The sequence below is a fragment of the Shinella yambaruensis genome (assembly GCF_022899355.1).
Lineage (GTDB): Bacteria > Pseudomonadota > Alphaproteobacteria > Rhizobiales > Rhizobiaceae > Shinella > Shinella yambaruensis.
In genome coordinates this window covers 394,873-451,413 of the sequence record NZ_JALJCK010000002.1, presented here as the reverse complement: position 1 = coordinate 451,413, position 56,541 = coordinate 394,873, and the positions used below count along the sequence as shown (strand labels likewise).

51 protein-coding genes (2 of these 51 cut by a window edge) are annotated in these 56,541 nt (G+C 64.7%); 24 read left to right on the top strand and 27 right to left on the bottom strand.

Features of this window, described 5'->3' with window-relative positions; genetic code table 11:
• The 3 genes in view from MUU56_RS06020 to MUU56_RS06010 are tightly spaced (at most 9 nt apart) and all read left to right on the top strand, a layout consistent with a single transcriptional unit that may run on beyond the window.
• Positions 1-406, top strand: partial view of a cytochrome b gene (locus MUU56_RS06020; RefSeq protein WP_244766404.1) — the 3' portion only. It extends 131 nt beyond the left edge of the window; 406 of the gene's 537 nt are visible here — the last part of the coding sequence; its start codon lies off the left edge, out of view; it ends in the stop codon at positions 404-406.
• 9 nt (positions 407-415) lie between these two features.
• Positions 416-1,111: a response regulator gene (locus tag MUU56_RS06015; RefSeq protein WP_244766403.1), complete on the top strand. Its 696-nt coding sequence runs from the start codon at positions 416-418 to the stop codon at positions 1,109-1,111.
• A 1-nt stretch (position 1,112) separates the two neighbouring features.
• Positions 1,113-2,324 carry a HAMP domain-containing sensor histidine kinase gene (locus MUU56_RS06010; RefSeq protein WP_244766402.1) on the top strand — a complete coding sequence of 404 codons (1,212 nt, stop codon included), beginning with the start codon at positions 1,113-1,115 and terminating at the stop codon, positions 2,322-2,324.
• Positions 2,325-2,396: 72 nt separating this feature from the next.
• Here MUU56_RS06010 and MUU56_RS06005 read toward each other — a convergent pair whose 3' ends face one another.
• From MUU56_RS06005 to MUU56_RS05985, 5 genes are all read right to left on the bottom strand, one after another.
• Positions 2,397-3,788: an amidase gene (locus tag MUU56_RS06005; protein WP_244766401.1), complete on the bottom strand. Its 1,392-nt coding sequence runs from the start codon at positions 3,786-3,788 to the stop codon at positions 2,397-2,399.
• Positions 3,785-3,973: a hypothetical protein gene (locus MUU56_RS06000; protein ID WP_244766400.1), complete on the bottom strand. Its 189-nt coding sequence runs from the start codon at positions 3,971-3,973 to the stop codon at positions 3,785-3,787. Before MUU56_RS06000 ends, MUU56_RS06005 begins: the two co-directional genes overlap by 4 nt.
• 27 nt (positions 3,974-4,000) lie before the next feature.
• On the bottom strand, positions 4,001-4,780 hold the full coding sequence (locus tag MUU56_RS05995; RefSeq protein WP_244766399.1) for an enoyl-CoA hydratase/isomerase family protein: 780 nt from the start codon (positions 4,778-4,780) through the stop codon (positions 4,001-4,003).
• A 9-nt stretch (positions 4,781-4,789) separates the two neighbouring features.
• Positions 4,790-5,260, bottom strand: a complete 471-nt coding sequence (locus tag MUU56_RS05990) for a hotdog family protein (RefSeq protein WP_244766398.1) — start codon at positions 5,258-5,260, stop codon at positions 4,790-4,792.
• Between the two features lie 62 nt (positions 5,261-5,322).
• Positions 5,323-6,153 (bottom strand): transporter substrate-binding domain-containing protein, encoded by an 831-nt coding sequence (locus MUU56_RS05985; RefSeq protein WP_244766397.1) that lies wholly within the window; start codon positions 6,151-6,153, stop codon positions 5,323-5,325.
• A gap of 81 nt (positions 6,154-6,234) precedes the next feature.
• Between MUU56_RS05985 and MUU56_RS05980 the strand changes: the two genes are divergently transcribed.
• Genes MUU56_RS05980 through MUU56_RS05955 form a run of 6 tightly spaced genes read left to right on the top strand, consistent with a single transcriptional unit; the run spans position 6,235 to position 13,667 of the window.
• A complete protein-coding gene (locus MUU56_RS05980) occupies positions 6,235-7,617 on the top strand; it encodes an acyl-CoA dehydrogenase family protein (RefSeq protein WP_244766396.1) in 1,383 nt (460 codons plus the stop codon).
• Positions 7,618-7,627: 10 nt separating this feature from the next.
• Entirely contained in the window at positions 7,628-8,809 is a 1,182-nt protein-coding gene (locus tag MUU56_RS05975) for an acyl-CoA dehydrogenase family protein (protein ID WP_244766395.1), read from the top strand.
• Positions 8,810-8,861: 52 nt separating this feature from the next.
• Positions 8,862-9,854 carry an SDR family oxidoreductase gene (locus tag MUU56_RS05970; protein WP_244766394.1) on the top strand — a complete coding sequence of 331 codons (993 nt, stop codon included), beginning with the start codon at positions 8,862-8,864 and terminating at the stop codon, positions 9,852-9,854.
• On the top strand, positions 9,854-10,999 hold the full coding sequence (locus tag MUU56_RS05965) for an acetyl-CoA acetyltransferase (RefSeq protein WP_244766393.1): 1,146 nt from the start codon (positions 9,854-9,856) through the stop codon (positions 10,997-10,999). Before MUU56_RS05970 ends, MUU56_RS05965 begins: the two co-directional genes overlap by 1 nt.
• A gap of 3 nt (positions 11,000-11,002) precedes the next feature.
• Positions 11,003-11,431: a Zn-ribbon domain-containing OB-fold protein gene (locus MUU56_RS05960; protein WP_244766392.1), complete on the top strand. Its 429-nt coding sequence runs from the start codon at positions 11,003-11,005 to the stop codon at positions 11,429-11,431.
• Between the two features lie 49 nt (positions 11,432-11,480).
• A complete protein-coding gene (locus tag MUU56_RS05955; protein WP_244766391.1) occupies positions 11,481-13,667 on the top strand; it encodes an acetate--CoA ligase family protein in 2,187 nt (728 codons plus the stop codon).
• 244 nt (positions 13,668-13,911) lie between these two features.
• Here MUU56_RS05955 and MUU56_RS05950 read toward each other — a convergent pair whose 3' ends face one another.
• Positions 13,912-14,895, bottom strand: a complete 984-nt coding sequence (locus MUU56_RS05950; protein ID WP_244766390.1) for an NAD(P)-dependent oxidoreductase — start codon at positions 14,893-14,895, stop codon at positions 13,912-13,914.
• A gap of 194 nt (positions 14,896-15,089) precedes the next feature.
• Between MUU56_RS05950 and MUU56_RS05945 the strand changes: the two genes are divergently transcribed.
• Genes MUU56_RS05945 through MUU56_RS05935 form a run of 3 tightly spaced genes read left to right on the top strand, consistent with a single transcriptional unit; the run spans position 15,090 to position 17,729 of the window.
• Positions 15,090-15,392, top strand: a complete 303-nt coding sequence (locus MUU56_RS05945) for a (2Fe-2S)-binding protein (RefSeq protein WP_244766389.1) — start codon at positions 15,090-15,092, stop codon at positions 15,390-15,392.
• Positions 15,389-16,843 (top strand): FAD-dependent oxidoreductase, encoded by a 1,455-nt coding sequence (locus tag MUU56_RS05940; protein ID WP_244766388.1) that lies wholly within the window; start codon positions 15,389-15,391, stop codon positions 16,841-16,843. The genes MUU56_RS05945 and MUU56_RS05940 overlap by 4 nt, the downstream gene beginning before the upstream one ends.
• Positions 16,844-16,877: 34 nt before the next feature.
• Entirely contained in the window at positions 16,878-17,729 is an 852-nt protein-coding gene (locus MUU56_RS05935) for a FadR/GntR family transcriptional regulator (protein ID WP_244766387.1), read from the top strand.
• Positions 17,730-17,761: 32 nt separating this feature from the next.
• Here the strand turns inward: MUU56_RS05935 and MUU56_RS05930 are convergent, their stop codons facing one another.
• From MUU56_RS05930 to MUU56_RS05905, 6 genes are read right to left on the bottom strand one after another with little or no spacing between them, the layout of a single operon-like run.
• Positions 17,762-18,238, bottom strand: a complete 477-nt coding sequence (locus MUU56_RS05930) for a MaoC family dehydratase (RefSeq protein WP_244766386.1) — start codon at positions 18,236-18,238, stop codon at positions 17,762-17,764.
• 26 nt (positions 18,239-18,264) lie between these two features.
• The gene (locus MUU56_RS05925) at positions 18,265-19,179 is read right to left on the bottom strand and encodes a branched-chain amino acid transaminase (protein WP_244766385.1); all 915 of its coding nucleotides are present in this window, start codon (positions 19,177-19,179) and stop codon (positions 18,265-18,267) included.
• 12 nt (positions 19,180-19,191) lie between these two features.
• Positions 19,192-19,977 (bottom strand): SDR family NAD(P)-dependent oxidoreductase, encoded by a 786-nt coding sequence (locus MUU56_RS05920; RefSeq protein ID WP_244766384.1) that lies wholly within the window; start codon positions 19,975-19,977, stop codon positions 19,192-19,194.
• Between the two features lie 11 nt (positions 19,978-19,988).
• Positions 19,989-21,599, bottom strand: coding sequence for a thiamine pyrophosphate-binding protein (locus MUU56_RS05915; protein ID WP_244766383.1), 1,611 nt, complete (start codon positions 21,597-21,599; stop codon positions 19,989-19,991).
• The gene (locus tag MUU56_RS05910; RefSeq protein WP_244766382.1) at positions 21,599-23,707 is read right to left on the bottom strand and encodes a hydantoinase/oxoprolinase family protein; all 2,109 of its coding nucleotides are present in this window, start codon (positions 23,705-23,707) and stop codon (positions 21,599-21,601) included. Before MUU56_RS05910 ends, MUU56_RS05915 begins: the two co-directional genes overlap by 1 nt.
• Positions 23,697-25,349 (bottom strand): hydantoinase B/oxoprolinase family protein, encoded by a 1,653-nt coding sequence (locus MUU56_RS05905; RefSeq protein WP_244766381.1) that lies wholly within the window; start codon positions 25,347-25,349, stop codon positions 23,697-23,699. The genes MUU56_RS05910 and MUU56_RS05905 overlap by 11 nt, the downstream gene beginning before the upstream one ends.
• Positions 25,350-25,425: 76 nt before the next feature.
• Here MUU56_RS05905 and MUU56_RS05900 point away from each other — a divergent pair, with 76 nt between their 5' ends.
• From MUU56_RS05900 to MUU56_RS05855, 9 genes are all read left to right on the top strand, one after another.
• Positions 25,426-26,967: an aldehyde dehydrogenase family protein gene (locus tag MUU56_RS05900; protein WP_244766380.1), complete on the top strand. Its 1,542-nt coding sequence runs from the start codon at positions 25,426-25,428 to the stop codon at positions 26,965-26,967.
• Positions 26,968-27,051: 84 nt separating this feature from the next.
• Positions 27,052-28,254 (top strand): NAD(P)/FAD-dependent oxidoreductase, encoded by a 1,203-nt coding sequence (locus MUU56_RS05895; RefSeq protein ID WP_244766379.1) that lies wholly within the window; start codon positions 27,052-27,054, stop codon positions 28,252-28,254.
• 8 nt (positions 28,255-28,262) lie between these two features.
• Complete coding sequence (locus tag MUU56_RS05890; RefSeq protein WP_244766378.1) at positions 28,263-29,243, top strand: ornithine cyclodeaminase family protein; 981 nt, start codon at positions 28,263-28,265, stop codon at positions 29,241-29,243.
• Positions 29,244-29,370: 127 nt separating this feature from the next.
• A complete protein-coding gene (locus tag MUU56_RS32640; RefSeq protein WP_280530948.1) occupies positions 29,371-31,017 on the top strand; it encodes an amino acid ABC transporter permease/ATP-binding protein in 1,647 nt (548 codons plus the stop codon).
• 175 nt (positions 31,018-31,192) lie between these two features.
• Positions 31,193-32,587 carry an FAD-dependent tricarballylate dehydrogenase TcuA gene (tcuA, locus tag MUU56_RS05875; protein WP_244766646.1) on the top strand — a complete coding sequence of 465 codons (1,395 nt, stop codon included), beginning with the start codon at positions 31,193-31,195 and terminating at the stop codon, positions 32,585-32,587.
• Positions 32,588-32,602: 15 nt separating this feature from the next.
• A complete protein-coding gene (gene tcuB, locus MUU56_RS05870; RefSeq protein WP_244766377.1) occupies positions 32,603-33,763 on the top strand; it encodes a tricarballylate utilization 4Fe-4S protein TcuB in 1,161 nt (386 codons plus the stop codon).
• 121 nt (positions 33,764-33,884) lie between these two features.
• A complete protein-coding gene (locus MUU56_RS05865) occupies positions 33,885-34,730 on the top strand; it encodes a transporter substrate-binding domain-containing protein (RefSeq protein ID WP_244766376.1) in 846 nt (281 codons plus the stop codon).
• A 259-nt stretch (positions 34,731-34,989) separates the two neighbouring features.
• A complete protein-coding gene (locus MUU56_RS05860) occupies positions 34,990-35,316 on the top strand; it encodes a hypothetical protein (protein WP_244766375.1) in 327 nt (108 codons plus the stop codon).
• A 206-nt stretch (positions 35,317-35,522) separates the two neighbouring features.
• Positions 35,523-36,374: a hypothetical protein gene (locus MUU56_RS05855; RefSeq protein ID WP_244766374.1), complete on the top strand. Its 852-nt coding sequence runs from the start codon at positions 35,523-35,525 to the stop codon at positions 36,372-36,374.
• Positions 36,375-36,480: 106 nt separating this feature from the next.
• Here the strand turns inward: MUU56_RS05855 and doeB are convergent, their stop codons facing one another.
• The 10 genes from doeB to ehuR all read right to left on the bottom strand — a co-directional run bounded on the left by doeB (position 36,481) and on the right by ehuR (position 46,220).
• Positions 36,481-37,488: a N(2)-acetyl-L-2,4-diaminobutanoate deacetylase DoeB gene (gene doeB / locus MUU56_RS05850; protein WP_244766373.1), complete on the bottom strand. Its 1,008-nt coding sequence runs from the start codon at positions 37,486-37,488 to the stop codon at positions 36,481-36,483.
• Between the two features lie 3 nt (positions 37,489-37,491).
• Positions 37,492-38,673: an ectoine hydrolase DoeA gene (gene doeA, locus MUU56_RS05845; RefSeq protein WP_244766372.1), complete on the bottom strand. Its 1,182-nt coding sequence runs from the start codon at positions 38,671-38,673 to the stop codon at positions 37,492-37,494.
• A gap of 34 nt (positions 38,674-38,707) precedes the next feature.
• Positions 38,708-39,700, bottom strand: a complete 993-nt coding sequence (eutC, locus tag MUU56_RS05840) for an ectoine utilization protein EutC (RefSeq protein ID WP_244766371.1) — start codon at positions 39,698-39,700, stop codon at positions 38,708-38,710.
• A complete protein-coding gene (gene eutB / locus MUU56_RS05835; protein WP_244766370.1) occupies positions 39,697-40,704 on the bottom strand; it encodes a hydroxyectoine utilization dehydratase EutB in 1,008 nt (335 codons plus the stop codon). Before eutB ends, eutC begins: the two co-directional genes overlap by 4 nt.
• 3 nt (positions 40,705-40,707) lie before the next feature.
• Positions 40,708-41,484 carry an ectoine utilization protein EutA gene (eutA, locus tag MUU56_RS05830; RefSeq protein ID WP_398430925.1) on the bottom strand — a complete coding sequence of 259 codons (777 nt, stop codon included), beginning with the start codon at positions 41,482-41,484 and terminating at the stop codon, positions 40,708-40,710.
• Positions 41,484-42,146 (bottom strand): ectoine/hydroxyectoine ABC transporter permease subunit EhuD, encoded by a 663-nt coding sequence (ehuD, locus tag MUU56_RS05825; protein WP_244766369.1) that lies wholly within the window; start codon positions 42,144-42,146, stop codon positions 41,484-41,486. Before ehuD ends, eutA begins: the two co-directional genes overlap by 1 nt.
• A gap of 2 nt (positions 42,147-42,148) precedes the next feature.
• On the bottom strand, positions 42,149-42,808 hold the full coding sequence (gene ehuC, locus MUU56_RS05820; protein WP_244766368.1) for an ectoine/hydroxyectoine ABC transporter permease subunit EhuC: 660 nt from the start codon (positions 42,806-42,808) through the stop codon (positions 42,149-42,151).
• A 204-nt stretch (positions 42,809-43,012) separates the two neighbouring features.
• Positions 43,013-43,864: an ectoine/hydroxyectoine ABC transporter substrate-binding protein EhuB gene (ehuB, locus tag MUU56_RS05815; RefSeq protein ID WP_244766367.1), complete on the bottom strand. Its 852-nt coding sequence runs from the start codon at positions 43,862-43,864 to the stop codon at positions 43,013-43,015.
• Positions 43,865-43,926: 62 nt separating this feature from the next.
• Positions 43,927-44,712, bottom strand: a complete 786-nt coding sequence (gene ehuA / locus MUU56_RS05810; protein WP_244766366.1) for an ectoine/hydroxyectoine ABC transporter ATP-binding protein EhuA — start codon at positions 44,710-44,712, stop codon at positions 43,927-43,929.
• Between the two features lie 122 nt (positions 44,713-44,834).
• The gene (gene ehuR / locus MUU56_RS05805) at positions 44,835-46,220 is read right to left on the bottom strand and encodes a MocR-like ectoine utilization transcription factor EhuR (protein ID WP_455431258.1); all 1,386 of its coding nucleotides are present in this window, start codon (positions 46,218-46,220) and stop codon (positions 44,835-44,837) included.
• 102 nt (positions 46,221-46,322) lie between these two features.
• Here ehuR and MUU56_RS05800 point away from each other — a divergent pair, with 102 nt between their 5' ends.
• From MUU56_RS05800 to MUU56_RS05790, 3 genes are all read left to right on the top strand, one after another.
• Positions 46,323-46,805: an Lrp/AsnC family transcriptional regulator gene (locus MUU56_RS05800; RefSeq protein WP_244766365.1), complete on the top strand. Its 483-nt coding sequence runs from the start codon at positions 46,323-46,325 to the stop codon at positions 46,803-46,805.
• 131 nt (positions 46,806-46,936) lie between these two features.
• Positions 46,937-48,433 carry an NAD-dependent succinate-semialdehyde dehydrogenase gene (locus MUU56_RS05795; RefSeq protein WP_244766364.1) on the top strand — a complete coding sequence of 499 codons (1,497 nt, stop codon included), beginning with the start codon at positions 46,937-46,939 and terminating at the stop codon, positions 48,431-48,433.
• A gap of 257 nt (positions 48,434-48,690) precedes the next feature.
• A complete protein-coding gene (locus tag MUU56_RS05790; protein WP_244766363.1) occupies positions 48,691-50,064 on the top strand; it encodes an aspartate aminotransferase family protein in 1,374 nt (457 codons plus the stop codon).
• Between the two features lie 76 nt (positions 50,065-50,140).
• Here MUU56_RS05790 and MUU56_RS05785 read toward each other — a convergent pair whose 3' ends face one another.
• From MUU56_RS05785 to MUU56_RS05765, 5 genes are all read right to left on the bottom strand, one after another.
• A complete protein-coding gene (locus tag MUU56_RS05785; RefSeq protein ID WP_244766362.1) occupies positions 50,141-51,940 on the bottom strand; it encodes an NAD(P)/FAD-dependent oxidoreductase in 1,800 nt (599 codons plus the stop codon).
• A gap of 66 nt (positions 51,941-52,006) precedes the next feature.
• Positions 52,007-53,080: a 2,3-butanediol dehydrogenase gene (locus MUU56_RS05780; protein ID WP_244766361.1), complete on the bottom strand. Its 1,074-nt coding sequence runs from the start codon at positions 53,078-53,080 to the stop codon at positions 52,007-52,009.
• Positions 53,081-53,242: 162 nt separating this feature from the next.
• Positions 53,243-55,114, bottom strand: a complete 1,872-nt coding sequence (locus MUU56_RS05775) for a sigma-54-dependent Fis family transcriptional regulator (protein ID WP_244766360.1) — start codon at positions 55,112-55,114, stop codon at positions 53,243-53,245.
• 86 nt (positions 55,115-55,200) lie between these two features.
• Entirely contained in the window at positions 55,201-56,163 is a 963-nt protein-coding gene (locus tag MUU56_RS05770) for an ABC transporter ATP-binding protein (RefSeq protein WP_244766359.1), read from the bottom strand.
• A protein-coding gene (locus MUU56_RS05765; RefSeq protein WP_244766358.1) for an ABC transporter ATP-binding protein crosses the window boundary here: on the bottom strand, positions 56,160-56,541 show its final stretch. The gene runs 530 nt beyond the window's last position; 382 of the gene's 912 nt are visible here — the last part of the coding sequence; its start codon lies off the right edge, out of view; the stop codon is at positions 56,160-56,162. Before MUU56_RS05765 ends, MUU56_RS05770 begins: the two co-directional genes overlap by 4 nt.

Sequence of the window (56,541 nt, the reverse complement as noted above, 5' to 3'; positions counted from 1 at the left end):
GCGCGTGCATGTGCCGCTCGGCATCGCCACCCTTGCGCTGACGATCCTGCGCGTGGCGTGGTGGCTGGTCTTCGACCGCAAGCCGGCGCCCATGGCAAATACGCCGCCCTGGCAGAAACGGCTGGCGCGAGGGGTTCATGCCGCCTTCTATATCGTCCTCTTCGGCATGTTCGGCAGCGGCATCGCGCTGATGGCGATGAGCGGGGCCGGAGCCATCCTGTTCGGCGGGACCGGGTCGTTGCCGGATTTCGCGGCCTATGCGCCGCGCGGCCCGCACGGGACCGGCGCGATGGCTCTTGTCGGCCTCCTGGTTGCCCATGTCGGGGCCGCGCTCTATCACGCCTTCGTCCGGCGTGAGGCGATCTTCACGCGTTTGTGGTATGGCAAGGACAGCGCGGTGCGCTGAGGAACGGGCATGGCGGAACATCTCCTGATCATCGACGACGACACGAGGCTTTCCGCCATGCTGAACGACTACCTGTCCGCCAATGGCTATCGGGTGCGATCGGCGCCCACGGCCGCGGCGGGACTGGCCGATCTCAGCCGCAGTCCTGCCGAGGCGGTGATCCTCGACGTCATGCTGCCCGACCTCGACGGCTTCGAGGTACTGAAGCGCATCCGCGCCGGATCGGACGTCCCGGTCCTGATGCTGACCGCCAGGGGAGACGAGACCGATCGCATCGTCGGGCTCGAGATCGGCGCCGACGACTATCTGCCCAAACCCTTCAGCCCCCGCGAGCTGCTGGCCCGGCTGCGCGCGATCCTGCGCCGCCGCAGCGCCTCTCCGGTGGCGGGCATCCTTCGCTTCGGGCGGCTGGAGATCGACCCCGGCTCCCGCAGCGCGCGGCTCGACGGGCAGGTCTGCGACATGACCGGCCACCAGTTCGACATCCTTCTAGCCCTTGCCGAAAGCGCCGGGCGGATTCTCACGCGCGAGCAGCTGCTTGATCGCGTGAAGGGGATCGAAGCCGATGCGTTCGACCGGTCGGTCGATGTCCATGTCTCCCGTATCCGGGCGGCGATCGAGGACGATCCCCGGCACCCTCGCCGCATCGTCACCGTGCGCGGCGCGGGCTATGTCTTCGCACGACGCCAGGACGACAAGGACTGACATGCGCGGGCGGCTGTTTCTCAAGATCTATCTGACGGTCCTGGCCGGCATCGCGATCCTCGCGATTGCGGGGATCGTCATGGTGGCGCTGTTCGTCGATCGCGAGGATCGCGGCTGGGTCAACCAGCGTGCCGAACTGCTGGCGGCCATGCTGTCCGGTCCCGAGGAGCCGCAGGCCGTGCTGAACCGCATCGGCCCGGCAAGCCATGCGGAGATCGAACTGCGCGATGCGGCGGGAACCGTCGTCGCGGCCTATCGACCCGCCGAACGGGATGGCATCACCGCCTTCGCTCCCGTCACCGTTGCGGTGCGGGACGGCGGAACATTGACCGCGCGTTTCACCCTGCCGTTCCGGCCGCGCGGCAATCCGTTGCTGCTTCTGGCGCTCGTTGCCGGCTTGACGGCGCTCGCGGCCTGGCCGGTCGTGCGCAACCTTACGCGCCGGCTGGAGCGCCTGCGCCACGGTGTCGAGAGCTGGGGGAAGGGCAACCTGTCCCTGCGCGTCGCCATCGAGGGGCGCGACGAAGTCGCGAGCGTCGCCGACAGTTTCAACCGGGCCGCTGCGCAGGTCGAGGCGCTGGTCAATTCGAACCGTTCGCTCCTGGCCAATGCCAGCCACGAGCTACGCTCCCCGCTTGCCCGCCTGCGCATGGCCGTGCATCTCCATGAGGACAACCCCACACAGACGCAGCGCGAGGAGATCGCGCGGAACCTGGGCGAACTGGACGACCTTGTCGGCGAAATCCTGCTTTCCAGCCGGCTGACCCATGGCGAGCGGACCGAAGCGTTCCAGCCGCTCGACCTTCTGGCGCTTGCCGCGGAAGAGGCCGCGCGGGCGGGGCTGGACGCCTCCGGAACGCCGGCGGAGGTCATGGGCGATGCGCGGCTCCTGTCCCGGGCGATCCGCAACCTGATACAGAACGCGGTTCGTCATGGCGCGGCGCCCATCACGATCAGCGTCGGGTCCACGGGTGCCATGACCGAACTGTCGGTCCGCGACCATGGTGCCGGTATCCCCGCGGGAGAAGGCGAACGTGTCTTCGAACCCTTTTACCGCCCGGGCGGCCACGGCGAGGCTGCCGGAGGATGGGGCCTCGGCCTTTCCCTCGTGCGCCAGATCGCACAGCTGCATGGAGGAACGGTGCTGCACGACCCGCCCAGGGATGGGGGGACACGGTTTATACTGCGGCTGCCACGATTGGATACGCCCTGAGCCCCGCGGCCGCCATACATGCATGCCGAGCAGAACGCCATCGGGCGCGCGGCAAGGCAGCCCCGCACAATGTCAGGACGAGCAGAGAACAGGGCGTCTCTGCCTCCATGGGGTTGAAGTTTCAAGGAGCGTGGCGACCTGGAAAAGCGTGGCCTCGCCGAAGGGTCGGCCGCCGATCTGCACGGAGAGCGGCAGGCCTTTCGGCCCAAACCCCATGCAGACCGCGATGGCAGGATAGCCGGTCAAATTCCAAGGCAATGCAAAGCTCGGCTTTTCAAGGCCGTCCCAGAAAGGGACGTCCTCGATGAGCGGCGCCTCGGAAGCCGAAGCTGCGGTTATGAGGACATCGACCGTTTCCATAGCCTGCGCGAACTCGTCACACAGTTCGCGCCTGCGCCGTTGCGCCTGGATGTAGTCGTTGCTCGTCATGAAGGATGCCAGCAGCAACCTGTGCCGTAAACGCTCACCGAAATCGCGAAAGCGGCTCCTCAGCGTCTGCTCGTGGTACGCGGCGGCCTCCGCGTTCATTATCACGCGGTTTGCCGAGGAATATTCCGCCAGGGACGACAGCTTGACGTCGGAAACGACAGCGCCGCCGTCCCGCAGGATCTCGATGGCCTGCGATACCGCGACTGCCGTCTCCTCGCTGACGGGATTGTCTCTTTCATGGAAGTGAGCGACAACGCCAACTTTCAAACCCCGCAGGCTCTTGCCGATCTCACCTGAAAAATCGGGAACGGGAACGTCGGCGCTCGCCCGATCCGAGGGGTCGAAGCCGGCCATCTCCTGAAGCAGGAGGGCACAATCCTGCGCCGTCCACGCCATGGGCCCGATGTGGTCGAGCGTATGGGCAAGGGGAATCACGCCGGATCGGCTGCAGCGGCCGAATGTGGGTTTGATGCCGGAAACACCGCACATGGCGGCCGGTCCCCTGATGGAGCCGCCGGTATCGGTGGCGGTCCCGCCAAGAGCCATGCCGCAAGCCACCGCCGCGGCCGTTCCACTGCTTGAGCCCGAGGTGAAGTAATCGGGATTCCAGGGGTTCCGGGCGGGAGGCCAGGGCAAATCGAACGAAGGCCCGGCAAGAGCGAATTCCAGCGTGGCGAGCTTACCGAGCATGACGGTCCCCGCGTCCGCCAGGCGGCGTACAACGGTGGCATCGGACGAAGGAACATTATCCTGCAAGATCCGGGAATGCGCAGACGTCAGAATTCCCGCCGTTTCAAAAAGATCCTTGTGGGCGATGGGAATGCCGTCCAGCGGCGTTCGCCTCTGGTCCTTCATCATCCGCTCTTCAGCCGCCCGGGCATCGGCAAGCGCTCGTTCGCCCGTCACCGTGATGAACGCTGCGAGCGTCGGATTGAGAGCCTCGATCCGATCGAGGCATTCGCGGGTAAGCTCGACAGGCGACACTGTTTTTGCGGCAAGCTTCCTGCCCGCTTCAGCGATCGTCAACGGGCTCATTCGACGGGTTCCGGCTGAAAGCCGACGGCAAGGCCGGTCGTGAGGTCCGACGGCCGGCGGAGGGAGGCGATCATGCCTTGAAGCTTGAGATAACCATCAAACAGCAGCTCAAGGTCGACGTCGTCATGAGGCAGTCCGCTCCGACGGACAAGGACGATGAAATCTTCAAAAGTTGTCTCAGCCATAACACGCCCTTCGAGAGGCCCCTTGCGCTATTCCCCGCGGAATGCCGCGGACCGTTTTTCGATAAAGGCAGCGCGCCCTTCAGCGACGTCAACCGAGTTGCGCTGAAGCAGATTGTTCAGCAGCTGCTCGATCCGCAGCCCGTCCTGGAGGCTCATGTCACGCGCGCGCATTGCCAATTCCTTCGTCGCCTGAACGGCGAGCGGTGCATTGCGGGCCATGGTGTCCGCATAGCGCCTCGCCACGGCCATCAATTCGCCCGCAGGCGCGACACGATTTATGAGGCCGCGCCGTTCCGCCGTTTCCGCATCGATGGTGTCTCCGGTCAAGAGCATTTCCATCGCGTGCGCATGGGCCAGTTGCCGCACCAGCCGTTGGGTTCCGCCGAGACCGGCAACGATGCCGCGCTTGACTTCCGCGACGCCGAATGCGGCATTCGGCGAGGCGACCCTGATATCGGTGGCGAGAAGCAACGTCATGCCCCCTCCGAGACAATGGCCGTTGACCGCCGCGATCACCGGCTTCCACAGTTCAAGGCCACGGTTCAGCAACGGCATTTCCTGGGTCTGCCAGAGGTTCCGCAGTTCTTCCCTCGCGCCGATGACATCCTTGATGTCCGCGCCCGCGCAGAACGATTTCTCGCCCGCCCCCGTCACGATGGCGCACCGGATTTTCGGGTCGTCCCGCACCTCCACCCACGCCCTGGAAAGCTCGGCGTAGTGAGCGCGGTCGAGGGCATTCAAGCGTTCCGGCCGATTGATCGTGATCGTGGCAATTCCATTCTCATCAGCGAGAAAATCTATCGACATCAGGTTTCCTCAAACAGCCTGCTCCTGCAGGTAAATGCGGTTGATCGCGTTTGCCTCAAGGATCGTGAGACCCTCGGACGTTTCGAGACGGTGCGCGTAAACGACATGGATCGTCCCCGGTTCGAGCAGCTTCACGTCGATGATCCTAAGGAAAAGGCGGATCATGACGGGCGCCGGCACCGGATCGGAAAAGCGAACGTCGTCGAAGCCGTAGAGGAGGTTCATCCGGCTGGGAAACTCGAAACGCAGATCCTCGATGCTCGCCCGCAATCGCCCGAGAAGGGAGAGAAGCAATGCCCCGTCAACAAGCGCCGGCCTGGATTTCGTGCATCTCCTCCCGGTGTCGTGCGGTCCGGCACGCCGAGCCGCCTCGAAGCGTCGAGCTTGTTCTTCGCTGATCTGCGACCATGCGCCTGGGCCAAGGTCCTTCGCGAGGAGGGCTTGGAGGTCGGCGCAGGTCGAAATGACGCGCAAGCGCATGGTCGGCCTCCGGGTCGAAGGCCGGCCCGATGGAATCGGGCCGGTCCCGTCTGCGCTCCAGGTCAGCGCACGATCTCGGGCTCGATGGCAAGCTGCGGGTCGATCCCATATTTCTCAAGGATCTTCGCAACCGTGCCGTTCCGATAGATCTCCTGCATCCCGTTCAGATAGGCGTCGAGAATCTCGTTGTTGTCATTCTTGGCGGCAAAGCCGACCTTCACGTCACGCGCCTGGGTAAAGGCGATCTCCAGCGTCTCCGGATCGTCCTTCACCCGCACGACGGCGGCGCCCGCATTGTCGAGCAGAAAGTCGATGCGCTTGTTCAAGATCCCGCGCACGGCCGCATCCGTTTCGGTCGCGACCACGATATTGATCGCGGACTTGCCCGCCGCCTCGCACGCCTTCGACTGCTCCTCCAGCGCCTTCTGCGAGAAGGTGCCGATAACCGCACTTGTCGTAAGGCCGCAGAGGTCGTCCATCGACTTGATATCGTGCTCGTTCCCTTTCGGCACCACCAAGGCGCTGCCGGCCTTCATGTAGACGACAAAATCGACGTTCTGCGCACGCTCCTCGTTGTAGAAGAGGTTTGCGTTCATGATGTCGGTCTGGCCGTTCAGCACGGTCGGAAGCAAGCTGGTGAAGACGCCCTTCACATATTCCGGTTTGAGGCCGACGCATTCCAGGGCCGCTTCGCCGATCTCGACGTCACTCCCGATGAGCTTGTCGGAGCCCTCCTCGTTATAGGCGAACGGCGCGTAAAGCGGCGATATGGCGATCTTCACGGGCTTTCCGGCGAAGGTCGGGTATTTCTCGGCGGCCTTGTCGGGCTCACATGCCGCGCTCGCCGCGGCAGTCATGAAGCCAAGCCCGGCGATGGCAACCAGAAAACGCATTGCTCGTCTGCTCATTTGAATTCCCCTGATTATGACCTGAAAGGACGCACCCGGCTTGCCTTGTCCGGCCGCGATAAAAGAGTGCACCAGTACACTGTGCGACTATTTTACTTTTTCGTCAATTGCCGGATGTGTGTTTTTCTCGTGCCGATATGGGCAGCGGAATCTGCCAGAATCCGCGAAGATCGGTTGACAAGCAAAAGCGATATTAGGTATACCGGGCAAATAGTATACTTATTTGTGCAGGAGGCACGCATGTTCATAAGGTCTGTCGGCAGCGACAACCGCTTGAATGCATTCCGCGAGGAGGTCCGCCAATTCTGCCGCGAAAAGATCCCTGCGGAAATCCGGCGAAAGCAGGAGAAGTCACAGCACCTCGATAAAGCGGAATATGATGCCTGGCTGAAGCTGCTCGGAGAAAAAGGCTGGCTCACCGGCAAGTGGCCGAAGGAGTATGGCGGCCTCGGATGGGAGCCCGAACAGTTCCTCGTGTTCGAGGAAGAGCTCGGCAAGGCGGGGGCACCGCCCCTGATCAATTTCGGCATCAATCTGGCCGGTCCCGTCATCTTCACCTTCGGAAACGACGAGCAGAAGAAGAAGTACCTCGCCGATATCGCCAAGAACAACACCTGGTGGTGTCAGGGCTATTCGGAACCGGGCGCCGGCTCCGATCTCGCAAGCCTCAAGTCCCGCGCTGTCCGCGACGGGGATCATTACGTCGTCAACGGCCAGAAGACCTGGACCTCGTGGGCTCACTGGGCCGACATGATCTTCGTCCTGGTGCGGACGGATGCGACCGTCAAGAAGCAGGCCGGGATCTCGTTCCTGTTGATCGATATGAACACCCCGGGCATCACCGTCCGCCCCATCATCGGCATCACACGGCACCACCACCTCAACGAAGTCTTCTTCGACAATGTCCGCGTGCCTGTCGAGAACCGCATCGGCGAAGAGAACCAGGGGTGGACCTATGCCAAGTTCCTCCTTGCCAACGAGCGGCTGCACAGTCTGAGCTTCGCGAAGTTCGAAGCCTATCTGGCGAAGATCCGCAAAGCGCTCGACGTCGTCAAGGATGGCGGGCGCCCCCTGTCGGAAGATCCCACCTATCGGCGGAAGCTCGCGGAACTCGACGTCAGGATGGCGACGGCAAAAGCGCTGATGGCCGACCAGCTGGCCGCCGCTCGGACGACCGGCTCTCCGCCGATGATGGGCGCCGCGGCGTTGAAGCTTCGCGGGACCGAACTCCAGCAAAGCATTCTCCAGATGGGACTGGAAGTGCTCGGCCGGAACGGGCCCGTTTATCAGGACCTGGCGCTGGAACAGAACTGGGACGGCGAATTTGTCGGCCCGGACGTCTCCGCGGGCCTGATCTACGAGCACCTCTACCGCCGGGCGGCGACGATCTACAGCGGCTCGAACGAGGTGCAACGGAACATCATCGCCAAGGGCGCCTTGGGGCTTTGAGGATCGACCCATGACCAGTTTCTCCGCTGACGAACGCCAGCTTCTCGACGAAAGCCTGCAGAACTTCCTCTCGGAAAAATACGGCTTTGAACGGTGGCAGCAGCGTTCGGGTCCGTCCGGCGATCAATACGGTTCAAATGAATGGCGTCAGTTTGCGGATCTCGGATGGCTCGGCGTTGCGATACCCGAGGAATTCGGAGGCACCGGCGGAGGGCTGACGGAACTTGCCATCGTCATGGCGGCGGCCGGCCGGCACATGGTTCTCGAAGGGCTGCTCGGCACCGTCGTTCTTGGAGCCGGCGCCATCGAACTGGCCGGTACGCAAGCGCAAAAGGGCGACCTGCTTCCGAAAATCGCTGCCGGAGAGCTGCGTCTCGCCTTCTGTCATTCCGAACAGGACGCCGGATATGCGCGCGACTACGTCACCACGATCGCCCGTCCGGTCGACGGCGGCTACGCCCTGGAAGGCCGCAAGGCCTTCACGCTCGGCGCACAGGCGGCAGACTTGCTGGTCGTTTCGGCGCGCGTGGGCGCGGCCGATGGCCCTGTCGGCCTGTTCCTCGTACCGCGCGAAACGGACGGCGTTTCTCTCAACATAGCCCCTGCCCTCGATGCGCGGCTTGGCGCTGAAGTCCGCCTGTCGGCCCGGGTTCCGGGTTCCACGCTGCTCGGCCGTGCCGATGTCGACCGGACCGCCTCGATCGACCATCTCATCGACCGGGCCGCGATCGCGGTTTGTGCCGAGGCCTGCGGGGCCATGGCCGAGGCCACGCAAAACACGATCGAATACCTGAAGGTCCGCGAGCAGTTCGGCCAGCCTCTTGCCAAATTCCAGGTTCTCCAGCACCGCCTGGTGGATATGAGCCTTGCCTGCGAGGAGGCGCGCGCGATCGTTCATGCCGCGCTTGAAGCGCTCGACGTCGGCGCAGCGTCGGCGCAGCGCACCGTTTGGCAGGCGAAGGTACAGACCGCCCAGTCCGCGCGCTTCGTCGGGACCCAGAGCCTTCAGCTCCATGGCGGCATCGGCATGACGGACGAGTTGAAAGCCGGCCATCTCTACAAGCGGCTGTGCGTCTGCGAAGCGATGTTCGGCGATGCCGACTGGTACCTGAAGAAACTCAGTCAGACTTTGCCCGAACATATCCGCGCGCGGACGCAGGACGATCGGATGAAACCGCCCGAGGTGGCATAGCCGACACGCCCGAGGACTTGGGCACGCAGGAACGACAGGAAAGGGAACGGAAATGAAGTTGCTGGACGGAAAAGTCGCGCTCGTCACCGGCGGAGGACGCGGGATCGGTCGCGGGATCGCGCTGTCCCTGGCGGCCAATGGTGCGAAAGTCGTCATCAACGATCTGGGTGCGGGACTGGCAGGAGACGGCACCGACGCCGGACCGGCGCAAGAAACGCAAGCCGCCATCGAGGCGCTCGGCGGTAAAGCCGTCATCAACGGCAGTTCGGTCGCCGACCATGCCGCCGCCCAGGGAATGGTTGAACAGGCGGTCGACACCTTCGGTCGCCTTGATATCGTCGTCCACGCGGCGGGCGTCCTGCGCGATCGGATGATCTTCAACATGACGGAGGAGGAATGGGACGTCGTGGTCGCCGTTCACCTCAAGGGGCTGTTCAACGTTCTGCGCCCGGCAACGGCCCTGATGCGGCAGCAGAAGGGCGGCCGCATCATTTCGCTGGCGTCGGGCTCGGCCTATGGCGACGCGGGACAGCCGAACTACTCCGCCGCCAAGGCCGGCATCATCGGGCTCAGCTATTCCACGGCCAATGCGATGGCAAAATACGGCGTCACCTCGAACGTCGTCCTGCCGACCGGTACGACGCGCATGATCGACTCGAAGCCGGAATCGCGGAAGATCTTCGAGGAAACCGGCAAATGGCCGAGCGAGCACGCCAGAGGCACGCCCAAGGATCCCGATAATGTCGCGCCGCTGGTCTCCTTCCTTGCTTCCGATCGCGCCGCGAACGTCAACGGCCAGGTCTTCCATTCCTACGGTTTCGGCTACACGCTCATTGAACCTCCGCGCACGCTGGCGCGGCTGGAAGGCGATCATGCCTGGACGGCCGAGAGCCTGGCAGATGCCTTCGACACATATATGGAACCCGACATGAAGCCCCGTCCCGCAATGCCGTTCGGCCGCGACGTCGACAACCTGGGCGACGATGACTGGCACGCGATCGGCGAGGGACGCCGCTATTGGGTGCGCAAAGAGGAGAGCAGGTAATGCCAACCAGACAGGCCGCCGTCGTCGGCGTTGCCGAATCCGACGAGATCGGCGTTGTTCCGAACAAATCCACGCTTCAACTCCAGGGTGAAGCCGTGCTCAATGCGCTCGACGATGCCGGCCTTGCGCTCCGCGACGTGGATGGACTGTTCACGGCGGGGTTCCGCACGACCGAGGTGGCCGAATATCTGGGCATCCACCCCCGCTATTACGACGGAACGCATGTCGGCGGCTCGTCCTTCGTCGTGCATCTCGGCCATGCCGCAGCGGCAATCGCCTCGGGGAGGATCGAGGTGGCCCTGATCGTCCACGGCGAAAGCGGCAGGTCTCGTGTCGGCCTGCCCGCTTCGGCCAGCAGCGCGCAGGGAATGGAAGGCCAGTTCGAAAATCCCTACGGCATGCCCGGCGCGCCGGGCGCGTATTCCATGGCCTGCGCGCGCCATATGCACCAGTACGGCACGACAGACCGCCAGCTTGCGGAAATCGCCGTTGCCGCGCGCCAATGGGCGCGACTGAACCCCAGGGCGTTCAAGCGCGATCCGCTGACGATCGAGGAGGTCCTCGCCTCCCCCTATGTCAGCTGGCCGTTCCGCAAGCTGGACTGCTGCCTCGTGACCGATGCAGCAGGCGCCGTCGTCGTCACCAGCGTCGAACGCGCAAGGGACTTGAAGAAGGCACCGGTGCGCGTGCTCGGTTGGGGCGAAGGCCACGATCACCAGATCATCAGCCAGATGCCGGACGTCACATCAGGCCCCGGCCGGATTTCGGGCCCTGACGCTTTCGCGATGGCTGGCGTCAAGCACGCGGATGTCGATGTTGCCGAGGTCTACGACTCCTTCACCTACACGGTTCTGACATCGCTGGAAGATCTCGGCTTCTGCAGGAAGGGCGAAGGCGGCGATTTCGTCTCGGGCGGCCGGATCGCGCCCGGTGGCGATTTCCCGCTGAATACGAGCGGCGGCGGCCTCTCCTATACCCATCCCGGGATGTTCGGCATCTTCACCATCATCGAATGCATCCGCCAGCTTCGTGGAGATTTCCGCGGACAGGGCCTGCGCCAGGTCGCCGACGCGAAGATCGGCCTGGTCCATGGCACGGGCGGCAAGCTTTCAGCAACGGGGACCGCCATTCTGGCGGCAGATTGAACCATGACCGAATACACGAAGCCGCTTCCGAAAGCCGACCCCGTCACGGCGCCGTTCTGGGAAAGCCTCAAGCGGGAGAAAATCGAGGTTCAGCGTTGCGACGATTGCGAAGCCCACATTTTCTATCCCCGCGCGCTCTGCCCCCATTGCAGTTCGCGCCGGCTGAAATGGACCCCGGTCTCCGGGCGCGGCCGGATCTACACGCTCACGATCGTCCACAAGGCGCCGGGGCCGGCCTTCAAGGCCGATGCGCCCTACGTCGTCGCGCTCGTCGAACTCGACGAAGGCTGCCGCATGATGACGAACATCGTCGACGCCCCTGCGGATCCCGATCATGTCAGGATCGGCATGCCCGTCGAGATCGTCTACCACCATGTCACGGACGACGTGACGCTGCCGAAGTTCCGTCCGGTCGTGCGTGCCGAGGCTTAGGCCCGGCACACACCAAAAAAGCGTACCTCCTCAACCCAGGAGAAAACCAATGAACACCCCGGCTCTCCGCCAGTCGAGCGACGACGGTCGAACCAACGGCCATTCCGCCGGCCTCTCCCTGAACGGCTTTTTCTCACCGCGCAGCATCGCGGTCGTCGGCGCGTCCGAAACGTCCTATTGGGGCCGGAATATCTTCCGCAACCTCAAAGCGCAGGGCTTCGAAGGCCGCATCGTGCCGGTCAATCCCAAGCGCCGGACGATCTTCGGCATTCCCTGCCTCGCCAGCCTCCGCGATCTCAAGGAGCCGGTGGACCTCGTCTATATCGCGACTCCGACCGATTTCGTGGGGTCGGTCCTAGACGATGCTTCCAGCGTCGGGATCCGCAACGCGGTGATCATCGCCGCAGGCTTCGGCGAATCCGGCGCGCATGATCGCCAGCGCGAGCTGCAGGACAAGGCCGCCGCGCACGGCATCACGATCCTTGGACCGAACTGCCCGGGCTTCGTGAACATCGCGGAGGGTGTTTCCGCCTATGGCCAGGAAATCCCGGCCGGGATGAAAAGCGGCAACGTTTCCATCGTCCTTCAGAGCGGCGCGCTTGCCACCGTCATCATGAGGCTCGCCCGGACCCATGGCATCGGCGTTTCCAAGCTCATCTGCATGGGCAACGAAGCCATCGTCGATACGGCGGACGTGATCGAGCATTTGATCGCCGATGGCGAGACCCGGGTGATCGCGATCTTCGCCGAGCAATTCCGCAACGGGCGCCGCTTCCTCGATCTCGCGCGCCAGGCTCTCGTCGCAGGCAAGGCGATCGTCGTGCTCAAGGCCGGGCGCACGCCGGAAGGTCAGAAAGCCGCGCTTGCCCATACCGGCGCGGTCGCCGGCGACGAAGCCGTGGTCGATGCAGCCCTTCGCCAGGTGGGCGTTGCGCGCGTGCGCAGCCTGGAGGAATTGCTGATCACCGCCGGCCTCTTCGCGAGCGGCGTGCACATCAAGGGCGCACGCATGGGCGCCGTCACCGCGTCGGGCGGCGCCTGCGACATCATTGCCGACCGCGCATCCGACGAAGGCCTGGAGCTTCCCGGCTTCAGCCCGGAGACAAGGAAGGCGCTCGCGGACTATCTCCCCTCATTCGCCACGGTGCAGAATCCCCTGGACACGGCTGCCGTCGATACCCTGCGCGAAACGGGCACGCCCGCCGTTCCGATGGATGTCGTTGCGGAAATCGTCAGCCGTGACCCGAACATCGACTTCGTCCTCTATCTCGGTTTCAACGTGGTTCCGCAGACCCGTCCCGACGATGCCGCGGCGGAAAAGGAAGCGGCCCGAATGGCCTATGTTCGGGACATGCTGGACAAATCCCCTGTCGCGATCGTTCCGGTCAGCCTGAGTTGCATGGAAGTGGGTCCGTTTGCGCGGGAGCTCTACGATGCAAACCGCATCTTCATGCTCGGCGGCATCGAGTTCGGCATGACGGCCCTCGGGCATTGCGTCCGGTGGCAAAAGGCCCGCAGCGCGGCCCTCGCCGCAGGCAAAGCCGAAACCCCGGCGCCGGCGATCACGCTTCACGATTCCCGCAAAGGCCCCTGGTCGGAATATGCCGGCCGCGAGCTTCTCGAAGCGAGCGGCGTGCCGCTTGTTCCGGCGGAACTGGTGAACGACGCGCAGGAAGCCGTCATCGCCGCGGAAAAGCTCGGATATCCGGTCGTCCTGAAGATCTGCGCCGCCGAGATCGCGCACAAGTCCGACGTCGGTGGCGTAGCCCTCGATCTCCAGACGGCCGAGGCGGTGCGCGACGCCTACGAGCGCGTCGCCGCGGCGGGGCGCCGTGTCGCGGGCGCCAATGTCGAGGGTGTCCTTGTGAGCCCGATGCGCCCTCGTGGGGTGGAACTTTTCGCCGGCGTCACGATCGATCCTTCCTTCGGCCCCACGCTCGCGGTCGGACTTGGGGGCATCTGGATCGAAACCCTGAAGGACGTGAGCCTGCGCGTCCTTCCTGTGACGCAGGACGATATCCAGACGATGCTTCGCTCTCTGCGCGCAAGCCCGCTGTTGAACGGCGCTCGGGGCGGCCCAAAAGTGGATATCGCAAAGGCCGCGGCGGCGATCCACCGGATCACGCAGGCGAGCCTGTCGCTCGGCGATCAGGTGCAGGCGTTCGAAATCAACCCCCTATGGTGCCTTGAGGACAAGGTCGAGGCACTCGACGTCCTCATCGTCACCGAGGGATGATCGGACCATCCAGCGGAATGGGCGCCTCGACCGGCGAAAGCACGATCGAGGCGCCCTGATTTTTCCGCCAGGCGGCACCGGGAACGAACGCCGGCCATGCCGGATCGGAAGTCTCCCCTCGCACGGCAAGCGGAAGACCGCCTAGAGCATTTCCGGTGAACTCCGGTTCACCGGAAATGCTCTAGGTTCTTGTTTTTACCGCATTATCCGACGCCGAAGCGATCCCGCTCCGGCTGGAAATGCTCTAGTTTGACCATCCCTCGCCCAGCCGGATGCAGAGTTCGCCGTCGGGGAGCGGGCGTCCGGACAGAAACAGCTCGATATTCGCCAGGCCGCGTTCATAGATCTTCACGAAATTCTCCAGTGTCGCGCCCGCCAGATGGGGCGTCACCACAACATCGTCGCGCGTAAACAGCGGCGATTCGTGCAGAGGTTCGACGTCGAACGTATCGAGACCCGCCGCGAAGATCCCCTTGCGATCGAGTGCGAGTGCCAATGCCGCTTCGTCTATCAAGCCCCCTCGGGCGCAATTGACGATCGTGGCGCCCGGCTTCAGCATCCTGATGCGTCTTTCATCGAGCATGTTCCGGGTCTGCGCCGTGAGCGGGACATGCAGGCTGACCACGTCGCAGCAGGTGAGCAGCTCCTCGTATTCGCAAAAGCGGACCGCCAGTCTTGCCTCGGTATCCTCGTCCGGCCGTCTGATATCGTAATAGACGACATCGACGTCAAAACCGGCAAGAAGGCGCGCAACCTCGCGCCCTATCGCGCCGAGACCGACGATCCCGACCGTCTTGCCGGCTAATTGCCGCTGAGTCGCCCGACCTTCCGCCCGCAACCACTGTCCGGCCCGTGTCCGACGATCGAAATAGGGTAACCGGCGGAGTGCCGCCAGCATCAACAGGACGGTATGCTCGGCGACCTGCCCCGCATTCCCGGCCTGAAGACGCGCGAGCCCTACATTGTGCCGCTGGCACGCCTGGGGGTCCACATTGTCGACACCCGCACCGAGCTTCTGGACAAACTTCAGATTCGGCGCTGCCTCCAGGAGCGCAGCATCGATCCCCGTTCCGATTATCATCGCCACGTCAGCACCTGCGACAGCCGCCTGCCGGTCGCGCCTATCGTTGGAAAGGGTGCACGATACCTGCCAGCCGGAGGGAAGAAGCCTGCCGATCTCTTCCCGAATCCTCGGATCCACGGCATCCAGAAACGCCAAATGCACCATGACGGTTTCACCTCCCTCAGCACGATTATATGATACCAGTACACCTAATAATGCAGTTTCGCAACGGAACCGCCTAGGTCCGCTACCATCGACGGAGAACGGGTTCCTGCCGCCTCGAATGTTTGTTCCGTTCACTGGACTTACCCTTCATGGCAGGATATATAGTATACTAGTTTTATGAATGTGAGGTCAAAATGATTGATCTACGCGTCGCCCCCGTAAAGCGCGGACAACCGTTCGACATTTCCGTGAATGGAATGCCGGTCCGCGCATATCCCGGCGAGACGGTGGCCGGTGTCCTCCTCGCTGCGGGCATGAACGTTTTCAGGAAAACTCGCGAAACCGGCCGCGAACGCGGCCAGTTCTGCGGGATGGGCGTCTGCTACGACTGTCTTGTCGACGTGGACGGCCAGCGGTCCCAGCGAGCGTGCATGACGGCCTGCAAGCCCGGCATGACAATCGAGGTTCCCGCCTTGTCGAAGGATCGTGCGGAATGACGACGCAGCAGCGCCCTCCAGCCAGCACGGACGTCCTGGTCATCGGTGCCGGCCCGGCCGGCCTTTCGGCCGCCGCGCTCCTCAGCGATGCGGGTGTGAACGTCGTCGTTCTCGACGAGAATGCGCGTCCCGGCGGCCAGTATTATCGTCAGAGCAGGCTGGCCGGCTCCCTGCCCGAAACGATCGTCGGCCCCTCGCAGGAGGCGGGTCGCGACCTGATTGGCAAGATCAAGGCCGATCACGCAACCATCTCCACCGACACCCTCGTTTGGGGCGTCGAGGACAGCAAGACCATCCTTTATACGCAGGGCGGACATTCGGGGCGCATATCGGCGGGAGCGATCATTCTGGCCACCGGCGCCCATGAACGGGTTATCCCGTTTCCCGGATGGACTCTGCCCGGTGTCATGACGGCCGGGGCCGCCCAGACCCTCTTGAAAGCCCAGGGGATTCTTCCCGGAAAACAGGTCGTGATTGCCGGCACAGGCCCCTTTCTGTATCCGGTATCGACCCAGCTGGCGGCTGCAGGCGCCGAACTGGCGGCAATCTGCGAACTGTCGCGTGATCGCTTCTGGCCTCTCCGCGTCAAGCAGCCCTACAGGCATTTTCATATCTATCGGGAAGCGCTCGGGTACCTGGCCAGGATGCGGCGACTGGGCCTTCACGTCTCCATGGGCACCAGCGTCGTGGAAGCTGTTGGCGATGTCGCTCTGCGTGCGGTCGTGGTCGCCGAATTCGACGCTGCGCACAGCGAGATTCCCGGAACGCGCCGAACGATACCCGCCGATACGTTGCTGACCAGTTTCAGCTTCGTGCCGAATGTTCAGATAGCCCGGCTTCTGGGATGCGAGCTGCGCTGGGATCCGGTTCAGCAGGCACACTTCGTCAAAGCCGACGGTCAGCTCCAAACCTCGCGTGAAGGCGTTTATCTTGCCGGTGAAATCGCCGGAATTGGCGGGCACCGCGTGGCGAAGGCCGAGGGCATCCTTGCCGCCGCAAGCGTTCTCGAGCACCTGGGCCACAGGCTTGCTCCGGAAGCGGTCCAAAAACGGGAGGCAGCGTCGCGAACCAGGTCGGCCGGCCGGCAGTTCGCTCACCACATGCTGAAGTCCTTCGCGCTGAAGCCGAAGATCTTCGATCTCACGAAGCCGGATACGATCGTCTGCCGATGCGAGTCCGTCCCTCGCAGGGAAATCGACTACCATGCCGAGATGTGGGACGGGGCCCAGCGAGCGGTGAAGCAATGCACGCGTGCCGGCATGGGAAGATGCCAGGGGCGGATGTGCGGTTTTGCCGTCGCGCAACTCGTCCGCCGGTATTGCGCTGCCGCCGACAGCATCCCGGCGCCCGACACGGCGCGAATGCCCGTCAAACCCTTGGCCCTGCGTGAAGTCGCGCCATGGCTCGATCCGACGCAAGGAGGGCTGCGACCGACAGATCAAACGCCCTGAGGGCGTATGATAGACATGCAAAGACGGATTGGGTATGAGTAGAATAGTAACCCCGATAGACAGATATCGAGAAACAGCGCGAGGCCTTAGTCTGGTGGATACTCAGCAAGACACATCGCAGGCGGCGACCAGGAAGATGTTTGATTCAGCCAATCCCGGAAAAGCGTCTCAGGTGATCGTCTCTCAGATTCGAGAGGCGGTCGATGCCGGCAAGCTGCGCGTCGGCGACCGCCTGCCGCAGGAGAAGGATCTGATCGAGCAGTTCGGCTTCAGCCGCGCGGTCATCCGCGAGGCCTTGCGAACGCTGGAAGCGGAAGGCCTCATCCGCCTGGTCTCCGGCCGAAACGGCGGCGCGGAGATCTGCGAGCCTGATCCGCTGAAGTTCGTGCCGGCGATCACAACGCTCATGCGGCTGCAGAACACCTCGATCGACCAGGTCCACGAGACGCTCGAACACATCGAGCCGATCATAGCCGAGTTGGCGACACAGCGGCACACGAAGGAAGACATCGACGCCCTCCAGGAATCGATCGACATCATGCTCGCCAACACCACGGACCGCGTGCTTTGCCAAACCCAGGCAAACCGCTTCCATGTGTTGCTGGCGCGCGCCACCAAGAACCAGATGCTGATCTTCCTCAGCACGATGATCCGGCAGGTGATCGTCCGCCTGGACTATCAGGGCGTGGGCGAACGGCCGCTGAAAGTCGCGGAAGAACACCAGCGTATCGTCGATGCGATCAAGAAGGGCGATGCCGAAGCGGCTCGTGAGGCAACGCTCGATCACGCGCATCAGTGCGAGTTCGCGGTCCGGTCCTCGCAAACCGGCTACAAGCTCCGAAACGACGCCACGAGCGAGCAGATGACGAGAAACCTGCTTCGATAGGTCGAAGCAGATCACGAGGCGTTCCGGCCTTCTCAGTCCAGGAACTTGCGGTTGATGGCCTCGACGATGAGCGCCGGGCGCTCCTTGCCCTCGACCTCGACGGTCTCCTTGAACTGCATTTCGAAAACCCCCGGCTTGACCAGTTTTGCATCGGCCAGGGTCTGCCGCAGGCGGATCCTCGACCCCACGGGGACGGGCGAGACAAAACGCACTTTGTTGTACCCGTAGAGCACGCCCATCTTCGCGTTCAGCTCGATCCGCGTTCCGCGCAGGTCTTCGCGCAGGGTCGAGACCAGCGACAATGTGAGGGCGCCATGGGCGATCGTACCGCCGAACGCACTCTCCTTCGCGGCCCGTGCAGGGTCGCAATGGATCCATTGGAAATCTCCGACGACAGCCGCGAAGGCGTCGACGCGCGACTGCTCAATCAGCAGCCATTCGCTTACGCCGATTTCCCTGCCGATCGCGGCGAGAACCGCATCGACCGTCGACAAGATCCGTGTATCCATCGCGCCCTCCTCGTCCATACCGCCTGTCATACCGCCGTCAGCCACGCGTGATCCGGGTTCGAGCGACCGAACGCGAGATCGAAATACGTGGCCTGCAGTGCCCTGGTCAGCTCGCCGGGCGTGCCGGCGCCGATAGCGTCGCCGTCGACATCGATGATCGGCGTGATCTCGGCCCCGGTCCCGCAGAAAAACGCCTCGCTCGCATCGAAGAATTCGCTGCGATCGACGTCCCGTTCCTGCACCTCGATACCTTTCTCGCGAAGCAGGCGAATGACGGTATCACGCGTGATGCTCTCGAGGATGTCGCTCGTTGCCGAGGGCGTCACCGCAACGCCGTTGCGAACGAGGAAGAGGCACATTGCCTGACCTTCCGACAGCTTGCCACGGCTGTTGAGGAAAATCGCCGCATCATAGCCGTCCTTGGCGGCCTGCAGGCCGGCATAACGGGAATTGTTATAATTGCCGTTCGCCTTGGCGCGCGCCGGCATGACGTTATCCGAGATGCGCTGCCAGGACGAGATTTGAGCGCGCACGCCACGTTCCACCTTCTTGGGCGTATCGCGCGCGATTGCCGTTATGAACGTGCCGATCGGGGTCTGCGCATTGCTCTCGCCGGCGCCGGCGACATAGACCGTCGGGCGAATGTGGACCGCCGCACGGAACGCATTCCTGCGAATGAGATCGACAGTCGCCTCCATCATGGTTTCAGCCGGGACGATCCGGCCGAAGCGCATGATCCGCTGGCTGAGCTCCAGGCGTCGCATATGCTCTTCGAGCCGGAAGAGATACATCTTTTCCGTGTCGGCATTCCAATATCCACGAATGCCCTCGAACACGGCGGCGCCGTATTTGACCGCCGGAGTGAAAACGTGGATCCTGGCGTCGTTCCACGCGACGAATTCTCCGTCGAGATAGACCAGAAGATTTGAGTAGTCGGACATGACGGATGGTTCCTATTTCTCTTCGACGGGAAGGGTGTAGTTGAGACCGGACCGGCCGCCGTCGATGTAGAGGGTCTCGCCGGTGATGTAGCCGGCGTCGTCACTGGCCAGGAACAGCACGACGTTGGCGACGTCGCGTCCCTCGCCAAAACGCATCAGCGGGATGCGCGACAGGACTTCCCGGCGCTTCTCCACATCCTTGAGGAGATTGTCCTTGTTGAGCTCGGTGTAGATCGTGCCCGGACCGACGGCGTTCACACGGATGCCGTGCGGAGCCAGCGACAGCGACATGGCCGTCGTGAGCGCCGAAATACCCCCTTTCGACGCGGCATAGGGTGCAATCGTCGGCATGGTCATCCTGACCGAGGAGGACGACATATTGACGATCGCCCCCCCTCCGCCGCGCTCGACCATATGCCTGGCGACCTTCTGGCCGACCAGATACATCGACTTCAGATTGATCCGGATGACATCGTCCCAGTCTTCCTCGGTGAGCTCGAGGAAGTCGGCACGGCGCGTGATGCCGGCATTGGAAAAAAGGATGTCGATGGCGCCCAAGTCCCCGATGACCCGGTCGATGGTGCTGTCCACCGACGATTTCGTGCCGACGTCGCATTCATAGAAACGGCAATCGACGCCGTATTGCCTGGCGATCTCCGCCGCGGTTGTCCCGCCCCGGTCGGCAAGAACATCGAGGATGGCGACATCCGCGCCTTCCTCGGCGAAGCGTTCGGCGCAGGCGCGTCCGATCGAACGCGCGCCTCCCGTGACGACAACACGTTTTCCCTTCATACGCATTTCGATGCCCCTTAAAGCTCACGCAGAGCGTTGAACTGATCCACGTAGCACGAGCCATCGATGCGAACGGCGATGACGGTCGTATTGCCGGACTTCACCGCTGCCTGAAGGGCGTCGGTCAGCTGGCCTTCCGTCTCGACGACGACGCCATCGGCACCAAAGCCCTGCGCGAGACTGACCCAGTCCAAACCGCCCAGTTCGATGCCGAACCGCTTGATCTTCTTCAGTTCCTGCTTGATGCGGATCAGGGCGATCTCGCGGTCGTCGAAGACCATGACGATGATCGGAAGCTTTTCCTTCACCGCCGTGTGCAGATCGCCGACAGCCATGAGGAAACCGCCGTCGCCGGCGAAAGCAATGACAGGGCGGCCCGGATGGGCAAGGCGCGCGGCAAGCGCGCCCGGGATCGCGTAGCCCATCGTACCGAGGCCGTTCGACGTCAGGAACTCGCGGGGACCGTAGGATTCCCACTTCTGCACGACGAGCAGTCGGCTTGCACCGGCATCGCACGTCGCGATCGTGTCGCGCGGAAGCGCTGCGCGCGCGACTTCCATCGCGCGGTGAGGCGAAAGCCCCTTGGTCGGCACGTTCAGGGCGTCGATGACCGCGGTGCGGAACGTGGCGGCGGCCTTCTCGCCCCATTCCCCCTGGCCGCCGATGCCGGCGCGCAGCCCCTTGAGGAGACCATTGATCTCACCGAGGATTTCGAGCGTCGCGGGGACGAGCGCATCGAGCGTCGGGGTATTCGCAAGGCTCAGGAGCGGCGTGCCGTAGGGCCACGCCTTCGGCTGAAGCTCGACGGCGTCAAGGCCGACGGTGATGATGAGATCCGCCTGGCTGACGAGATCGCGCTCGATCAGGCCGCCGATGATGCAGCCGGCGCGGAGCGGATGGTCCTCGGAAATGACGCCCTTGCACTTCGACGTCGTCAGAACCGGTGCGCCAAGTGCCTCGGCGAAGCCGACGAGCTCGGCCGATGCCCGGTCCCACAGCACGCCGAGACCCGCAAGAAGGATCGGCCGCTTCGCCCGGCGGATCATGTCGAGCGCCGGCGTCAGCGTTTCCTCGACGGGGATCGTCGACAGCGTGTTTTGCCGCAGATCCGGCGGAAACTTCATCTCCGGGGCTTCGGCAGTCGTTTCCCCCGCCGGAACGTCGATATGAACGGGCCCCGGTGTCGGAGCGGTGGCAGTCCTCAGAGCACGGCGGATCTGCTGCTGCGCGCTCTTCGCATAGAGCGTCGTGCTCCATTTGGTGATCGGATCGTAGATCGCCCGATGATTGATCACCTGGCGCTGGCCGGTTTCCAGGGTCGCGCCCGGATACTGATCGGTGAGGGCGATGAGCGGTGCGCGGTCGAGCCAGGCATAGGCGACCCCGTTGACCATGTTCGTGGCGCCCGGCCCGCGGGTCGACGTGCAGACGCCCGGACTGCCGGTGATCTCGCCCCATGTCGCGGCGAGGATCGCGCCGGCCGTCTCCTGCTTCATCAGGATATAGCGCATGTCGCGCTGGCTGGCCGCATCCATCAGCTCGACGGTCTCGCCGCCCGGATGGCCGACGATAAAGGGCGTGCCGCTTTCCTTGATGGCGTCGGCCAAAACTTCGACTGTGCTAGCCATTAGACGAGATCTCCTCTGGTATCTTGAATGTCGACGATCAGGTTCAGGTGCTGATCGACGCTGACCGTGGCGTCGGGGCCGACAACGGCGGTGGACTCGCGCTCCTCGATCACCGCCGGTCCCTTGAAGGTCGTCCCGGCCGTCAGGCCGTAGCGGTTGTAGACCTGCGCCTCGACGAAGCCGGACTGGCCGAAATGCACGCGGCGCGTTCCCTTGCGGGCTTCGCGCCGGTCGATCTGCCGGCCCTCGAACTGCAGTTTGATTTCCGGGCGCGGGCAGCTCGCCGTGAGGCGCCAGGAGACGATCTCGATCGGCACATCGGTGATGTGGCGGCCGAACAGGAGCTCGTACTTTTCTTCGAACCGTGCCTTCAGCCCCGCGCGGAAGTCCGCTTCGAGGAAATCGCCCGGAAGCTCCACTTCGATATCGAAGCCCTGCCCCCGATAGCGAATGTCGACGGACGACTTCATCGTCACCTCGTGCCGGTTCGCACCAGCCGCCGTCAGCTGCGCGACTGCGTTTTCCCGCATCTGTCCGTAGAGACCCGCCGCGACCTCCGGCGTTGCCTGATCGAGCAGGACGATCTGGCTGCGGACGTCATTGACCGCCGGGGCTGCAAGCAGGAAACCAAGGGCCGAGCTGACGCCGGCACCGAACGGGATGATCAGGCGGCTGATCTTGAGTTCCTTGGCGAGCCCGTATGCATGGACCGGTCCGGCGCCGCCCGTCGCGATCAGCGTATATTTGCGGGGATCGCGGCCCTTCTCGGCGATGTAGCGCCGCGTGGCGGCCGCCATGTTGTTGTTGACGACGGCATGGATGCCGGCGGCGCTTTCGATCGTCTCCAGCCCGGCATCGTCCGCGAGCTTCCTTTTCAGGGCGGCCTCGACGGCGCCGGTGTCGAGTTCCAGCTCCCCGCCCAGGAAGTATTCGGGCGAGAGATAGCCGAGCATGAGGTCCGCATCGGTAACGGTCGGGTTTTCTCCCCCCTTGCGATAGCAGACCGGCCCCGGCTCGGAACTCGCGCTGTCCGGGCCGACCTTCAGGAGGCCCATCCGGTCGAGCCGCGCGATCGAGCCGCCGCCGGCGCCGATCTCGATGAGATCGATGACCGGGACCTTCAGCGGGATGCCGGAGCCCTGTCGGAAACGGCGAACGCGGCCGGCTTCGAAGGTCTGCGAATGTTCGGGCTGGCCCTTCTCGATCAGACACATCTTCGCTGTCGTGCCGCCCATGTCGAAGGCGACCGCATGATCGGTGTCGCTGAGGCCAGCGTAGTGGGCGCCCGATATCGCGCCGGCGGCGGGACCGGACTCGATCATCTGGATCGGCGCATCCTCGGCAACGCCGAGCGCGGCCGTGCCGCCGTTGGAAAGCATCACGCTCAATGTTCCGCGGAAGCCGAGGTCCTGAAGCTTCTGGCGCAGGACCTTGATGTAGCGGCGCATCTGCGGGAGCACGTAGGCATTGGCAGCGGCCGTGCAGGTCCGCTCGTATTCCCGGATTTCCGGGGCGACGCCGACGGACGTCGTGACGGGGATGTCCGGATAAGCCCCCGCGATCAGTTCCGCGGCCCGCGTTTCATGCGAGGGGTTGGCGAAGGCATTGAGGAAGCTGACGGCGATCGCATCGACCCCGGCCTCGACCAGCTGCCTCGCCGCCGCCAGGACCTCCTCTTCGTCGAGGGGTTCGAGAACCTCGCCCTTTGCCGACATGCGTTCGGTCACGGTCAGGCGAAGCGGCCGAGGGACGAGCGGCTCCGGCTTTTCCATGAAGAGGTCGTAGAGGTCGTAGCGCATCTCGTGGCCGACCTCCAGGACATCGCGGAACCCCTTCGTGGTCACAAGACCGACGCGCGATCCGTTCCGTTCGATCAGGGTGTTCGTCACCAGCGTCGTGCCGTGGACGATGCCATCGACCTGATCGATCGTGAGCCCCGATTCCCGCACGATCCGCGCGATGCCTTCGCAGATCGCCTGCGAGGGGTCCTGGTGCGTGGTGAGCTGCTTTCCGGTGTAGATCACACCACGACGGTCATCGACGAGAACGAGATCGGTAAATGTCCCGCCGACGTCGACACCGATCCTGACACGGAGATTAGCGGTCATTTCGCACCCCATAGAGCTTCTCGGCCGCATCCTGCGACACGTATCCAAATTCGATGTCCCGCTTGATCGCGGCGGGGTCTCTGTCGGCCGGCGGGCCGAAGCCACCGCCGCCCGGAAAATGAATGTGCAGGGTTTCGCCCGGCTGCAGGACGCTGCGCGACTTGGGGTGCAGGCGCGTCCCGTCCGACAGGGCCACGATCGATTTCGAGCCGGGTCGGCCGCCGAGCAGACCTTGCGGCGGGTATTTGTGGCGGTCCGAAAGGAGCGAGATATTGACCGGGCTGTCGGACTGGATGTCCAGCACGACGTCCTGGCCCAGGCCGCCCCGGAACCTGCCCGCGCCGCCGGAATCCTGCGCCAGCTCCTTGTGGCGCACGAGCAAGGGCGAGACGCTTTCCAGCACCTCGATACTGCCGGCGCCGGTGTTCGAGGGGAAGGCCGTGCAGCCGTAGCCATCCATCCTGCTGCTGGCGCCGAGGCCACCCGAGGCGAACAGAACCTGGTTGAAGGCCTGGCCATCCCGCGTGCGGCCACCGAAGACGGTACGCAGCGTCGGGGCGCTGCCGGATTCCGCGACGACCAGCTCGGGAACGACCTGCGCCAGGCATCCATAGATCGCGCCGGTAAGAAGGTGCCCTGTCAGCTGGCGCGCGGCGACAGGTGCCGGGAAGATCGGATTGAGGATGGAACCGACCGGCGCCTTCACCGAAACCGGCTGGAACGAGCCTTCGTTGCGGGGGCTTTCCGGGTCGAGGGCGCATTTGATGGGATAGGTGGCGTATGCCGTCGTGTATTTGAGCACCGAGTTGATGCCGCGATTGATCTGCGGCGAGGTTCCTTCGAAATCGATCTCGAGATCCGAACCACGAATGGTCAGCCGGCAGTTGATGAAGGTCTCGTCGGCGTCGAAGCCGTCGGCGCGCACGCTCGATGTCCAGGAGCCGTCAGGCAGCGCCACGATCGCCTTGCGCATGGCGGCTTCCGCGCGGGCGCGAAGTTCGGCGGACAGCAGGACGAGATCGTCCATGCCGGTGTCTTCCAGAAACTGCCGGACGCCGGCGGCGCAGACCCGCTGCGCGGAGACCTGGGCGTAGATGTCGCCGATGACCTGGTCGGGAGCGCGGACATTGTGACGGAGAAGCTGGGTCACATAGGTGTTTTCGCGCCCCTCGCTGATGAACTTCACCGGCATGAGGCGAAGTCCTTCCTCGACCAGCTCGCGGCAGTCCCCCGCCCAGCCGGCGCCGCCGATGTCAGGCAGGTGCGCGATCGAACCCGAGAAGCCGACCAGGCGATCCTTGTAGAAGATCGGCGCGGCCATCGTGATGTCCGGCAGGTGCCCCGAGCCGATTTCCGGATCATTGGTGATGATGCAGTCGCCGGGCCGCCATTCCTCGCGCGGAATATGCTGAAGGAACGAGCGGACCGCGCTCGGCAACATGCCGACGAAGGACGGGATGCCCGCGGTGTTTTCCGAGAGGCAGTTGCAATCGGCGTCCATGAGAACGGTGGTGAAGTCATTGGATTCACGGACCACCGTCGAGAACGCCGTACGCAGCAGGGCAGCCGCGGACTCGTCGGCGATCGAGATCAATCGAGACCAATAAATCTCAAGGGAAATGGGGTCGAACACATCGCTCATGAACCGCTCCTGGGGACCGCCACAGCCGTTGGCCGGCTTAAAGGCTTTTCAAATTACTAGTATACTGATATAAGTAATGTCAACGGAATTTTGGAACTTGCCAGCGATTAATGAGTGCACTAGTATCATATACAAAGTCGGAATGACAGGCCCACCGGCGACCTCCAGAGGAAATCACTTCATGGCAACTCGACCATTCTTCTCAGCAGGCGTCTGGACCGAGGGCCGCGGCATGCCGCTCGAAAGCAGGAACCCGGCAACGGGAGATGTCATCGAGGTCCTGTCATCCGCTTCGGCGGAAGACCTCGACGAAGCGGTACGGGCGGCCCGCCAGGCTGTCGCCGCACCGTCCTGGGCGGACCTGGCACCGCATTTGCGCGCCCGCATGCTGCACAAGATGGGTGAGCTCATCGATCGTGATCGCGAGCGGCTTGCCCATGTTCAGATGGTGGACAACGGCAAGACGCTCGCGGAATGTCGCGCCCTTCTGGAAAGTGCCGCGAACACCTTTCGCTATTACGCGGCCGCCTGCGAGACCATGGAGGGCACGGTTCCTCCTTCCCGGGGCGCCTATCTCAATATCGCGGTCGATGTTCCCGTCGGTGTGGTCGGCGCCATAACGCCCTGGAATTCGCCGGCCACCCTGGAGGCGCAGAAACTGGCTCCGATCCTGGCTGCCGGCAATGCCGTCATACTGAAGCCGTCGGAGGTGACGCCGCTCATCGGGCTGGAATATGCGTCCCTGGCCAGGGAGGCCGGTTTCCCCGGCGGTATCGTATCGGTCCTGACCGGCGGGATCGAGCTCGGCCGCGCGATGGTGTCCCATCCCGGTATCGACATGATCAGCTTCACCGGCGGCACGGCCGGCGGGCGGCACATCGCAGCGGAGGCCGCACGCCAGCTCAAGCCCGTCGTTCTCGAACTCGGCGGCAAGTCCCCGCATATCGTCTGTGCCGACGCGGATCTGGAAAAGGCGGCCAACGCCGTCGCGATGGGCATCTTTTCCGGCGCGGGCCAGAGCTGTGTCGCGGGATCGCGGATCTTCATCGAAAAGCGGATCGCGAGCGCGTTCACCGCAACGCTCGTGGGCATCGCCCGATCCCTACGGCTCGGATCCCCCGCGGACCCCGGCACGCATCTCGGCCCCTTGGTGAGCTTCGCCCATCGAGACACCGTTCACGCCCATGTCAGCCGTGCCGTGGCCGCCGGCGCAAATCTGCTGACCGGCGGCGCCCTGCCGACCGACGAGAAACTCGCCGCCGGCGCCTATTATCCCCCGACCCTCCTGAACGGGCTTTCGAACCGTTCGGACATTGCGCAACAGGAGGTTTTCGGGCCTGTCGGCGTCATTCTCACCTTCGAGAACGACGAGGACTTGATCGCGCAGGCCAATGACAGCGCGTTCGGACTGGCAGCCGGCCTGTGGACACGCGACATCGAACGCGCCTGGAAGATCGCCACCAGGCTTCAAACCGGCACGCTCTGGCTCAACTCCTACAAGAACCTTTCGATTTCCACGCCGTTCCAAGGCCACAAGCAAAGCGGCCTCGGGCGTGAAAAGGGCTTGGACGGCCTGCGTCAGTATCTCCAGTCAAAGGCGATCTTCTGGCCTGCGTGACCGTCGCGGGCACGGCGTTCTTAACACTATTCTCGCAAACAGGCGCATGACTTGAATGGCGCGCCGACGGAGACCGAGAAGGAAATGTCGAACTCACCCAATCTCAAGAGCGCTGACCTCGTGGTCATAGGGGGTGGCATCATCGGCTGCTGGACCGCCCTGCACCTCGCCCGTGCAGGCAAACAGGTTTGCGTCGTCGAAAAGGCCGAGATCGCGCATAACGGCTCAGGCCGAAACCGCGGAAACGTGCGTGTGCAGCTGCGTGAGGCCGTCGAGCGCGATCTCATCAACCGGTCGCTTGTCCTTTGGCAGGGCTTCGAAGAAAGCGCCCGGACGACGGTCGAGTACAGAGTGACCGGCAATCTGCTGGTGAGTTATGACGAGACCCTCACCGCCGATTTCCAGATCGAAGTCGACCGCCACAGGGCGATCGGTCTCGATGCGCATATCGTCGAGGGCGCCGCCCTTCGCGAACTCGTTCCCCATATTTCGCCGGACATCGTCGCCGGTTTCCTGACGACACAGGACGGGCACGTCAACGGGCAGCTGGCCACATGGGAGGCCGCCCGGCAAGCCAAGCTCGCCGGTGTCCGCTTCCTTCGCGGAACTGCCGCGGACCTGATCGAGCACGACCACGGCAAGGTTACGGCCGTTCAAACCAGTGCCGGCCGGATAGCGACGGAGAGCGTCCTCGTCGCGGCGGCCGGCGACAGTGTCCGCCTCCTCGAACCGCTTGGAATCAAGACGCCGATCAGCCTCGCGCTCCACCAGATCCTGGTGACGGAGAAGCTGCCCTTCGTAACCGGCCCCTACCTTCGCTGCGCCTCGCCACGAATAAGCTTCTGTCAAACCGCCAGCGGAACGCTGCTGCTCGGCCTCGGCCCGGCCAGCGACATCGCTCCGGATGCGCCGCAACGCGTCGAACCGAGCAAGATCGAAGCGATCGCCAGGGAGACGATCCGGCTGGTGCCGGCCCTCAAGGACGCGCATATCGTGCGCAGCTGGAGCGGTCTCTTCGACCTCACGCCCGACGGCCGCGCCATGATCGGACCGGCCGAGCATGTCTCCGGTCTGTGGATTGCGACTGGTTTCAACGGCCACGGCATGGCGATCGCGCCGTCGGTAACCGAGAGCCTGGCGCAGGCGATCCTCGGCGAAACCCCGACGGTCAGCCTCGATCCATTCGCGCCCGTCCGGTTTGAACGGCCACTCGACATCGAAGCGTCCGACGAGCCGGTGAGCCGTGTCGGCCATCTTGGCAATCTCGTGGCGCCACCCATTCAATAGGAGATCAAATGGTACTGATTTTGGACAAGGCCGCCACGCTCGATTGCCTTGAGCTGGACAAGCTGGTCGACGAGATTGGCGACGGGATGGCCGCGTTGAGCAGGGGCGAGGCGGTGCAGCCGCTGAGGACCCGGGTTTTTTCCAGCAGGACAGGCGGCCTTCTGGCGAGCCTGCCCTGCTATCTCTCCGGTGAGGAACTGTTCAGTGCAAAGCTCGGTTTCAGTCATCCCACGCTCCGGGACGTGGATGGCACCCGTCACCTGACGCAGATCATCGCCCTCGGCGACACGGAAGGGCGGCTCCTGGCGGTCATGCACGGAACCCTGCTCGGGATGTATCGTACCGCTGCCTGCTCCGCGCTCGCCGCGAGATTCCTTTCCTTGCCGGAGGCTTCGCACCTTGCGGTGCTCGGCTGCGGACCGATGGGTCAGGCGGAAGCGGAAGTCATGGCCGCAGTCCGTCCGTTGTCGCGGATCACGGTCCACGATCCGAACCGGGAAGCTGCGGAAAGGTTTCGCGGGGTCGTGGAGCGGAAAACCGGCATCACCGTGACGATCTGCGCATCGAACGAAGAGGCGGTAAGCGGCGCGAACCTCGTGTCGCTGGCAACCACGTCCCACGATCCGGTGATCAAACGCGAATGGCTGACCGCAAACTGTCATGTTTCCGCGCTCGGAGCGCATCGCAAGGATCAGCGAGAGGTAGACAGCGCGACCATGGCCGCGGCCGCGATCTTCATCGAGAGCAAGGACGCGCTTATGGCCGAAGCCGGCGACTATCTCATTCCCATTTCCGAGGGCCTCTACGATGCCGATCACTTTGTCGCCGAGATCGGCGACCTTGCGGACGGCAAGCTCGACCAAAGGACCTTTGCAGACAGGTTGACCGTGTTCAAGTCAACGGGCGTGGGCGTGCAGGATCTGGTCATCGCCCGCCATGTCTACCGGCGGGCCCTGGAAAAGGGCGCGGGCGTGGTTGTCGACTTCTAGACCTGCGGGGTCTCGATCGCTCATCCGGGTTGCGCATGCCCGGCACCTCGCAATGTCTCGATCATAATCCCGATTGACAAGGAAATTAGTTATACTAGTATCCTTAATAACGATAAGGGAACATGTCATGGAAATCGTGAAATACCTCACAAGCGTGAACCTGCTGACGGGCCTTTGGATCGCTATCCAGATTACCGCGCTTGCCATGGTGTGCGGCCTGGCGCTGGGCCTGGCCCTCGCATTGATGAGGATGTCGAAGAATCCGGCCATCAGCGGCGTGGCGTGGGTGTATATCTGGATCATGCGCGGTACGCCGATCCTGCTGCAGCTGATCTTCATCTTCGATGCGTTGCCCCGGCTGGGAATCCGGCTGGATCCGTTCACGACGGCGGTCATCGGTTTTGCCCTGAACGAAGCGGCCTTTGCGGCGGAGTTTATCCGTGGCGGTCTCCTGTCGGTGAAGCGAAACCAGTCCGTGGCTGCCTCGGCGCTCGGCATGGGCCCATTCATAACGCTGCGCAGGATCATCATTCCCCAGGCGCTCCGGTCGATCACCCCGCAGATATCCAACGCGACGATATCGATGCTGAAGGGAACATCGCTCGCCTCGGTCGTCTTCGTGAACGAGCTGACGTTCCGCGCACAGCAGATCGTCGCGACAAACTTCGACTTCTTCACGGTTTTCATCGCTGCCGCATCGCTCTATCTCTTCACGACGACGCTGATATCGCTCGGCCAGCTCGTCATCGAGCGCCGGCTCGATCCGGAGCTGCGCAGCCTCAGCAAACAGCCGTCCATCTGGGAGCGCTGGGTCACCGGTGTGCGCACCCAGCACTACGAGGTCGTCGATGCAGACGACGGCGGAGCGGCAGGCGGCGCCGGAACCACGGCCGCCGACAGTTCGAAACCCGCGCCCGCCAAACCCGACGACAACTCCATCATCAAGGTGCTCGCGGCCAGTGCGTCAAGGAGCGCACGCGAGACGGCCGATACGCCCTTCGTCATCTGCAAGAACGTGCACAAGGCGTATCACCTGCGCGGAAGGGGTGACCTCGAAGTTCTCAAAGGCGTCGACTTCGAGGTCCATCCGGGCGAGGTCGTCGCCATCCTCGGCGCCAGCGGCTCCGGCAAGAGCACGCTTCTGCGCCTGATCAATCACCTCGAAGTCCTGAACGACGGCGAGATCCTGGTCGAAGGCAAGCATGTCGGCTACGAGCGCAAACGCGGCAAGCTCGTGCCCACCAAGCACCTGGCCAAGGCCCGGGCGGATGCGAAGATCGGCATGGTTTTCCAGAGCTTCGATCTCTTCGACCACAAGACGGCGCTGGAGAACATCATGGAAGCGCCGATCCAGGTCTACGGGATGAAGCCCCAGGCGGCCCGCGAACGCGCGATGCAGTTGCTGAAGGGCGTCGGCCTCGAAGAGCATGCGGACCACTTGCCGATGCGCCTTTCCGGCGGCCAGCAGCAACGCGTTGCGATTGCCCGCGCGCTCGCCACGGAACCCAAGCTCATGCTGTTCGACGAACCGACCTCGGCACTCGATCCGGAGCTTGTCGGCGAGGTCCTTGCCGTCATGCGCAGCCTTGCCGAAGCAGGAATGACGATGATCGTCGTGACCCATGAAATCAACTTTGCCCGTGACGTCGCCGATCGGGTGGTCTTCATGGACAAGGGCGTGATCGTCGAGGACGGCCCGGCCCGCGAGGTGCTGACCAACCCGAAAGAGGAACGCACGAAGCAGTTCCTGCGCATGGTCGACCGGCGCGACTGACGCGGGACCGCCGGGCAGACGGCCCGCTCCGCCGTGCGGGGAGCAGGCACGTCCCAGGGAAGGGCCCTCTCAAACTGCCGACTGTGAATGGTCTCGTTCCTTGGACATCCGGGGCGGCCGATGACCCGTGCCCTCGAATGGGAGGTTCCGGGTGACCCGAAGTGAGGATTTCATCGTGATTGACGTATTGGTCATCGGAGGCGGCAATGCGGCATTGTGCGCGGCGCTGATGGCGCGCGAGGCGGGCGCGTCGGTGCTGATGCTCGAAGCCTCGCCGAAGGAGTGGCGCGGCGGCAACTCCCAGCATACCCGCAACCTGCGTTGCATGCACGACGCGCCGCAGGACGTCCTTGTCGAGGCATATCCGGAAGAGGAATACTGGCAGGACCTGCTGAAGGTGACGGGAGGCGAGACCAGCGAGCATCTCGCCCGTCTCGTTATCCGCGCCTCCTCGAATTGCCGGGACTGGATGCGCCGCCACGGCGTGCGCTTTCAGCCGCCGCTATCGGGCGCGCTGCATGTTGCCCGGACGAACGCATTTTTCATGGGCGGCGGCAAGGCGCTCGTCAATGCCTATTATCGAAGTGCCCAGACCCTTGGTGTCCGTGTTCGCTACGAAACGCCGGTGGCCGGGATCGTGCTCGACGGCGATCGCTTCGTCGGCGCTCGCACGGAAAGCGGAGAACTGATCACCGCCAGGGCCTGCGTGCTGGCCGCCGGCGGCTTCGAGTCGAACCGGGAATGGCTGCGGGAGGCCTGGGGCCGCAACGATCGCGGCGAATGGCCGGCCGACAATTTCCTGATCCGCGGGACCCGCTTCAATCAGGGGGTCCTCCTCAAAGACATGATGCGGGCCGGAGCCGACATGATCGGCGATCCGTCGCAGGGCCATTGCGTCGCGATCGATGCGCGCGCGCCACTCTATGACGGAGGCATCTGCACCCGCATCGACTGCGTCTCGCTCGGAGTGGTCGTCAATCGCGATGGTGAACGCTTCTACGATGAAGGCGAGGACTTCTGGCCAAAACGATACGCCATCTGGGGACGTCTCGTTGCCCAGCAACCGGGCCAGATCGGCTATTCGATCATCGACAGGAAGGTGATCGGACGCTTCATGCCTCCGGTATTCCCGGGGATCACAGCCAATAGCCTGCCTGAACTGGCGACCAGACTCGGCGTGCCGGTCGAGGTCTTCATGCGCACGCTGGACAGCTACAATGCAGCCTGCCGGCCGGGCACGTTCAATCACACGATCCTCGACGACTGCCGGACGGAGGGCGTCGTACCCGCAAAGACCCACTGGGCTCTGCCGATCGATACGCCACCCTTCTACGGGTATGCCCTGAGGCCGGGGATCACCTTCACCTACCTTTCGCTGAAAGTGGATGACACGGCCGCGGTGCGGTTCGGCAACAAGCCGAGCTCCAACCTCTTCGTCGCCGGCGAGATGATGGCCGGCAATGTGCTCGGAAAAGGCTACACCGCCGGGGTCGGCATGAGCATAGGCACGGCCTTCGGGCGGATCGCCGGAACCCGGGCCGCGGCCGCCGCGCTCGGCAGGCCGGCATAATGGAGGGCGTTCGAAATGGCCGCAATTGAAGACCTGACAAGGCTCGCATTGGATGCCGAGCGCGAACTCGAGACGAACGCCGCGGAGGTCGACCGCATCCTGCATATCTGCAATGCCTGCCGCTACTGCGAAAGCTTCTGCGCAGTGTTTCCAGCCATGACACGCCGGCTCGACTTCAACGTGGCCGATGCGCACTACCTGGCCAATCTATGCCACAACTGCTCCGCCTGCCTCTATGCATGCCAGTACGCGCCTCCGCATGAGTTCGGCGTCAACGTGCCGAAGACACTGGCGCAGGTACGGCGCGACACCTATGTCGAATATGCCTTCCCGAAATCCCTCGGCGTGCTCTACCGCCGCAACGGACTGACCGTCGCCATGGCTGTCAGCCTCGGCGTCGCGGCGTTCCTTATCGGTGCGATCCTGATGCAGGGCAGCCTGTTCGTGCATGGCCTCGAGGGGCAATTCTACGTGATCTTCCCCCACAACCTCCTCGCCGTCCTCTTTGGTGCCGCCTTCGGCTTTTCTGTTCTGGCGCTGGCGATCGGGGTCATCCGGTTCTGGAGGCAGGTATCCGAGCCGGGAAAGCCCGTGCCCCTTCCAAACGCTGCAGGAGAAGCGGCCCGGGCTGTCCTGACGCTTCAGTATCTCGACGGAGGCCACCGTGACGGCTGCAACAATGAAGACGACGCGTTCACGCTCTGGCGGCGCCGCTTTCACCATTTTACGTTCTACGGGTTCATGCTCTGCTTTGCCTCGACGTCGGTCGCGACCCTGTACCACTACCTGTTCGCCATGGAGGCACCCTACCCGATCCTCAGCCTGCCGGTCCTCCTCGGCACCGCCGGCGGCATCGGCCTCCTGATCGGCCCCGCGGGGCTGTTCTGGCTCAATATCCGGCGTAATCCGATGCAGGCCGATGAGACGCAGAAAACGATGGATCGAGGTTTCATAGCGCTTCTGTTCTTCGTGAGCCTGACAGGGCTCGCGCTGCTGGCATGGAGAGACACTGCCGCAATGCCGCTGCTTCTCGCCGTCCATCTCGGGTTCGTCATGGGCTTCTTCCTCACATTGCCCTACGGCAAGTTCGCCCACGGCATCTTCCGCAGCGCGGCTCTCTTGAAATACGCGATCGAGAAGCGTCGGCCCAATCCGGTTCAGGCAGGCGGCGAGTGATCCGCCGCAGCGGCTTTTCCGTTCGCAACTGCCGAAAATCACTTTCCGCGGCCGCCTCGCTTGACATCGCGCTACTATTAAACCAGTATACTAGTTATAAAAAATAAAGAGGGAGAATGTCATGAAACGTATGTTGTTGCCATTTGCATGCCTAGCATTCTTCGGCACCGCGATCTCCTCTGCGAGTGCCGCTCAGTGCGAACCCGGGAAGGTCGCTGAAAAGTATCCCGGTTTTGCGGGCAAAGTCGTGAAAATCGCCGCGTCGCCGGCGCAGCCGCCGTTCGCCTATTCCGACCCCGACAATCCGGACGAGATGATCGGCTTCGAAGCCGAACTGATCCAGAACGTCATGGACTGTGCCGGCCTCAAGTATGAATATTACAAAGGCGCATGGTCCGGCCTGCTCCCGACGCTGTTTGCCGGCTCGACCGATCTTATGATCGGCTCGGTCAACTACCGCCCCGAGCGCGCCGAGAAGGCTGACTTCGTTCTCTACGCGCGTGCCGGCCAAAGCGTGATCGTGCCGAAAGGCAATCCGAAAAAGATCGCGAAGCTCGACGATGTGTGCGGCCTCGTCGGTTCGGCAAACATGAGCGGTTCCTCCGCGCAATCCCTTCAGCGCCAAAGCCAGAAATGCGTCGAGAATGGATTGACCGCAATCGACTACCGGCCCGCCGATTCCGCTGAATCCGCCTATCGCCAGATCCTGACCGGCCGCATGGACTTCGTGATGGATGACGCGGTCGCGGCAAACGCACGAATCCAGAAGGAAGCGTCGATGGAAATCGTCCAAACCGTCATTACGGACATCTATACCGGGATGGTCGTCGCCAAGGGCAACAAGGAAATGCTCCAGGTCATCGCCGACGGGTTGGCGGTCCAGCAACAGGACGGCCGCTTCAAGGCATTGGCCGAGAAATATGGGCTGCCTGCCGAAATCCTCATTCCCATCGAGACACGACAATAAAGAAGTCGATCCAGGACGAATGATGACGAGCCATCAGCATAGCGCCGATGGCTCGTCGGTCAGCGTGTCCGTAACTGCCGATGCGCAGTCGCCCGCTCAATACCTGCCACCGCGATAGCCAACGTCATCCAGGACGCGCCGGATGTGATATAGTGCTCGCGCTCGACCCCGAGCTGGTCTGGCTCGCGCACGGGCGCGAGCCGTGGCGACACCGCACCGGCGAAAGTCAGCCGGACACCGAAACATAGGGGCAGGAAAGATGATCCTCAGAAAATGGTCGGCTCGCATCCGCACCGCGCAGGCGGAAGAATACGTCCAGTACGTGGAGAAGACGGGCGCCGGTCATTATGCCGAGACCGAGGGCAACCTTGGCTACCAGATCGTGTTGCGCGAGCTCGGCGATGGCACCAGCGAGATTTCGACCATCAGCTGGTGGACGGATCTCGACGCCGTCCGCCGCTTTGCCGGCCATGACTATGGCGTCGCGCGTTACTATCCCGAGGATGACCAATATCTGCTCGATCGGCCGGAATTCGTCGAGCATCATGAGGTGCGGGTTTCCGATCTGACCCGGCTCACCGGCTAGTGGAGAAGGCCGTGAACGGCAACCTCATCGAGCCGAACCTGAAATCGACCGCATGACACGCGAACCGAGGGATGATGCAGGCTTTACACCAAGACTTCTGCAGGAGCTCCACGACGGGACAGGCAGGTTCGCGCTCGACGGCGCTCCCTATCTGTCCGACAAAAAACGGCTATTCTCCGCAAGGTGATCCCACGGGAGCCGTCACGATGGTTGTTCTGTTGCGCATGGCGCTGATCGCGCTGGCGATCTCATGGACGCCGGCTGATCGCGCGTTCGCCGAACCGGCGTCGTTTCCCGATCTCGCGGATTCGGTCGCCGGCAGGAAGGATGTGACCTTTGCCGATCTCATCCGGCTCGTCGCGCCCCGGATCGCCGCAAACGGCGAGGCGTCTTCCGGCGACGGGGCAATCGACGTCCGCCATATTGGTGGCGAAGCGTGGAGCAGCCCTGCACCAGAGGCGATGAAACTTCTGAAGCTTGCGGCTCTTCCGGCGCGCTCCGGTGGTCTGGATCGGATGGTGCTGCTTCTGGATTTCGGCCAGGCGCGGGACAGCGCCTCCGGTTTTGCCGTACTTGCCCTCTTCGACGTCACGGGCGAGCCGAGGCTTCTCGACGCGACCGATGTCGCCTTCGACCGCTGGACATCCTTTGCCGAACCGGGTCGGCTTGCAATCGGCGAAGGTGACGATCTGCTGGTCACCCGCAGCACCCATTCCAATTCCAGCCAGGGCTATGCGACCACGGCCCTGGTACTTCTGCGCGAAGATCGCTTCGAACTTGTCGACAGGATTTCCACGCTGGACGACAGGGCATGCGCCTTCGAGCGCACGCAGCGGCTCGACATCCGGCAGGGGACGGGAGCGCCGTTCGCGGATATAGAGGCCACCGTAACCGAACGCACAGCAGGCTCCGGGGAGCAATGCGGCGATGCAACCGCTCCAGAACCGGGAACACGCACCATCGCCGTGACCTATCGCTGGGACGCCGCCGGGCAGCGCTACATTGCCGATTCGGATGCATTCGCAGCACTGGCGCGCGAGAACGAGGAGCGGTTCTGACGGTCGCAGGAAATGTTCGACGGCTGCCTTTGTCCAGGGAAAGCCGCTGACGCAGGACCACCCCGGACGTCGCCGCAAAATGGTTTGCGGCGACGATATTAGGGTTTCACGCGACGACGGCGGCGAGGACGCTGACGCAGTCGCCGGACTTGACGAGGCCGGGGAAATGGCGGGCGGCGAGGATGCCGTCCATCCTTGCCTTCACCTCCAGCGGCTCCACGCCGGTACGGCCGACGGGATGGATGCGGGCGACGACGGCGCCAGTCTTTACCATGTCGCCAAGGTCGTAAAGCGGCTCGATGAGGCCGCCGTCCTCGGCGAAGGAGAAGCAGTTGCCGTCCGGCATGTCGAGCCAGGTCGTCCCGGACGCCTCGACGGCGCCCTTGAGGATGCCCGCCGCCTTCAGCACGTTCGCCACACCCTTCTTGGCGATGCCGGCGCTTCTCGCCGTCGCCGTGCCGCCGCCGCCGAGTTCCGTGGTGATGAAGACCTTGCCCATCTCCTCGGCCGCCGTGTCGTACATCCCGACCGCATCGATCTCCAGCATCTTCATCGACCAGGGCGCACCGAAGGCACGCACCAGCTCGAAGGCCTTCGCCTCCTGCGCCTTGTCCGGCAGGATGTGGGCGGCGCAGAAGGGCAGGAAGTCGAGCGTCTTGCCGCCGGAATGGAAGTCCAGCACGATATCAGCGAGCGGCAACAGCATGCGCTGGAAGTAGTCGGCGATCTTCGGCGTGACCGTGCCGTCCGGCGCGCCCGGAAAGCTGCGGTTCATGTTGCCCTTGTCGATCGGCGAGGTGCGCGTGCCAGCCAGGAAGGCCGGGTAGTTCATCGCCGGCACGATGATCACGCGGCCGGTCACATCCTCCGCCTTCAGCGTGCGGGCAAGGTCGAAGAGCGCGATCGGGCCCTCGTATTCGTCGCCATGGTTGCCGCCGGTGAGGAGCGCCGTCGGCCCCTCCCCGTTCTTGACTGTCGTCACCGGGATCATCACCGAGCCCCAGGCGGAATCGTCCCGGCTGTAGGGCAGGCGCAGGAAACCGTGCTGCACGCCCTCGGCCGAGAAATCGACGGTGGGGCTGATCGGCGACGGACGAAGCGTGCGGTCCGCCATGGTTCAGTCCTTCACGAGAAGCTTGCGCGGCACGTCGGCGAGGCACTCGACGCCGGTCTCGGTGATGAGGATGCTCTCCGTCGTCTCGAAGCCCATGTCCTCGAGCCAGAGGCCCGTCATGAAGTGGAAGGTCATGCCGGGTTTGAGTTCGCTCCGGTCACCGGGACGCAGGCTCATGGTGCGCTCGCCCCAGTCCGGCGGATAGGAGACGCCGATGCCGTAGCCGGTGCGGTTGTCCTTGACGATGCCGTATTTCTTGAGCACCGCGAAGAAGGCATTGGCGATATCCTCGCAGGTATTGCCGGGTTTCGCCACCGCAAGGCCCGCCTCCATGCCCTCCAGCGTCGCCTTCTCCGCATCGAGGAAGGCCTGCGTCGGCTTGCCGAGGAAGACGGTGCGCGAGAGCGGCACATGGTAGCGGTTGTAGCAGCCGGCGATCTCGAAGAAGGTGCCCTCGCCCGATTTCATCGGCCGGTCGTCCCAGGTGAGATGCGGCGCGGAGGCCTCGACGCCCGAAGGCAGCAGCGGCACGATGGCAGGATAATCGCCGCCGATGCCGTCCGTGCCGCGGATGCCGGCGTCGTAGATCTCGGCCACGAGATCGCATTTGCGCATGCCGACCTCGATCCTGTCGAAGATGCGCTGGTGCATCTTTTCCACGATGCGCGCGGCATTGCGCATGTACTTGATTTCCGTCTCGCTCTTCACCGCGCGCTGCCAGTTGACGAGCGCGGTGGCATCGACGAAGCGGGCATTCGGCAGGTGTTTTTGCAGCGAGGCGAAGGCGGCGGCGGAGAACCAGTAATTGTCCATCTCGACGCCGATGGTCAGTTTGTCGAGGCCGCGCTCGGCGAGCCTGGCCGAGAGATAGTCCATCGGGTGGCGCTCGGTGGACTGCACGTAGTTGTCGGGATAGCCGATGATGTTCTCGTGCTTCAGATAGGCGGTGAACTTCGCCCCGTTGGCATCCTGTCCGCGGCCGTACCAGATCGGCTCGCCCGTCGGCGGCACGACGACGCACTGGTGCACGTAGAAGGACCAGCCATCATAGCCCGTCAGCCAGTTCATGTTGGAGGGATCGCTGCAGATCAGGACGTCGATGCCCTTGGCTTCCATGGCCCTGCGCGTTTTCTCAAGGCGCGCCTCATACTCCGGAAGTGAGAACTTCAGGTTCGCTTGTTTCATCGGTTTTTCCTCTATACCCGGCGAGAAGCCGGTCTCAACTCTCGAAGGTCGTGCCGGCGCCCGCCGCTGCCGCGCGGGCGGCAGCAAGCGTTGCGATGGCCGTGTCCTGAATGCCCGTGCCGGTCAGGTCCGCCACGGTGATCTCTTCGGGGCCGCTGCGGCCCGGTTTGCGCCCGGCGACGATCTCGCCGAGTTCGGGGAAGCCCGCGCCCTCCGTCACGAGCCCCGCCGCGATGGCGTGGTGCAGTTCGCCGAGCCGGCGCGTCTGCTTGAGGCTGTCGGCGACATAGAGGCCGGCGCCCGTGATGACGGCCGGCTCGATCTCGTTCTTGTGCTCGGCATCCGAGCCCATGGCCGTGACATGCTGGCCGGGCTGGAGCCATTCGGCCTTGAGGACAGGGGTTTCCGAGGGCGTGGTGGTGACGATGATATCCGCACCATCGACCGCCGCCCGGCCATCGGCCTCGACGCGGACGGGAAGGCCGAGCCTTGCCGTCAGTTCCAACGCAGCCGCCCCCGCCTTCCTTCCGTCGCGCGCCCAGAGGCGGGCCTCCCGGATCGGCCGGACGAGGCACAAGGCCTCCAGTTGCAGCTTCGCCTGCATGCCGGCACCGAAGATGGCGGCGACCGTCGCATCCGGACGCGAGAGGTGCCGGGCGGCGACGGCACCGGCCGCGGCGGTACGCACATCCGTCAGGTAGCCGTTGTCGAGCAGCACCGCCTCGACGAGGCCGGTCGTCGCCGAGAACAGCACCATCAGGCCGTTGGTGCTCGGCAGGCCGATCTTCGGATTGTCGAAGAAGCCGGGGCTGATCTTGATGGCGAACCCGGAGAGACCGGGCACATAGGCGGTCTTCACGTCCACCTCGCCGCGGTGCTCGGGAATGTCGAGCCGAAGGATCGGCGGCATGGCGACGGCCTTGGTGGCGAGCGCATGGAAGGCGTCCTCCACGCAGGCGATGGCTTCAAGGTCGAGCGGAACGATGCGCCGCAGCTCCGCTTCCGTCAGTATCTTCATCCGCGTCACGTTCTGTCCTCCGCAAAGGGATCGGCCACGCCGTCAAGGACCCGCTTGTGCAGGCCCATGTCCACGTTCCGACCGGAAAGGATGACGGCCACCGGGCCATCCAGCCGGCCAAGTCGGCCGGAAAGCAGTGCCGCGATGCCGACCGCCGCCGCCCCTTCGATCACCTCGCGCTCCTCGCCATAGGCATGGCGCATGCCGGCCGCGATCTCCGCTTCCGACAGGAGGATCACCTCGTCGAGCAGCGCGCGGCACATTTGAAAGGTCACGGCATTGTCGAGGCCGATGCCGCCGCCGAGCGAATCGGCAAGGCTCGCCACCTCCTCGACCGCGACCGGCCGCCCCGCATCGAGGCTCGCCTTCATCGCCGCGCCGCGCTCCATGGTGAGGCCGATGACACGCGCCTTCGGCACGCGCCCCTTCACCGCCGCGGCAACGCCCGCCGCCAGCCCGCCGCCCGACAGCGGCACGAGAACGGTCGCGACATCCGGCATCGCCTCGACGATCTCGAGGCCGAGTGTGCCCTGCCCCGCCACGACCGTCGCATTGTCGAAAGGCGGCACCATGACCAGGCCGGCCTCGGTGACCAGCCGGTCCACCTCGACCTGCGCCTCGTCCTGCGACCGGCCGACAATGCGCACGTCCGCGCCGAGCCGGCGGATCTCCGCGACCTTGTTCTCCGGCACGAGCCGCGACATGCAGATCGTCGCGACCGATCCCTCGGCCTTCGCCGCATAGGCAAGCGCCCGCCCATGATTGCCCGTCGAGGCGGCCACGACGCCGCGTGCCCGCTGGTCCGCCGAAAGCGACAGCACGGCATTCGTCGCCCCGCGCAGCTTGAAGCTGCCCGTCGTCTGATGGTGTTCGAGCTTCAGGCCGACCGGCACGCCGCAGCGTTCGGTCAGCGACGCCGACGGGACGAAGGGCGTGCGCAGCACGCGGCCGTCGATACGCCGGGCAGCCAGTTCGATATCCGCCAATGTCACGGGAAGGTCTGTCTTCGTCATGCGTCACCGTCCCGGATAGGCGCGCGTCATCAGCCGGCCGAGCGCCGGCCGAGCCGTTTCGTCGCCGCAAAGGCGAAGGCATGCCCAGGCGGTAGCAAGGTTGCTGGTGACGACCGGCTTGCCGATGGCGGCCTCAATCTGCGCCGCCACGCCCGCCGCGCGCACGGCGGTGCAGGAGATGAAGAGCGCGTCGCACTCCGGCGCCGTCGCCTCCTTCGCGAAGGCGACGATCTCTTCTGGGGAAATCCGCGCCATGTCCCGATCGTCGGAAAGGCCGAGGCAGGTGAAGCGGGCGATATCGAAGCCGAGCGCCAGGAAATAGTCGGCCATCGGCCGGCTGGTTTCGAGCGTATAGGGCGTCAGGACGGAAATCCGCTTCGCGCCGAGCGCCTTCAGGCCGGAAACCGCGGCAGCGGTCGGCGTCACCACCGTGGCGGTGGGCTTGGCCGCCTTGATCGCCGCCTTCACTGCCGCGTCGCCGATGACGACCGAGGCCGAGGTGCAGGAATACATCACGACATCCAGCGGTTCATCCGGCAGGATGAGCGCCGCGCCCGCCGTCAGCGAGGGCTGCATGGCGGCGAGGTTCTCCGGCGTCACCGGGTTGGCGTAGGGAATGCGGGTGGCATAGACGCCGATCCGTCCGTTCGCCACCATGCGCTGGAAATCCACCTCCGTCGTGTGGTCGGTCGCCAGGATGATCAGGCCGACGCGTTTTTCCAGCGGGCGATCGTCGAGTTTCGGCGCGCGGGAGGCCAGCGAGAGATCAAGGGTCTGCATCAGCGTTCCTCCACCCGGGCGTAGCGCTCTTCCAGCCAGCGCAGGAAGACGACGGAGATCAGGCTCATGATCAGGAAGAACACGCCGACCAGCGTCATCGGCTCGATGTAGCGATAGCTGCTGTTGGCGACGCTCTTGGCCTGGTTCATCAGTTCGAGCACCGTGATGGCGGAGAGCAGCGGCGTCTCCTTGAACATGGCGATCAGGTAGTTGGCAAGCGCCGGGATCATCGGCGGGATTGCCTGCGGCAGGACGACGTGGATCCAGGTCTGGCGGCCGGTGAGGTTCGTCGCCTTCGCCGCCTCCCACTGCCCGCGCGGCACGTTCTCGATGCCGGCGCGATAGACCTCCGCCGCATAGGTGCCGTAGTGCAGGCCGAGGCCGATGACGCCGGCGAGCAGCGCCGGCAGGCGGATGCCGATATCGGGCAGCACGTAGAAGATGAAATAGAGCTGCACAAGCAGCGGCGTGCCGCGGATGAACTCCACGACGAAACCCGTGGCCCTGGCGATCGGCTTCGGCGCCGTCATGCGCAGGATCGCGAAGACGAGGCCGATCACGGTGGCGACGGCGGCGCCAAGCACGGTCGCCAACAGGGTGATCTTCAGGCCCTGAAGCAGGGTCGGCATGATCTCCCAGACGAAATTCCAGTCCCATTCCATCGTCAGGTCCTCACACCATCGAGGCCGCGGGTGACGCGCCGTTCCAGCCAGCGCATGGCGGTGGAGATGGCGAGCGCCATCAGGAAGTAGAGCACGAGGATGGTGGCGAAGGGGATCAGCGTGTTGCCGGTCTGCGCGCGCACCACCTGGGCCTGGAAGGTCATGTCGGTGAGCGAGATCAGCGAGACGACGGCCGTGCCCTTCAGGAGCTCGATCGCATTGTTGCAGAAGGTCGGCAGCATCAGGGGCAGCGCCTGCGGCAGGATGACGTGGCGCATCGCCTGGCCGCGCGTCAGGTTGAGCGCGATGCAGGCCTCGCGCTGCTCGCGCCCGATCGCCTTGACCGCGCCGCGCACCACCTCCGCCCCGTAGGCCCCGACATTGAGGCCGAGCGCCAGGACGCCCGCCTGCAGCGGCGAGAGCGTGACGCCGGCAAAGGGCAGCACGAAATAGACCCAGAAGAGCTGCACGAAGATCGATGTGCCGCGGAAGAACTCGATATAGGTGGTGGCGAGCGCCCGGACCGCGATGAAGCGGCTGACGCGCCCGAGCCCGGCGACGAAGGCCATGACGAGGGCGAGCGCCGAGCCCATCACGGTGAGCTGAAGCGTCACCAGCGCGCCTTGCAGGATCAAGCCTATATAGCCGGACCAGTCGGTCATGGTGTGTTCCACGTTAACGTCAACGGAGCATCGCCCCTCATCCGCCTGCCGGCACCTTCTCCCCGCAAGCGGGGAGAAGGCAGAACAGGAGCCGGCTTCCCGCCCACCAAAGCACGCGGTGACGGGAAAGCCTGGCCACCAGCCCCTTCTCCCCGTCTACGGGGAGAAGGTCGCGGCAGCGGGATGAGGGGCAGATCCACCATTCTACTGCGCCGCGCAGAGCTTTTCGCGCGTCGTCGACATGGCCGCTGCGGCGGAGAAGCCGTAGGGCTCGATGATCTTGGCGAATTCACCGGATTCCTTCAGCTTGGCGAGCTCGACGTCGAAGGCATCGCGCAGCGCCTCGTCGCCCTTGCGGAAGGCCGCGCCGTCGCAATAGACCGGGGCGCCCTCGACCGGTGCGACGACCTCGATGTTCGGATCGTTCGCCTTGGAGACGAGGTCGTTGATGGACAGGACCGGCAGCGAATAGACGTCGATGCGGCCGTCCTGCAGCATCTTCAGGCCGCTCTGGCCATCCGGCACGACGATGACACGGTCACGCGGCACGCCGGCTTCGAGCGCCAGCTTCTCTTCCGTGCCGCCGCCCGGCGCGCCGATCTTGGCATCCGGATTGTCGGCGATATCCTTATAGCTCTTGAGGCCGAGCGGATTGCCCTTCTTCAGCGCGAAGGCCTCGGCATCGCACAGGATCGGCTCGGAATAGGCGACGGCGGCGCAACGCTCCGGCTTCATGAAGAGGCCGGCGGTGATGACGTCGTGGCGGCCGGCCTGCAGGCCGGGGATCATCGCGCCATATTCCGAGATCGAGGCGACGATGTCGCCGACGCCGAGGCGCTTGAAGACCTCGCGGGCGACGTCGGGCGCCGCACCCGAAACCTTGCCGTCGGCGGCGACCGCCGTGAACGGCGGCTCGTTGGCGATGGCAACGCGGGCAAAGCCCTGTCCTTTAAGCTCCTCCAGCTTGCCGTCATCGGCCGTAGCGGGGGAAGCGACGGCGATGGCGACGAGCGCGCTCGCGCCGGCGGCCATGGTCAAAAACGTCCTGATGCTCATTGTTCCGAACTCCTCTGGCTGTCTCTGGTTGTTGCTTGGAGCATTGTTTCCGAGGAAGATCCTCAGACGCGGTGCCCTGCCGCGATGATCTTGCGCAGGAAGGTCTGCGTGCGTTCCTGCCTGGGATTGCGGAAAATCTCGTCCGGCTTGCCCTCCTCGACGATCCTGCCGCGATCGAAGAAGAGGATACGGTCGGCGAAATCGTGGGCAAAGCCCATCTCGTGGGTGACGAGCAGCATGGTCATGTCGGTCTCGGAGGCGAGCTTGCGCATGACGTTCAGCACCTCCTCGACCAGTTCCGGGTCGAGCGCCGAGGTCACCTCGTCGAACAGCATGATCTTCGGCGAGAGCGCCAGGGCGCGGGCGATGGCGACACGCTGCTTCTGTCCGCCGGACAACTGGGCGGGCATGTTCTTCGCCTTGTCGGCAAGGCCCACCATGTCGAGAAGCTCCATCGCCCGCTTCTCGGCCGCGGCCTTCGCCACGCCCTTGGTCAGCATCGGCGCCAGCGTGACATTGTCGAGCACGCATTTGTGCGGGAAGAGGTTGAAGTGCTGGAAGACCATGCCGATCTTCTCGCGCATCCTGTGCAGGTGCCGGTCGTCCGCCGGCACGAGGCCGCCGTTCTTCGGCATGTGGTAGAGCTGGTCGCCGTCGACCTCGATATGGCCGTCGCTGATCGTCTCCAGCGTCATCAGGATGCGCAGGATCGTCGTCTTGCCGGAGCCGGAGGGGCCGATGAGGGCGAGCTTCTCGCCCGGCAGCACCTCCATCGACAACCCGTCGAGCACGGTCAAGGGACCGTAGCGCTTCACGATATTGTCGATGCGGATGATGGGTGCGGCCATGCATGTCTCTCCCTGTCGAGACCGTGTTGGCCTAACGATGCGCGGCGATCGAAATCATGTCAATGTAGATAATAATCTCATGACAATTATTGTTTCACCGCCCATTTCGCGGGCATCCGCACTCAAATCGCGAGCAGCAGCGCCTCCGGGTTCCCGCTGGCCAGCGAAGCCAGGATGCCGAGGCCCGTGCGAAGTTCCTGCTCCGTCGTCGAGCCGAGGGAGATGCGCACGGCGGGCTGCCAGCCCTGGTCGGCGGTGCGGAAGGAGGAGCCGGGCGCGATGGCGACGCCGCGCAGGCGGGCCTGCGAGACGAAGCCCTCCTCCGTATGCCCTTCCGGCAGCGGCAGCCAGACATGCAGGCTCTGGGGATGCGAGCGATAGGGCAGGCCCGCGAAGATCTCCTCCGCGATGGCATGGCGCGCCGCCAGCGCCCGGCGCTGCCAGGTGACGAGCTCCATCGCCGTGCCGTCGCCGACCCAGCGCGTGGCGATCTCGGCGATCGAGGGCGTCGCCATCCAGTTCGAGACGAGGTGCCGGTTGGCGACGGCCGCGACATAGCGGTCGGGCGCGGCGAGATAGCCGATGCGCAGGCCCGGCACCGTGATCTTGGTGAAGCTCGTCACGTAGAGCGTGCGCTCCGGCGCATAGGCGGCGAGCGGCGGCGCCCGCTCCTCGACGAGCGGCCCCAGAATGTCGTTCTCGATGATCGCGATATCGTGGCGCCGCGCCACCTCGGCCAGCGCCTGCCGGCGCTCTCCGCTCATCAGCGTCGCGGTCGGGTTGATGACGGAGGGCTGCAGGAACACGGCACGAATGACGCCCTTGCGGCAGGCCTCGTCCAGCGCCTCCGGGATCATGCCGTCGCGGTCGATCGGCAGGCCCTCCAGATGGAGGCCGAGATAGGTGGAGAGCGGCACCAGCGTGTGGTGGCTGATCGCCTCCGTGGCAACGGTCGCGCCGGGCGGGGCGACGCTCATCAGCGCCACCGTCATGCCGGACGTCGCGCCGTTGGTGAGGCTGATGTTGAGCGGCGAAATGTCGAGCCCGCAGCGCGCCAGCCATTCGGCCGCGACGGTCCGGTGGCGCGGGAAAACCATGTTGGGGCGGAAGGAGAGCGCCGAGCTCGACGGCAGGTTTTCCGCGAGCCACCCGAAGGCCTCGCGCATGCGCTCCAGGTGGATCTGCTCGCAGACGGGCTTCAGGATCGACAGGTCGACCAGCTCGCCGAGCCGCTCGGGCAGGTAGGGCGGTTCCGGCTCCTTCGGCCGCGTCTGCACGAAGGAGCCGCGGCCGATCTCGCCGGAAATCAGGCCGCGGCGGATCAGTTCGTCATAGGCGCGGCTGACGGTCTGCACGGAAAGTTTCAGGTCGTCGGCAAGCTTGCGGTGTGGCAGAAGGCGTGTACCGTTGGGCAGCAGCCCTTCCTGGATGGCGCGGGCGATCTGCTCGGCGAGAGAAAGGTAGGCCGGCCGGCGCAATTGGGATATATCGGGTCGCCAATTTGTCATGATTTCAACAGTGCTCAAATTCAGTTCAATTGACAACGCCAAAATGCCTTTCCATTGTCTTTTTCCTCGCTTTGACATGATATCCGCCCGGAGGGCGACCGCATGAAACTCGACGCCATCGACCTGCGCATCCTGGAGGCGATCCAGGAGAACGGGCGCATCACCAAGCTGGCGCTGGCGGAGAAGGTTGGCCTTTCCCCGACGCCCTGCTGGCTGCGGCTGCGCAAGCTGGAAAAGGCGGGCATCGTTACGGGCTATCATGCGCGCGTCGCGGTGCGGCGCCTGGCGCCGGTCGCCAGCGTCATGATGGAGGTGACGCTGGCCAACCATCGGCAGGCCGATTTCGACCGCTTCGAGCGCGCGGTGGCGGCAACGCCGGAGATCGTCGCCTGCTGGTCCGTCGGCGGCGGCGTCGACTACATCCTGAAGATCATGGCCCCCGACATCGACGCCTACCAGCGGCTGGTGGACGACCTGCTCGACCGCGAACTCGGCATCGACCGCTACTTCACCTACATCGTCACCAAGACGGTGAAGGAGGAGACCGTGTTGCCGCTGACGACGCTGCTGCCGGCCCCGGACTGATATCGACGTAGAGAGATTGTCTATGGCCGGCGGCAGGTTTGGCCAAAGTCTCTACGGCCGAGCCCGGCAATAGACAATCTGTCGCCGCGCCTCTGGCAGACTTACCGTCGACACAGCCAGAGGAGGCCGACATGACCGCCCTATTCGCCCGGACCGTTTTCCACGAAGCGCTCGCCCGCCTGGGCGATCCTCACCTGCTGCGCGAACTCTCCTATGTCGGCGGCCGCTGGGTGGCCGGCCGCGATGGCGACAGCTTCGCCGTGACGGACCCCGCCTCCGGCGCGACGCTCGCCTGGGTCGCCGCGCTCGATGCCGGCCAGACGGCGGAGGCGGTCTCGGCCGCGGCGCAGGCCTTCCCCGCCTGGCGGGACCTGCTGGCGCAGCAGCGCGCCGCGATCCTGCGCAAATGGCACGGGCTGATCCTCGAAGCGCGCGAGGACCTCGCGCTGCTGATGACGCTGGAACAGGGCAAGCCACTCGCCGAATCCCGCGGCGAGATCGACTATGCCGCCTCCTTCATCGAGTGGTATGCCGAGGAAGGCAAGCGCCTCAATGCCGAGAGCGTGACGAGCCACCTGCCCGGCGCCGAGATGATCGTGCGCCGCGAGGCGCTCGGCGTCGTCGGCATCGTGACGCCGTGGAACTTCCCCTCCGCCATGATCACCCGCAAGGCCGCCGCCGCGCTTGCCGCCGGCTGCACCTTGGTCGCCCATCCCTCCAGCGAAACGCCGCTTTCCGCCCTCGCGCTTGCCGAACTCGGCGAGCGGGCCGGCCTTCCGGCAGGCGTCTTCAATGTCGTGACGGGCGATGCCGCCACCATCGTCGGCTGCATGAACGCCGACGCCCGCGTGCGCGCCATGAGCTTCACCGGTTCGACGGAGATCGGCAGGCTGATCGCCGGCCAGTGCGCGCCGACCATGAAGCGCCTCGTGATGGAGCTCGGCGGCCATGCGCCCCTGATCGTCTTTGCCGACGCCGATATAGAGAAGGCGGCCGACATTGCCGTCAACGCCAAGTTCGCCACATCGGGACAGGATTGCCTTGCCGCCAACCGCATCTATGTCGAGCGCCCCGTCCTTGCCGCCTTCACCAAGGCCTTCAAGGCCCGCATCGCGGCGCTGAAGGTCGGTGCCGGGCTGGATGCGGATGTCGAGATCGGCCCGCTGATGCACGAGCGCGCCATCGCCAAGGTGGAGGAGCAGGTGGCCGACGCCGTGAAACGCGGGGCGAAAGTCCTCACCGGCGGCAGGCGCCACAAGGCTGGCCCGCTGTTCTACGAACCGACGCTTCTGACCGAGGTTTCCGACGATGCGCTGATCATGCGCGAGGAAACCTTCGGCCCCGTCGCCGCCGTCACGGCCTTCGACAGCGAGGCGGAAGTGATCGCCCGCGCCAACGACACCGAATACGGCCTCGTCGCCTATGTCGTCACCGAGAACGGCGCGCGCCAGATGCGGCTTGCCCGCGCGCTGGAATACGGCATGGTGGCGGTCAACCGCGTGAAGATCACCGGCGGGCCGATCCCCTTCGGCGGCTGGAAACAATCCGGCCTCGGCCGCGAAGGTTCGCGCCACGGCATGGAGGCCTTCACGGAACTGAAATATCTCTGCATCGACACCGCTGCTTGAGCGCGGGCGCGCCTCCACCGGCTTGATTCCGGGCACCTGCTCCGGGCGCCCGACCCCGGGGTGCCCAACCTCTCGAACGTCGTCCTCGGGCTTGACCCGAGGATCCATGTGCCACCGAGATTGTGGATCCTCGGGTCAAGCCCGAGGATGACGGAGGGAGAGTGAGGATGACGATGGGAAAAAGGGAATGACGGTGAAAATATCGGACAACCGCGCCCCAGAACTCTAAAAACAACCGACTTCGAAAGGAAAAGACCATGCTCGACCGACGCAACGAACTCACCGCCTGGGACCGCGACCACTTCTTCCACCCCTCCACCCATATGGGCATGCACGCCCGCGGCGAGACGCCGACGCGCGTGATCGGCGGCGGCGAAGGCGTCTACATCACCGACACGAACGGCAAGACGAGCCTCGACGCCTTTGCCGGCCTCTATTGCGTCAATGTCGGCTACGGCCGCACGAAGATCGCCGACGCCATCGCAGAGCAGGCGAAGAACCTCGCCTACTACCACGCCTATGTCGGCCACGGCACGGAAGCCTCGATCACGCTGTCCAAGATGATCATCGACCGTGCGCCCGAGGGCATGAGCCGCGTCTATTTCGGCCTGTCCGGCTCGGATGCAAACGAGACCAACATCAAGCTCGTCTGGTACTACAACAACATCCTCGGCCGGCCGGAGAAGAAGAAGATCATCTCGCGCTGGCGCGGCTACCACGGCTCCGGCGTCATGACCGGCTCGCTGACCGGCCTCCATCTCTTCCACAACGCCTTCGACCTGCCGCGCGCGCCGATCCTGCACACGGAGGCCCCCTATTTCTTCCGCCGGCCGGACCGGTCGATGGACGAGGAACAGTTCGCGCAATATTGCGCCGACAAGCTGGAGGAGATGATCCTTGCCGAAGGCCCGGACACCGTCGCCGCCTTCATCGGCGAGCCGATCCTCGGCACCGGCGGCATCGTGCCGCCGCCGAAGGGTTACTGGCAGAAGATCCAGGCCGTGCTCGACAAGTACGACATCCTGCTGATCGCCGACGAGGTCGTCACCGGCTTCGGCCGCCTCGGCACGATGTTCGGCTCCGACCACTACGGCATGAAGCCCGCCCTCATCACCATCGCCAAGGGCCTCACCTCGGCCTATGCGCCGCTCTCCGGCACCATCGTCTCGGACAAGGTCTGGGAGGTGCTGGTGAAGGGCTCGGATGAACTCGGCCCCATCGGCCACGGCTGGACCTATTCCTCGCACCCGATCTGCGCCGCCGCCGGCGTCGCCAATCTGGAACTCATCGACGAGCTCGGCCTCGTGGAAAATGCCGGCTCCACCGGCGCCTATTTCCGCAGCGAACTCGCCAAGGCCGTCGGCGACCACAAGCATGTCGGCGAGGTGCGCGGCGACGGCCTGATGGCGGCGGTCGAATTCGTCGAGGACAAGGACGACCGCGCCTTCTTCGATCCGGGCAGAAAGATCGGCCCGCAGGTCTCCGCCGCCCTCCTGGAACGCGGCGTCATCGGCCGCGCCATGCCGCAGGGCGACATTCTGGGCTTCGCCCCGCCGCTGTGCCTGACCAGGGAAGAAGCGGACATCGTCGTGAAGGCGACGGCCGATGCGGTGAAGGCGGCTCTCGGCTAAGCCGGCCGGCAATCCATACCGGCACGACCCCATCGAGGGCGGGTGGCGCAGCGCCGCCCGCCCTCGGCGCGCCGGCCTACTTCCGGTGATGCACCGGTTGGAGGGCGTAGACCGGCGTCGGGATGCCTTCCATGCGCGCCTTCAGCTGCAGGGCGAGATATTGCGAATAGTGGCGCGACTGGTGCAGGTTGCCGCCATGGAACCACAGCGCCTCCTGCTGTGTCGGCTTCCACATGTTGCGCTGCTCCCCCTCCCAGGGTCCCGGATCCTTCGGCGTATCCGAACCGAGACCCCAGACCTTGCCGACCTTGTCGGCGGTCTCCTGGTCGATGAGATCGGCGACCCAGCCGTTCATCGAGCCGTAGCCCGTGGCATAGACGATGACGTCGGCGGGGATTTCCTTGCCATCGGAAAGCCTGATGGCGTTTTCCGTGATCTCCTCCACCTGCCCCGCGGCAAGCTTCACCTTGCCGTCGATGATGAGCTGTGAGGCGCCGATGTCGATATAGTAGCCGGAGCCGCGGCGCAGGTACTTCATGAAGAGGCCCGAGCCGTCCGCGCCCCAGTCGAGCTGGAACCCGGCCTTTTCCAGCGCCGCGTAGAAATCGGCGTCGCGCTCGCGCATCTTGTCGTAGAGCGGGATCTGGAACTCGTGCATGATGCGGTAGGGCAGCGAGGCGAAGATGAGGTCGGCTTTCGCCGTCGTCACGCCGTTCGCCAGCGCCTGCTCCGAATAGAGCGAACCGAGGCCGATATCCATCAGCGTGTCGGAGCGCACGATATGGGTCGTCGAGCGCTGGATCATGGTGACGTCGACGCCGGCCTCGTAGAGCGCGGCACAGATGTCATGCGCCGAATTGTTCGATCCGATGACCACGACCTTCCTGCCCCTGTAACCGTCCGGACCCGGATGCTGCGAGGAATGGTGCTGCTCGCCCTTGAACCGCTCGCGGCCCTTGAAATCCGGGATGTTCGCCTTGCCGGACATGCCGGTCGCAAAGACCAGCTGCTTCGGCCGCAGCACCACCTCCTCGCCGTCGCGGTCGACGACGACGGTCCATTCCCCGGCGGCCTCGTCCCATTTGGCGGATTTGGCGGCGGAGCGCGTCCAGTAGTTCAGCTCCATGACCTTGGTGTAGAATTCCAGCCAGTCGCCGATCTTGTCCTTCGGCGCGAAGACCGGCCAGTTCTTCGGGAAATCGATATAGGGCAGGTGGTCGTACCAGACGGGATCGTGCAGGCAGAGCGACTTGTAGCGCTTGCGCCAGCTGTCACCGGGCCGGTCGTTCTTTTCCAGGATGATCGTTGGCACGCCGAGCTGGCGCAGCCGCGCGCCGAGCGCGATGCCGCCCTGCCCGCCGCCGATGATGACGGTATAGGGCTGCTTTTCGTAGCCGAGCGTGCGTTCCTCCTCCTCGCGCTCCTCCTTCCAGGTCTTGGCGCCGACATTCTGGCCATGCCTGGCACCGAGCGGGCGCGTGAAGCCGGATTTCTCCTCGTGGCCCTTCAGTTCGGACAGCACCGTCAGCAGCGTCCAGATGAGGCCGCTCTTGAAGCGCACGAGGCCATAACCGCGCCCGACCGCCGTCTCGAACGAGATCCAGCTTTCCAGGACGCCATCCGCCTCCGTCGCCGCCTCGCCGTCGGCGACGCGCCAGTTGGAAGGCCTGGCGGTGGAGAGCTGCGATTGCAGCATGTCGCGCACCTGATCGCGCCCCTCGACGGTCTTGAGGTTCCAGGTGAAGGCGACGAGGTCGCGCCAGTAGCATTCCTCGGCGAAGAGGGCGACGGCATCGTCGATCCGGTCGGCCTCGAGGGCCGCGCCGAGCGTATCGAGAAGCGTCTGGACGCGGGTGGTGGGGGTTTTGTCGAGCATATGTTTCTCCTCCTGCTCAGGTGAAAGACGGGGCGGCTCCTCAACCGCCCCGCAAGACGGACCGGCCTAGCGGGACAGGTCGATCAGGATCTTCAGGTGCTTGCCGGCCGGGTCGAGCAACTGGTCGAACCCTTCCGAAACGGCCTCGCGGAGCGAGACATATTTCGTGACGATGCGGCTTGCCGGGATTTGGCCGCTGGCGATCAGCCGGGCGACGCGCGGCCAATAGTGGGTCGGATAGGCCCAGGAGCCGCGGATATCGATGTCCTTGAAGGTGACGTCGAACCAGTTCAGCGGGTTCTCGCCGGGGTGAAGCCCGGTCTGCACGACGACGCCCTGCTTGCGCACCGCATCGGCGCAGTTCTTCAGCGCATGCTCGTTGCCGACGCATTCGATGGCGACATCGCAGCCGACGCCGCCCTCCGTCTCGGCGCGGATGACGTCGCCCACCTTTTCCGTCTTCGGATTGATGGTGCGCACCGTGCCCAGCGCCTCGCGCGCCAGCGCCAGCCGCGTATCGTTGAGATCGGAGAGGAAAATCTGCGAGGCGCCTGCGGCACGCGCCGCCATGGCGACGAGAATGCCGATCGGACCGGCGCCGGTGACGAGCACGCTGTTGCCGGCCGTCACGCCGCCGCGATCGCAGGCATAGACGGCGACCGCCGTCGGCTCGATGAGCGCGGCCTCCTCATCGCTCAGGGCGTCCGGAATGGGCTGGACATTGTAGTCGTTGAGAAGGGCGGCCTCGGCCATGCCGCCGGAATGCCAGGAAAGGCCGGCAAGAGCGAGGTTGCTGCTGAGATGAAAGAGGCCGCGATCGGCATAGTAGTCGCCCTGGCGGGGCATGATGAGCGGCTGGATCGACACCCGGTCGCCGGGCTTCACATGCACGACGCCCGCGCCGACCGCCTTGACGACGCCACCGAATTCGTGGCCGAGGATCTGCGGCCCGTGCGCGCCGGTGAAGGGATGCGGCTCCTTCGGCACGAAGATCGGGCCATAGGCATATTCATGCAGGTCCGTGCCGCAGATGCCGCAGAAGCGATTCTCGACCAGCACCTCGCCCGGGCCGGGCGGCGGCGGGGCATCAACCTCCTCGATGCGCAGATCCTTGGCGGCGTGAAAGCGCAGAGCTTTCATTGTGTTTCCTCCTGTTGTTCTTGCACAGGAAGGTCAGCAAGCGCCGTGCCAGACTGGCGGAGCGCCCGATTTCAATGCCTTTTCAAACGATTGCGAGGAAGAGGATTCCGCCGCCGGGCGAAATGCAACAGGTGGCGTGCAACAGGTGTTGCAGGCGCCGCGTCAGTTGAGACGCTTCAGGCGACGGTGGATGGTCGAGCGGTTGACGCCGAGTTTGCGGGCGAGCGCGGAGACATTGTTGCCGCAATCGCTGAGGGCCTGGCGCAGTTCGCCGTCATCGTCGGACGGGGCGGCCACGGCCCCGGCGAAGAGATGGTCCGGAAGGCAGTCGACATCGATGACGCCGCCCTCGGAGAGCGCCGCGGCGACGCGCAGCGCATTGGAAAGCTCGCGCAGATTGCCCGGCCAGGCATGGGCCAGCAGGGCGGCCTGCGCCGCCTTGTCGATGCGGTAGGTCTCGCCGTTCTCCTTTTCGATGCGGGCGAGAAGCTGGTCGATCAGCCAGCCGAGGTCCTGCCGCTCGCGCAGGGCCGGCAGGCTGAGCGTCGCCGCATTCAGGCGATAGTAGAGATCCTGCCGGAAGCGGCCCTCCTTCACCAGGTCGGCAAGGTCTCGGTGCGAGGCGGAGAGCACGCGCAGGCGCACCGGGCGCGCCTTCAGCGCGCCGACCGGCTGCACCTCGTTTTCCGAAAGCACGCGCAGCAGCCGGCTTTGCAGCGTGAGCGGCATGTCGCCGATCTCGTCGAGGAAGAGCGTTCCGCCGTTCGCCTCCTCGATCAGGCCGCGCTTGCCCTTCTGGCTGGCGCCGGTGAAGGCGCCGGGCGTGTAGCCGAACAGCTCCGACTCGATAAGATGTTCGGGGATCGCCGCGCAATTGACGGCGACGAAGTTGCCGCTGCCGCCGCAGCTGTCATGGATCGCGCGGGCGAGGAACTCCTTGCCGCTGCCGGTCTCGCCCTGGATGAGGATCGGGATGTCGCGCGCCGCAAGCTTCGCCGCCCGCGCCTGCACCCGCTCCATCGCCGTATCGCCCTGGCTGAGGTCGCGCAACGCCCGCGGCAGACGCGGCGCCGGAATGTTCGGCGCGCGCAGGCTGACGGCGGGCGCGATGGCACTGGCGAAGAGCACGAGGCCGTTTTTCGCGCGCAGCAGGCGTTCGCCGTTCGGCCGGCCGCGCATGAAACGCGGCAGGTCGTCCACATCCATGTCGAAGACCTCGGAGATCCGCAGGCCGAGGAAATCGCGCGTCGCCAGGCCGCGCATGTTCATCGAGCGGGCGAGCGCGCCGAAACCGCCATGGGTCATGCCGGTGATGCGGCCGGAACCGTCGAGCGCGATGGCGGCGTCCGGATCGACGTCCAGGAATTCCGGCGAGCGGGCAAGGCGCAGCACCCAGTCGTTGCGGGTGCGGGTCATGAGGTTGGCAAGCTCGATGCGCCGCGCGGTGGAGGTGGCAAGATGCAGCGCCAGCTGCTGGCTGGCCTTGGCGGTCGGCGAGCGGAGCTGGGAAATGTCGAGCACGGCGGTGAGGTCGCCCAGCGTGTCGAAGACCGGCGCGGCCGTGCAGGTCAGCCCGATATGGCTGGCATCGAAATGATCGTCCTGGTGGATGATGACCGGCTCGCCGGAGACGATGCAGGCACCGACGGCGCAGGTGCCCGCGCGGTTTTCCGACCATTCCGAGCCGAGATAGAGCCCCGCCTTGCGCAGCTGGTTGTCGAAGGTCGGATCGCCCATGAAATCGACGGTGACGCCACGCGCATCGGACAGCAGCAGCACATAGTTCTGCCCGGCGACCTGGTTGAACAGGCCTTCGAGGCCGGAGCGGCCGATGCGGATCAGTTCCTCCGCCTGCTCGCGATGCTCGCGCAGCTTCAGTTCGGGAACGATATAGGCTTCCTGCGCGATGGTCGGGTCGAGCTTGTAGTCGTTGAGGCAGCGCAGCCAGGATTTGACGACGGGCGCATCGCGCGGGCTGACGGCGCCCATGCCGACGCGTTCGATCTCCCGTATGTGCGACAGCGTCGACACCATAAGACATCCTCCCGCCCGCATGGTGGCACAGGAGCCGCCGCGGGACAATCACCCATAGGTCGGATGCGAAATGCCCTCGCGGGCGGTCAAGCCGTCGATGCCAGCCGCACGCGATGGCCGGGGGCGATCTCGGTGAGCGCGGAGGGCACCGGCGGCGTGAAGACATCCGGCGCCGCGCTGCCGTCGGACACGAAGCGGCGCCCATCGGGCAGGGGCGCATCCGCCGCGAAAGCGGCCGCGCCCGGGTTCAGCGCCGCATCCGGATCGGGAATGGCGGCGATCAGCCGGCGAGTATAGGGGTGGGTCGGCGTCTCGAAGATCTGCCGCCAGCCGCCCTCCTCCACCACCTCGCCGAAGAACATCACCAGCACCCGGTCGCTCATGTGCTCGACGACGCTGAGGTCGTGGCTGATCATGATATAGGAAAGGCCGAGCTTTTCCTGCAGGTCGAGCAGCAGGTTGATGATCTGGGCGCGGATCGAGACGTCGAGGGCGGAGACCGGCTCGTCGAGCACGACGATCTCCGGCTCCAGGATCAGCGCGCGGGCGATGCCGATGCGCTGGCGCTGTCCGCCGGAGAACTCGTGCGGATAGCGGCGCGCCTGCTCGGGCGTCAGGCCGACATTCTTCAGCATGGCCTCGATTCGGCCCTCGATTTCCGACGCCGCGGTGACGCCGTGCAGCTTCAACGGCGCGGCAAGCGAGGTGCGCACGGACTGGCGCGGGTTCAGCGAGGCATAGGGGTCCTGGAAGACCATCTGCACCGCTTTGGCGCGCTGCATGCGGCCCGGCGCGCCGGGACCGGCAAGCGGCTGGCCGCGATAGCGGATCGTGCCTTCCGTCGGCTCCTGAAGGCCGAGGATGGAGAGGGCCGTGGTGGATTTGCCGCAGCCGGATTCGCCGACGATCGACAGGCATTCGCCCTTGGCGAGCTCGAAGCTGATGCCGTTGACGGCGTGCAGCATGCGCCGTCCCGTACCGAACAGGCCGCCGCCGGAAATCGGGAAGCGGACATGAAGATCGTCCACCTGCAGCAGGGGCGCTGTCATGGCTGGCCCCTTTCCGCCCCGCGCGGCGCGATGAAGCGGGTTTCCGTCAGTTTCGAGCGGTCGGCGATGATGCTGTCGATATCGACGAGACGCTGGCGGCCGTGCGCGCTGCGGCTGCCGAGGCGCGGCAGGGCGCCGAGCAGGCCGCGCGTATAGGCGTGGCGGGGATTTTCGAAAAGCGCCCGCGTCTCGTTCTCCTCGACGAGGCAGCCGGCATACATCACGCCGACACGCTGGCAGATGCTGGCGATGACGCCGAGATCGTGGCTGATGAAGAGCACGGCCGTACCGCGCGCGGCGCAGAGCTCCTTGATCAGCCGCAGCACCTCGGCCTGCACGGTGACGTCGAGCGCCGTGGTCGGCTCGTCGGCGATGAGG

Excerpts from the sequence above, each read along its gene's own strand:
- MUU56_RS05890 (WP_244766378.1), top strand. The coding sequence starts at position 28,263 with ATGGTACTGATTTTGGACAAGGCCGCCACGCTCGATTGCCTTGAGCTG.
- MUU56_RS05795 (WP_244766364.1), top strand. The coding sequence starts at position 46,937 with ATGACCGCCCTATTCGCCCGGACCGTTTTCCACGAAGCGCTCGCCCGC.
- MUU56_RS05975 (WP_244766395.1), top strand. The coding sequence starts at position 7,628 with ATGACCAGTTTCTCCGCTGACGAACGCCAGCTTCTCGACGAAAGCCTG.
- MUU56_RS05990 (WP_244766398.1), bottom strand. The coding sequence starts at position 5,260 with ATGCGCTTGCGCGTCATTTCGACCTGCGCCGACCTCCAAGCCCTCCTC.
- ehuA (WP_244766366.1), bottom strand. The coding sequence starts at position 44,712 with ATGGCCGCACCCATCATCCGCATCGACAATATCGTGAAGCGCTACGGT.
- MUU56_RS05935 (WP_244766387.1), top strand. The coding sequence starts at position 16,878 with ATGAGTAGAATAGTAACCCCGATAGACAGATATCGAGAAACAGCGCGA.
- MUU56_RS05910 (WP_244766382.1), bottom strand. The coding sequence starts at position 23,707 with ATGACCGCTAATCTCCGTGTCAGGATCGGTGTCGACGTCGGCGGGACA.
- doeB (WP_244766373.1), bottom strand. The coding sequence starts at position 37,488 with ATGGCGGACCGCACGCTTCGTCCGTCGCCGATCAGCCCCACCGTCGAT.
- eutB (WP_244766370.1), bottom strand. The coding sequence starts at position 40,704 with ATGACGAAGACAGACCTTCCCGTGACATTGGCGGATATCGAACTGGCT.
- ehuR (WP_455431258.1), bottom strand. The coding sequence starts at position 46,220 with ATGACAAATTGGCGACCCGATATATCCCAATTGCGCCGGCCGGCCTAC.
- MUU56_RS05905 (WP_244766381.1), bottom strand. The coding sequence starts at position 25,349 with ATGAGCGATGTGTTCGACCCCATTTCCCTTGAGATTTATTGGTCTCGA.
- MUU56_RS05770 (WP_244766359.1), bottom strand. The coding sequence starts at position 56,163 with ATGACAGCGCCCCTGCTGCAGGTGGACGATCTTCATGTCCGCTTCCCG.
- MUU56_RS05930 (WP_244766386.1), bottom strand. The coding sequence starts at position 18,238 with ATGGATACACGGATCTTGTCGACGGTCGATGCGGTTCTCGCCGCGATC.
- MUU56_RS05855 (WP_244766374.1), top strand. The coding sequence starts at position 35,523 with ATGGTTGTTCTGTTGCGCATGGCGCTGATCGCGCTGGCGATCTCATGG.
- MUU56_RS05790 (WP_244766363.1), top strand. The coding sequence starts at position 48,691 with ATGCTCGACCGACGCAACGAACTCACCGCCTGGGACCGCGACCACTTC.
- MUU56_RS32640 (WP_280530948.1), top strand. The coding sequence starts at position 29,371 with ATGGAAATCGTGAAATACCTCACAAGCGTGAACCTGCTGACGGGCCTT.
- MUU56_RS05950 (WP_244766390.1), bottom strand. The coding sequence starts at position 14,895 with ATGGTGCATTTGGCGTTTCTGGATGCCGTGGATCCGAGGATTCGGGAA.
- MUU56_RS05900 (WP_244766380.1), top strand. The coding sequence starts at position 25,426 with ATGTCAACGGAATTTTGGAACTTGCCAGCGATTAATGAGTGCACTAGT.
- ehuD (WP_244766369.1), bottom strand. The coding sequence starts at position 42,146 with ATGGAATGGGACTGGAATTTCGTCTGGGAGATCATGCCGACCCTGCTT.
- MUU56_RS05945 (WP_244766389.1), top strand. The coding sequence starts at position 15,090 with ATGATTGATCTACGCGTCGCCCCCGTAAAGCGCGGACAACCGTTCGAC.
- MUU56_RS05775 (WP_244766360.1), bottom strand. The coding sequence starts at position 55,114 with ATGGTGTCGACGCTGTCGCACATACGGGAGATCGAACGCGTCGGCATG.
- MUU56_RS05915 (WP_244766383.1), bottom strand. The coding sequence starts at position 21,599 with ATGGCTAGCACAGTCGAAGTTTTGGCCGACGCCATCAAGGAAAGCGGC.
- MUU56_RS05940 (WP_244766388.1), top strand. The coding sequence starts at position 15,389 with ATGACGACGCAGCAGCGCCCTCCAGCCAGCACGGACGTCCTGGTCATC.
- MUU56_RS05960 (WP_244766392.1), top strand. The coding sequence starts at position 11,003 with ATGACCGAATACACGAAGCCGCTTCCGAAAGCCGACCCCGTCACGGCG.
- doeA (WP_244766372.1), bottom strand. The coding sequence starts at position 38,673 with ATGAAACAAGCGAACCTGAAGTTCTCACTTCCGGAGTATGAGGCGCGC.
- MUU56_RS06005 (WP_244766401.1), bottom strand. The coding sequence starts at position 3,788 with ATGAGCCCGTTGACGATCGCTGAAGCGGGCAGGAAGCTTGCCGCAAAA.
- MUU56_RS05955 (WP_244766391.1), top strand. The coding sequence starts at position 11,481 with ATGAACACCCCGGCTCTCCGCCAGTCGAGCGACGACGGTCGAACCAAC.
- MUU56_RS05780 (WP_244766361.1), bottom strand. The coding sequence starts at position 53,080 with ATGAAAGCTCTGCGCTTTCACGCCGCCAAGGATCTGCGCATCGAGGAG.
- MUU56_RS05865 (WP_244766376.1), top strand. The coding sequence starts at position 33,885 with ATGAAACGTATGTTGTTGCCATTTGCATGCCTAGCATTCTTCGGCACC.
- MUU56_RS06000 (WP_244766400.1), bottom strand. The coding sequence starts at position 3,973 with ATGGCTGAGACAACTTTTGAAGATTTCATCGTCCTTGTCCGTCGGAGC.
- MUU56_RS05965 (WP_244766393.1), top strand. The coding sequence starts at position 9,854 with ATGCCAACCAGACAGGCCGCCGTCGTCGGCGTTGCCGAATCCGACGAG.
- eutA (WP_398430925.1), bottom strand. The coding sequence starts at position 41,484 with ATGCAGACCCTTGATCTCTCGCTGGCCTCCCGCGCGCCGAAACTCGAC.
- MUU56_RS05860 (WP_244766375.1), top strand. The coding sequence starts at position 34,990 with ATGATCCTCAGAAAATGGTCGGCTCGCATCCGCACCGCGCAGGCGGAA.
- MUU56_RS05985 (WP_244766397.1), bottom strand. The coding sequence starts at position 6,153 with ATGCGTTTTCTGGTTGCCATCGCCGGGCTTGGCTTCATGACTGCCGCG.
- ehuB (WP_244766367.1), bottom strand. The coding sequence starts at position 43,864 with ATGAGCATCAGGACGTTTTTGACCATGGCCGCCGGCGCGAGCGCGCTC.
- MUU56_RS05970 (WP_244766394.1), top strand. The coding sequence starts at position 8,862 with ATGAAGTTGCTGGACGGAAAAGTCGCGCTCGTCACCGGCGGAGGACGC.
- MUU56_RS05995 (WP_244766399.1), bottom strand. The coding sequence starts at position 4,780 with ATGTCGATAGATTTTCTCGCTGATGAGAATGGAATTGCCACGATCACG.
- MUU56_RS06015 (WP_244766403.1), top strand. The coding sequence starts at position 416 with ATGGCGGAACATCTCCTGATCATCGACGACGACACGAGGCTTTCCGCC.
- ehuC (WP_244766368.1), bottom strand. The coding sequence starts at position 42,808 with ATGACCGACTGGTCCGGCTATATAGGCTTGATCCTGCAAGGCGCGCTG.
- MUU56_RS05920 (WP_244766384.1), bottom strand. The coding sequence starts at position 19,977 with ATGCGTATGAAGGGAAAACGTGTTGTCGTCACGGGAGGCGCGCGTTCG.
- MUU56_RS05925 (WP_244766385.1), bottom strand. The coding sequence starts at position 19,179 with ATGTCCGACTACTCAAATCTTCTGGTCTATCTCGACGGAGAATTCGTC.
- MUU56_RS05785 (WP_244766362.1), bottom strand. The coding sequence starts at position 51,940 with ATGCTCGACAAAACCCCCACCACCCGCGTCCAGACGCTTCTCGATACG.
- MUU56_RS06010 (WP_244766402.1), top strand. The coding sequence starts at position 1,113 with ATGCGCGGGCGGCTGTTTCTCAAGATCTATCTGACGGTCCTGGCCGGC.
- tcuB (WP_244766377.1), top strand. The coding sequence starts at position 32,603 with ATGGCCGCAATTGAAGACCTGACAAGGCTCGCATTGGATGCCGAGCGC.
- MUU56_RS05800 (WP_244766365.1), top strand. The coding sequence starts at position 46,323 with ATGAAACTCGACGCCATCGACCTGCGCATCCTGGAGGCGATCCAGGAG.
- MUU56_RS05895 (WP_244766379.1), top strand. The coding sequence starts at position 27,052 with ATGTCGAACTCACCCAATCTCAAGAGCGCTGACCTCGTGGTCATAGGG.